The following is a 57,470-nucleotide window of genomic DNA, read 5'->3' as shown; positions in this document are numbered from 1 at the left end:
GCCGTCCTGGCGGAGGCGGAGCGGGAGGGGATGGCCGGCGCAGACCACCTTCAGTTCCGCGCTGCCGTCGGCCTGGGGTCGCAGCTCGCCGTAGAGGAGCGTGAGGAAGCGGCTGCGGGCGCCCTCGTCGAGGATGGCGGAGTTGAGGCGCTCCAGGACCGCCGGGCCGCCGAAGCCCTCCCTGGCGAGGAGGCGGAGGGCGTGGCGGGCCAGGCCGGTGACCGCGGCCGCCTCCGGGCCCGTACCGCATACGTCGCCGATGGCGAAGCCGTAGACGCCCTCGCTGATCGGGAAGAGATCGTAGAAGTCGCCGCCGACCTCGTTGCCCTCGCCGGCGGCGCGGTAGATGACCTCGACCTCGACGCCGCCAATCTCGGGCAGCTCGGGCGGCAGGAGGCTGCGTTGGAGGGACTGGCTGATGGCTGTGCGCTCTGAGTAGAGGCGGGCGTTGTCGAGGGCGAGGGCGGCTCGGCGGCTCAAGTCCTCGGCCAGTTCGAGGATTTCCTGGCGGAAGTGTTCGTCGGTGGGCTTGCCGAGGGTCAGCATGCCGATGACGCGGTTGCGGGCCACGAGGGGCAGGACGACCGTCTCGCCGCCGACCGCGGAGGCCGTGGCCAGGGTCGGGCCGATGCCCGAGGCGACCTGGCGGTTGGGGCCGCCGTTGAGGCCGAGGCTGCGCATGGAACTGCGCAGGGCGGCCTGGTGGGCGACCTCTCCTGGCTTCGACCAGACGCGCGCACCCGGGGTCGGTACCGGGTCGGGCGGGGAGATCTTCGACAGCAACGACTTGATGCCGTCGATGAGTTCCTCGTCCTCGTGCAGGACGTACGAGAGATACGGCTCGGAGGCCTGGTCCGCGATCGTGTAGACGGCGCACCAGGTGGCCAGGGTCGGGACGGTCATCTGGGCCATCAGCGCGAGGGTCTGGTCGCGGTCCAGGGTGCCGGCGAGGAGGTCGGAGGCCTCGACGAGGAAGCTCAGGGAGCCTCGGCGCAGGCGTTCGAGTTCGCCGAGGCGGGCCGACTCGACGGCCAACGCGATGCGGTCGGCGGCGAATTGGAGGCGCAGGGCCTCTTCGTTGGAGTATCTGCCGGGCGACTCGGCGGCCACGCCGAGGGAGCCGGTGAGGCGGCCCTCGACCTTGAGGGGAACGGTGACGACCGAGCGCATGCCCGTGCCGTTGAGGAGTGGGACGGCGCCGGGTACGGCGGTGAGGTCGTCGTGGACGGCCGGCATGCGGGCCGAGCCGTAGCGGCCGGGGCCGGCCTCGACGGGCACGCGTGCGAAGCGCTGGCGGGCGGAGGGCAGGCCCGTGGAGGCGCGGACCTCCAACTCGGTCTCGTCGTCGGTCGCGAGGAGCAGGAAGGCGGAGTCGGCGTCGAGCATGTCGCGGGCGCGTTCCACCGTGCGCTGGAGCAGACCGTCGAGGTCGTCCGGCGCGGGGGAGCCGATGAACACCTCGAAGGGGTCCGTGCTCTGGCCGTCGGGCGAGGTGCCCGAGTCGGAGGAGGGCATGCGCAACGGGGTCTGCAGGACGGCCCGTTCGTGGTCGCGTACCAGGAGGCAGACCGTGGAGGGCTCGCCGCCCGTGTCGCGGACGCGGAGGTGGGAGGCGTAGACCGGGGTGACGCGGCCGTCGGCGCCCCTTATGCCGTAACTGCCTTCCCAGCGCGAGAGTTGGAGTGCCTCCACGATGCCGGTGCTGGTGCCCGGGGTGTGCGGCCAGGCCGCGAGGTCGGTGAGGGGCTTGCCGGTGACCTGGTCGGAGGGGTAGCCGAAGAGTTCCTCGGCGTCCTCGCTCCAGGCGGTGATGGCGCCGCCGCGGTCGATCTGGACGACCGCGACGCGGACCCGGCCGTCCGCGAGGGGGAGAAGGTCGGCGGGCAGGGACGGGCCCGCCGCGCGCGTGCCGACCGCGCGTTCGGGCAGGACGAGTTGGAACCAGACCGTCTTGTGGGTGGGCGTGTACTCGACGCCCCAGCGGTTGGCGAGGGCCGCGCACAGCTGGAGTCCGCGGCCGCCCTCGCGGTCGGGGCTGCCCATGGTGGAGGGGTGGCCCTGGAGGGGGATCTCGCGTTCGGGATAGTGGTCGGCGACCTCGATGCGTACGCCTTCGTCACTGCGTAGGCACAGGACGTCGGCGGCGGTGCCGGCGTGCACCACGGCGTTGGTCACCAGCTCGCTGGTGAGGACCACGGCGTCGTCGACGATGTCGGCGAAACCCCAGCCCTGGAGGGTGTCGCGGACGAAGGAGCGGGCGGTCGCTACCGATCGACCGACGGGCTCGAAGCTGGCGGCCGCGCGCGCGGTGATCACAGAACTCCTCAGCCGGTTGTCGACGGGCAGGGCTGCGTGGCCGACCGGCTCGTGCCGCTGATGCGGCAGGCCGCCCGTCGGCCTACGGTCCGGGGGCTGTCCCCCGGGGATCAGTCCGGTGGTCATGTGTTGCGGCCGCCCCTCCGATGCCCGCTCGTTGTCGTGCCACCGCCCAGGCCGGACGGACCGGTGCGGCTGGACAGCCGCATGCAAGGTTACTTACCTTCGCCGTCCGGGCGGATGCCGGTCTGCAGTGTTTCCGCCCAGAGGGTGTGCGGACGCTGTGCGAAGCTGCCGAACTGTTATGGCCGGGTTCAGACAGGGTGAAACACTGGGCAGGCTTCATGTGAAGGTACGGGCACGCTGCGTGTCATATCTGTACGGCGGGCAGCAGCCCTTGGTGTGGCCTGATTACATCGGGCAGAGATATGCAGCAGTAACTGGTACGCCGAACAGTAGTACGCGAGCACAGCAGTAACGGTCGACCCCTTCGGGAGGGACACAGTGGAGTCTGGCGCAGCGACGCGGGGCACTAAGACGCGCGCGAAAGGCGGACAGTCCCTGAAGAACCAGCGCAAACCACGCGCCGGGACGACCGAGGTGGACACGGCCACCCTCGATCGGTTGCTGACGGCACTCGTCTCCATGCGGGACGGGAATTTCCGCAAGCGGCTCACGGTGTCCGGCGACGGCGTGATGTCGGAGATCGCCGCCGTTTTCAATGAGGTCGCCGACCGTAATCTCCATTTGACGGGTGAATTGTCGCGTGTAAGGCGCATGGTGGGCCGTGAGGGCAAGCTCACCGAACGGCTGGAGGCGGGTGCCGGTGAAGGCTCCTGGGCCGCCGCCGTGGACGCCTCGAACGCGCTCGTGGACGATCTCGTACGACCCGTCTCCGAGGTCGGCCGGGTGCTGTCGGCGGTGGCGGAGGGCGATCTGTCGCCCCGCATGGAGCTGCGGACGCAGGCGCCGGACGGGACCGGGCATCCGCTGCGCGGCGAGTTCCTGAAGGTCGGCCGGACCGTCAACAACCTCGTCGACCAGCTCTCCACGTTCACCGACGAGGTCACGCGCGTGGCCAGCGAGGTGGGCACCGAGGGCAAGCTGGGCGGCCAGGCACGCGTGCGTGGCATGTCGGGTTCGTGGAAGGACCTCACGGACTCCGTCAACACGATGGCGTACCGGCTGACGGCTCAGGTGCGGGACATCGCGCTGGTGACGACGGCGGTCGCGAAGGGCGACCTGTCGCGCAAGGTCACGGTTCATGTCGCCGGCGAGATGCTGGAGCTCAAGAACACCGTCAACACGATGGTGGACCAGCTGTCGTCCTTCTCCTCCGAGGTGACGCGAGTCGCGCGCGAGGTGGGCACCGAGGGCGAGCTCGGCGGGCAGGCGCAGGTGCCGGGTGTGGCCGGCGTGTGGAAGGACCTCACCGATTCGGTGAACCTCATGGCCGGCAACCTGACGGCCCAGGTGCGCGGGATCGCCCAGGTGACCACGGCGGTCGCCAACGGTGACCTCTCGCAGAAGGTGACCGTGTCGGCGCGCGGTGAGATCGCGCAGCTCGCGGACACCATCAACCAGATGACCGAGACGCTGCGGATCTTCGCGGACGAGGTCACGCGCGTGGCCAACGAGGTCGGCGCCGCGGGGCAGCTGGGCGGCCAGGCGAACGTGCCGGGCGCGGCCGGTACCTGGAAGGACCTGACGGACTCCGTCAACACGGTCTTCCGCAACCTCACCACGCAGGTGCGGGACATCGCCGCGGTGACCACGGCCGTGGCCAGCGGTGACCTGTCCCAGAAGGTCACGGTCGACGTGGCCGGCGAGATGCTGGAGCTGAAGAACACCGTCAACGGGATGGTGGACCAGCTGTCGTCCTTCGGTTCCGAGGTCACGCGCGTGGCGCGTGAAGTCGGTGTCGAGGGTGAGCTGGGCGGCCAGGCACAGGTGCCGGGCGCGGCCGGTACGTGGAAGGACCTGACGGACTCGGTCAACACCGCGTTCCGCAACCTCACCGGGCAGGTGCGCAACATCGCCCAGGTGACGACGGCGGTGGCCAACGGCGATCTGTCGCAGAAGGTCACCGTGGACGTCTCCGGCGAGATGCTCCAGCTGAAGAACACCGTGAACACGATGGTGGACCAGCTGTCGTCCTTCGCCGACCAGGTGACGCGGATGGCCCGGGACGTGGGCACGGAGGGCCGTCTCGGCGGTCAGGCGGTCGTGCCGGGGGTCGCGGGTACGTGGAAGGAGCTCACCGACTCCGTCAACGGCATGGCGGGCAACCTCACCGCCCAGGTGCGCAACATCGCCCAGGTGACCACCGCGGTCGCTCAGGGCGATCTGTCGCAGAAGATCACCGTGGACGCGCGCGGGGAGATCCTGGAGCTGAAGAACACCGTCAACACGATGGTCGACCAGCTCTCCGGGTTCGCCGAGCAGGTGACCCGGGTGGCCCGTGAGGTGGGCACCGAGGGCCGCCTCGGCGGGCAGGCGCAGGTGCCGGGTGTGGCCGGTGTGTGGCGGGACCTGACCGACTCCGTGAACGGCATGGCCGGGAACCTCACGGCTCAGGTGCGCAACATCGCCCAGGTCGCCACCGCGGTCGCGCGGGGTGACCTGTCGCAGAAGATCACCGTGGACGCGCGCGGGGAGATCCAGGAGCTCAAGAACACCCTGAACACGATGGTCGACCAGCTGTCGTCGTTCGCGGAGGAGGTCACCCGGGTCGCCCGCGAGGTGGGCACGGAGGGCCAACTGGGCGGTCAGGCCGAGGTGCAGGGGGTCTCCGGCACCTGGAAGGACCTCACCCAGTCCGTGAACTTCATGGCGAACAACCTGACCATCCAGGTCCGCAACATCGCCGAGGTCACCACCGCGGTCGCCAAGGGCGACCTGTCGAAGAAGGTCACCGTCGACGCGAAGGGCGAGATCCTCGAACTCGTCACCACCGTCAACACGATGGTCGACCAGCTGTCGTCCTTCGCCGAGCAGGTGACCCGGGTGGCGCGCGAGGTGGGCACCGAGGGCATCCTGGGCGGCCAGGCGCACGTGCCCGGCATCACGGGCATCTGGAAGGACCTCAGCGGCAACGTCAACCTGATGGCCAAGAACCTGACCGTGCAGGTGCGGAACATCTCGCAGGTCGCCGCGGCCGTCGCCAACGGTGACCTGACCCGGACGGTGACGATCGAGGCGCGCGGCGAGGTCGCGCAGCTCGCCGACACCATCAACACCATGGTGAAGACGCTGAGTTCGTTCGCCGAACAGGTCACCAAGGTGGCTCGCGAGGTGGGTACGGACGGCATCCTGGGCGGGCAGGCGCGGGTGCCCGGCGTGGCCGGCACGTGGAAGGACCTCACCGAGTCGGTGAACCAGATGGCGTCCAACCTGACCGGTCAGGTGCGCAACATCGCCATGGTCACCACCGCCATCGCCAAGGGCGATCTCACCAAGAAGATCGACATCGACGCGCGCGGGGAGATCCTCGAACTCAAGACGACCATCAACACGATGGTCGACCAGCTGTCCTCCTTCGCGGAGGAGGTCACCCGAGTCGCCCGCGAGGTGGGCACCGAGGGGCAACTGGGCGGCCAGGCACGCGTGCGTGACGTCGACGGCACCTGGCGCGACCTCACCGAGTCGGTGAACGAGATGGCCGGGAACCTGACCCGGCAGGTACGTGCCATCGCGCGCGTGGCGACCGCGGTGACCCGCGGCGACCTGAACCTGAAGATCGACGTGGACGCGTCCGGGGAGATCCAGGAACTCCAGGACTACATCAACAAGATGATCGCCAACCTGCGCGACACCACCATCGCCAACAAGGAGCAGGACTGGCTCAAGGGCAACCTCGCCCGCATCTCCGCGCTGATGCAGGGCCGCCGCGACATGCAGGACGTGGCCTCGCTGATCATGAGCGAGCTGACGCCGGTGGTCTCCGCCCAGCACGGCGCGTTCTTCGTCGCGATGCCCCTGGCGGACGCGGAGGGCGAGGAGGCGTACGAGCTGCGCATGCTCGGGTCGTACGGCTACTCCATGGGCTCCATGCCGACGTCGTTCAGGCCGGGTGAGGCGCTGATCGGGACGGCCGCGCAGGAGAAGCGCACGATCCTCGTGGAGAACGCGCCCAGCGGCTATCTGAAGATCTCCTCGGGGCTCGGTGAGGCGCCGCCCGCGCAGGTGATCGTCCTTCCGGTGCTGTTCGAGGGCCAGGTGCTCGGCGTCATCGAGCTGGCCTCCTTCACGCCCTTCACGCAGATCCAGAAGGACTTCCTCAACCAGATCGCCGAGATGATCGCGACCAGCGTCAACACGATCTCCGTCAACACCAAGACGGAGCAGCTGCTGAAGCAGTCGCAGGAGCTGACCGAGCAACTCCGGGAGCGGTCGGCCGAGTTGGAGAACCGGCAGAAGGCCCTCCAGGCGTCCAACGCCGAACTGGAGGACAAGGCCGAGCTGTTGGCCCAGCAGAACCGCGACATCGAGGTGAAGAACACCGAGATCGAGGAGGCGCGGCAGGTCCTGGAGGAGCGCGCCGAGCAACTCGCGGTCTCCATGCGCTACAAGAGCGAGTTCCTGGCCAACATGTCCCACGAGCTGCGTACGCCGCTCAACTCGCTGCTGATCCTGGCCAAGCTGCTCGCCGACAACGCGGACGCCAACCTCACGCCCAAGCAGGTCGAGTTCGCCGAGACCATCCACGGAGCGGGATCCGACCTGCTCCAGCTGATCAACGACATCCTCGACCTCTCCAAGGTCGAGGCGGGCAAGATGGACGTCTCCCCGACGCGCATCGCCCTGGTCCAGCTCGTCGACTACGTGGAGGCCACCTTCCGGCCGTTGACCGCGGAGAAGGGCCTGGATCTGTCGGTCCGGGTCTCGCCCGAGCTGCCGGCCACGCTGCACACCGACGAGCAGCGCCTCCTCCAGGTGCTGCGCAACCTGCTGTCCAACGCGGTGAAGTTCACCGACTCCGGGGCGGTGGAGCTGGTGATCAGGCCGGCCGGCGCGGACACACCGGCGTCGATCCGGGAGCAGTTGCTGGAGGCCGGTTCGCTGCGGGACGCGGACGCCGACCTGATCGCGTTCTCGGTGACCGACACCGGGATCGGCATCGCGGCCAGCAAGATGCGGGTGATCTTCGAGGCGTTCAAGCAGGCGGACGGCACGACCAGCCGCAAGTACGGCGGTACGGGCCTGGGGTTGTCGATCTCCCGGGAGATCGCCCAGCTGCTCGGCGGCGAGATCCACGCGCAGAGCGAACCGGGCCGCGGCTCCACGTTCACGCTGTATTTGCCGCTGCACCCCAGCGAACTGCCGCCGCAGGGCTACCAGCAGCCGATGCCGGCCCTCGGGGCCAGCGATCTGGTGGCCGCGGCGGACCTGGCCCAGCTCACCGAGTCGGCGATCGAGACGCCGGCCGAGGTGAAGTCGTACCAGGAGACCCAGAACGGGGCCGCCGCGCTCTTCCGGCGCCGCCGGCGGCCGGGGCTCGACACCGAGTACCGCAACGGCGCCCTGGAGCCGCGTACGGCCCTGGAGCCGAGCGCGGTGCTCCAGCCGCACCGCAACATCCGCTTCGCCGGGCAGAAGGTGCTGATCGTCGACGACGACATCCGCAACGTGTTCGCGTTGACCAGCGTGTTGGAGCAGCACGGGTTGTCGGTGCTGTACGCGGAGAACGGGCGCGAGGGCATCGAGGTGCTGGAGCAGCACGACGACGTGGCGGTCGTCCTGATGGACATCATGATGCCGGAGATGGACGGGTACGCCACGACGAACGCCATCCGGCGGATGCCGCAGTTCGCGGGTCTGCCGATCATCGCGCTGACCGCGAAGGCGATGAAGGGCGACCGGGAGAAGGCCATCGAGTCGGGCGCCTCCGACTACGTCACCAAGCCGGTCGATCCCGATCATCTGCTGGCTGTGATGGATCAGTGGATGCGAGGGGAGTGAGGGGAACCTTTGATGTTCACACGGAGTTGCTGACTCAGTGTGCCCGGAGCGGTGTAGAAGTACGGGAAGCGGGGAACCTTCTGGTCTCCCGCTGCGTTTCTGCTACGTGCACAGTGACATCGCGGTGACAGGGTGTGGCGACGGGCGGGGTACGGCTACGATGACCGGCACAAGGACGGGCGGCGAAAGGGAGTCGTCCCCAGGGGCGGCGCCCGGTGCACATCCGGGGCGAGGAGGGCGGGCCATGGTGCAGAAGGCCAAGATCCTCCTGGTCGATGACCGGCCGGAGAATCTGCTGGCGCTGGAGGCCATCCTCTCCGCGCTCGATCAGACACTGGTGCGGGCATCGTCCGGGGAGGAAGCACTCAAGGCACTGCTCACGGACGACTTCGCGGTCATTCTGCTGGACGTGCAGATGCCGGGTATGGACGGATTCGAGACGGCCGCGCACATCAAGCGGCGGGAGCGGACCCGGGACATCCCGATCATCTTCCTCACCGCGATCAACCATGGGCCGCACCACACCTTCCGCGGATACGCGGCGGGCGCGGTCGACTACATCTCCAAGCCGTTCGACCCGTGGGTGCTGCGTGCGAAGGTCTCGGTCTTCGTCGAGCTGTACATGAAGAACTGCCAACTGCGGGAGCAGGCGGCGCTGCTGCGGCTCCAGTTGGAGGGCGGCGGCGGCAAGGCCGCGGTCGGCGACACGAAGGAGCCGGCGTCTCTGCTCGCCGAGCTGTCGGCGCGGCTCGCGGCGGTCGAGGAGCAGGCCGAGGCGCTGTCCAAGCAGCTCGACGACGATTCGGCGGACGCGGCGGCGGTGGCCACGGCGGCCCATCTCGAACGCAAACTCACCGGTCTGCGGCGGGCGCTGGACGCCCTGGAGCCGGGCGCCGGGAACACGTCGACGGTGCCTTCACAGAACTGACGCCGCGCGCGGCACAGTTGCGGATGAGGACGCGTCAGTTCCGCGTATACCCAAGGGCGACACGAACGGGTGAAGCAGTGGGCACACGTGTCCCTTGTCGTCTCCGACGGTAACCTCACACCTATGGCCTCACGTCCCTCCGCTGCCAAGAAGCAGCCCGCGAAGAAGGCGGCGGCTCCGGCGAAGAAGGCCGCTGCGAAGAAGCCCCCGGCGAAGAAGGCGCCCGCCAGGAAGGCGGCGGCCAAGAAAGCCGCGCCGCCGAAGCCCGCGCCGAGCCCGACCGGGGGCATCTACAAGCTCGTACGCGCCGTCTGGCTGGGCCTGGCGCACTCCGTGGGCGCGGTGTTCCGCGGCATAGGGAACGGCGCGAAGAACCTCGACCCGGCGCACCGCAAGGACGGGGTCGCGCTGCTGCTGCTCGGCATCGCCCTGATCGTCGCCGCGGGCACCTGGGCCGATCTGCGCGGACCGGTCGGCGACCTCGTCGAGATCCTGGTGACCGGCGCCTTCGGCCGCCTCGACCTGCTCGTGCCGATACTGCTCGCGGTCATCGCGGTGCGGTTCATCCGGCACCCCGAGAAGCCCGATGCCAACGGCCGCATCGTGATCGGGCTGTCCGCGCTCGTCATCGGCGTGCTCGGCCAGGTCCACATCGCGTGCGGCGCGCCCGCGCGCAGCGACGGCATGCAGGCCATAAGGGACGCCGGCGGTCTCATCGGCTGGGGCGCGGCGACCCCGCTGACGTACACCATGGGCGAGGTGCTGGCCGTACCGCTGCTCGTGCTGCTGACCGTCTTCGGGCTGCTCGTGGTGACGGCCACGCCGGTCAACGCCATCCCGCAGCGGCTGCGGCTGCTCGGTGTGAAGCTCGGTGTCGTGCACGCGCCGGAGCTCGAAGAGGACGAGTTCACCGAGGACGACGAGCAGCGCTACGACGAGCAGTGGCGCGAGGCGCTGCCGGCACGCGCGCGTAAGCGCGGTTCCGGCCAGGAGGCGTACGACCCCGACAGTGCGGAGCAGGAGGCCCTCTCCAAGCGTCGTGGCCGCCCCAGGCGCTCCGCCGTGCAGCAGCCCGACATGAACCGGCCCATGGACGCCGTGGACGTCGCCGCGGCCGCCGCCGCCGCGCTCGACGGGGCCGTGCTGCACGGGATGCCGCCCTCGCCGATCGTCGCCGACCTCACCCAGGGCGTGCGCGTGGGGGACCGGGAGGAGACGACGCCCACCCCGACGCCGGTGCCGGCCGCGCGGCCCAAGCAGGAGAAGCTGAAGGTGGAGGTCGCCGACCTCACCAAGCCCGCGCCCGAGACCCCGGGCGACCTGCCGCCACGCGCCGAGCAGCTCCAGCTCTCCGGCGACATCACGTACTCGCTGCCCTCCCTCGACCTCCTCACGCGCGGCGGCCCCGGCAAGGCGCGCTCCGCCGCCAACGACGCGGTCGTCGCCTCGCTCACCAACGTCTTCGCCGAGTTCAAGGTCGACGCGGCCGTCACCGGCTTCACGCGCGGGCCGACGGTCACGCGCTACGAGGTGGAGCTGGGCCCCGCCGTGAAGGTCGAGCGGATCACCGCGCTCACCAAGAACATCGCGTACGCCGTCGCCAGCCCCGACGTCCGGATCATCTCGCCGATCCCCGGCAAGTCCGCGGTCGGCATCGAGATCCCGAACACCGACCGCGAGATGGTCAACCTGGGTGACGTGCTCCGCCTGGCGGCCGCCGCCGAGGACGACCACCCCATGCTCGTGGCGCTCGGCAAGGACGTCGAGGGCGGCTATGTGATGGCCAACCTGGCGAAGATGCCGCACGTCCTGGTCGCCGGAGCCACCGGTTCCGGCAAGTCGTCCTGCATCAACTGCCTGATCACGTCGATCATGGTCCGCGCGACCCCCGAGGACGTCCGCATGGTCCTCGTCGACCCCAAGCGCGTCGAGCTGACCGCGTACGAGGGCATCCCGCACCTGATCACGCCGATCATCACCAACCCGAAGCGGGCCGCCGAGGCGCTCCAGTGGGTCGTACGCGAGATGGACCTGCGCTACGACGACCTCGCGGCGTTCGGCTACCGGCACATCGACGACTTCAACCAGGCCATCCGCGACGGCAAGCTCAAGACGCCCGAGGGCAGCGAGCGGGAGCTCAAGACCTACCCGTACCTGCTGGTGATCGTCGACGAGCTCGCCGACCTGATGATGGTGGCCCCGCGTGACGTCGAGGACTCGATCGTGCGCATCACGCAGCTCGCGCGCGCGGCCGGCATCCACCTGGTGCTCGCGACCCAGCGGCCCTCCGTCGACGTCGTCACCGGTCTGATCAAGGCGAACGTGCCCTCGCGCCTCGCCTTCGCCACCTCCTCGCTCGCCGACAGCCGCGTCATCCTGGACCAGCCCGGCGCCGAGAAGCTCATCGGCAAGGGTGACGGGCTGTATCTGCCGATGGGTCAGAACAAGCCCACGCGTATGCAGGGCGCCTTCGTGACCGAGGAGGAGGTCGCGGTCGTCGTCCAGCACTGCAAGGACCAGATGGCGCCCGTCTTCCGGGACGACGTCACCGTGGGCACCAAGCAGAAGAAGGAGATCGACGAGGAGATCGGCGACGACCTCGACCTGCTGTGCCAGGCGGCCGAGCTGGTGGTCTCCACCCAGTTCGGGTCGACGTCCATGCTCCAGCGCAAGCTGCGCGTCGGCTTCGCCAAGGCCGGGCGGCTCATGGACCTGATGGAGTCCCGGGGGATCGTCGGACCGAGCGAGGGCTCCAAGGCACGTGACGTTCTTGTGAAGGGTGATGAGCTGGATGGTGTGCTCGCGGTGATCCGCGGGGAGGCGTAAGGGGAGTCCGGTACGCGTTCCCAGCCGGGTGCGGTCACCGATGTTCGATCGTGATCCACCCGTAAGGGATCATTGAGCAACCGTTTCCCTTCGGCGTACGTCAAGTTGAGGGAAGCAAGCAGGAAGTACCCCCGCCATCGGCGTGTCCGGCCATACCGATGGGCTACAAAGTCCCACCGCCCGGTTGCCCCACCCTTTCGTACCCCCCCTAGACTGAACCTCCAGCACAGGTGGCTTAAACGCTCGAAAGGCGCCCCCGTGTCCATCGGCAACTCTCCTGAAGACGAGCGTCCGTTCGAAGACGATCGCGAGGAAGCCCGCCCCTCCATCGGCCGCGCCCTTCAGCAGGCGCGCATCGCGGCCGGGCTCACCGTCGACGATGTCAGCAACGCCACCCGAGTCCGTATCGCCATCGTCCACGCCATCGAGGCGGACGACTTCGCCCCCTGTGGCGGAGACGTCTACGCGCGCGGGCACATCCGGACCCTGGCCAAGGCCGTCCACATCGACCCCGCACCGCTGCTCGAGCAGTTCAGCGAGGCGCACGGCGGCGGCCGTCCGGCCCCGACGCCGGCGGCCCCGCTCTTCGAGGCGGAGCGCATCCGCCCCGAGCGGCGCGGGCCCAACTGGACCGCGGCGATGGTCGCCGCGATCGTCGCCGTGATCGGCTTCGTCGGCTTCACCGCCTTCAAGGGCGGCGACGACGACGGTGCCAAGACGCAGGTGGCCGAGGGCTCCACGCCCACGGTCAGCAAGTCGGCCTCACCCACTCCCAAGAAGACCCCCTCCGAGAACCCCAAGAGCGACCCCTCCGACAGTGCCATCGCGGCCGCGCCCCAGGACAAGGTGACCGTCCAGGTCAGCGCCGCCGACGGACGCAGCTGGATCTCGGCCAAGGACCACAACGGCCGGCTGCTCTTCGACGGCCTGCTGGAACAGGGCGACTCCAAGACCTTCCAGGACAGCGACAAGATCAACCTCGTCCTCGGTGACGCGGGCGCGATCCAGCTGTTCGTCAACGGCAAGAAGATCGAGGACGACTTCCAGCCGGGCGCGGTGGAGCGCCTGACGTATACGAAGGGCGATCCGCAGGTCGGTTAGAACGGCGGTCCTGCCGTCGAGCGTGACCTGATGCGTGTTCTTGCGGGGCTGGCGATGATCGCCAGCCCCGTCGACGTGGGGTGTCAGTGGGACGAAGTAGTCTTGAGCCCATGCCTGAACGCCGTACCGTCGCACTCGTCACCCTTGGCTGCGCCCGTAACGAGGTGGACTCGGAGGAGCTCGCAGGCCGCTTGGAGGCGGACGGCTGGGACCTCGTCGAGGACGCCGCGGACGCGGACGTGGCCGTCGTCAACACGTGCGGCTTCGTCGACGCCGCCAAGAAGGACTCCGTCGACGCCCTCCTGGAGGCCAACGACCTCAAGGGGCACGGCAGAACCCAGGCCGTGGTGGCGGTGGGCTGCATGGCCGAGCGGTACGGCAAGGACCTCGCCGAAGCCCTCCCCGAGGCCGACGGCGTGCTCGGCTTCGACGACTACGCGGACATCTCCGACCGCCTCCAGACCATCCTGAACGGCGGCATCCACGCCTCCCACACCCCGCGCGACCGCCGCAAGCTGCTCCCGATCAGCCCGGCACAGCGTCAGGAATCGGCCGCCGACGTCGCGCTGCCCGGACACGGCCCGGCCGCGCCGGTGGCCCCCGCCGACCTCCCGGAGGGCCTCGCCCCGGCGTCCGGCCCGCGCGCGCCCCTGCGCCGCCGCCTGGACGGCGCCCCGGTCGCCTCGGTGAAGCTCGCCTCCGGCTGCGACCGGCGCTGCTCCTTCTGCGCCATCCCGTCCTTCCGCGGCTCCTTCATCTCCCGCCGCCCCAGCGACGTGCTCAACGAGACGCGCTGGCTGGCCGAGCAGGGCGTCAAGGAGGTCATGCTGGTCTCCGAGAACAACACGTCCTACGGCAAGGACCTGGGCGACATCCGCCTCCTTGAGTCGCTCCTGCCCGAACTCGCCGACGTCGACGGCATCGAGCGCGTGCGCGTCAGCTACCTCCAGCCGGCCGAGATGCGGCCCGGCCTCATCGACGTACTGACCTCGACGCCCAAGGTGGCCCCGTACTTCGACCTCTCCTTCCAGCACTCCGCCCCCGGCGTGCTGCGCGCCATGCGCCGCTTCGGCGACACCGACCGCTTCCTGGAGCTGCTCGGCACGATCCGCTCCAAGGCCCCGCAGGCCGGCGTGCGCTCCAACTTCATCGTGGGCTTCCCCGGCGAGAGCGAGGCCGACCTGGCCGAGCTGGAGCGGTTCCTGAACGGCGCGCGGCTGGACGCCATCGGCGTCTTCGGCTACTCCGACGAGGACGGCACGGAGGCGGCCGGCTACGAGAACAAGCTCCCCGAGGACGTCGTCGCCGAGCGGCTGGCCCGTGTCTCGCGGCTCGCCGAGGAACTCGTCTCGCAGCGCGCCGAGGAGCGCCTGGGTGAGACCGTGCACGTGCTCGTGGAGTCCGTGGACGACGAGGGCGTGTACGGGCGCGGCACGCACCAGGCGCCCGAGACGGACGGCCAGGTGCTGCTCACGAGCGGCGCGGGGCTGAGCGTCGGCCGTATCGTCGAGGCCAAGGTGGTCGGTACGGAAGGTGTCGACCTCGTGGCCGAGCCGCTGGCGGGCTCGCTCGACTGTAGTGAGGAGGCGGACAGATGACCGGAGTGCCGGCATCGGCGGCGAACGGCTCCTCCGGCGCGCAGGGTGCGCCGGCGAGCGCGGCGTCCGGCGCCCTCTCCGATCCCGAGTCCGAATCCGTGTCCGTCTCCCCATCGGTGCCCGAGTCGCTGCCCGAGGCCGTGGCGTACGCCGTGTCCGACGGCAAGCCCGCGGTCGCGTCCGAAACCGGTGCCTCGTCCGAGGCCGACGTGAAGCCGGTGCGGGGCGGCAAGCTGGCCGCCGCGGCCGTCAACGAGGCCAGCGTCTGGAACATCGCCAACCTGCTGACCATGCTCCGGCTGGTCCTCGTCCCCGGCTTCGTCGCCCTGATGCTGGCCGACGGCGGGTACGACCCGGCATGGCGGGCGTTCGCCTGGGCGGCGTTCGCGATCGCCATGATCACCGACCTGTTCGACGGGCACATCGCCCGGACGTACGACCTCGTCACCGACTTCGGGAAGATCGCCGACCCCATCGCCGACAAGGCGATCATGGGGGCGGCGCTGATCTGTCTCTCCTCGCTGGGTGATCTGCCCTGGTGGGTCACGATCGTCATCCTCGGCAGGGAACTCGGGATCACCCTGCTGCGTTTCCTGGTCATCCGCTACGGCGTCATTCCCGCGAGCCGGGGCGGCAAGCTCAAGACCCTCACCCAGGGCGTGGCCGTCGGGATGTACGTCCTCGCGCTGACGGGCTGGCTGGCCACCCTGCGGTTCTGGGTGATGGCCGCGGCCGTCGTCCTGACCGTGGTGACCGGGCTCGACTATGTGAGACAGGCCATTGTGCTGCGCCGGCAGGGAATCGCCGAGCGCAAGGCCGCGTTGGAGGAGGCGGAAGCGTGAGTTCTCCGGCCGCCGACGTGGTGCGACTACTGACAGTGAAGGGCTGGACCCTCGCGGTCGCCGAGTCGCTGACCGGTGGGCTGGTCGCGGCGGACATCACATCCGTCCCCGGGGCGTCCAAGGCCTTCCGCGGCTCGGTGACGGCCTACGCCACCGAGCTGAAGCACGACGTACTGGGTGTCGACGCCGCCCTGCTGGCACAGCGCGGGGCGGTGGATCCGCAGGTCGCGGCCCAGATGGCGGCCGGAGTGCGCAAGGCGCTCGGCGCCGACTGGGGCATCGCGACCACCGGTGTCGCGGGGCCTCAGCCGCAGGACGGCAAGCCCGTCGGGACGGTTTTCGTGGCCGTGGACGGGCCTTTCACGGTCCATTCCGGTTCCGCCGGTGGCGGAAAAGTAGAGGCCCTGCGGTTGAACGGCGACCGTGAGGAAATTCGTAGAGAGAGTGTACGGAGCGTACTCGCACTGCTTCTGGCGGAGCTCGTGAGCGAACACACCGGGAATGAGCGGGCACAGGATACGGAACAGAACGGGGGGTTTTGATGTTTGCAGCCCTGAGTGAACACGACATCGCTCCCCGCACGGCCGCGGCGCAAGGCGGTACGGTGGGGCGTGAAGGATGCGGCTACGCGGTCCGAGGAGGGAGCCACCGATGATTCTGCTCCGTCGCCTGCTGGGTGACGTGCTGCGTCGGCAGCGCCAGCGCCAGGGCCGTACTCTGCGCGAAGTCTCCTCGTCCGCCCGAGTCTCACTCGGCTATCTCTCCGAGGTGGAGCGGGGGCAGAAGGAGGCGTCTTCCGAGCTGCTCTCCGCCATCTGCGACGCGTTGGACGTACGGATGTCCGAACTCATGCGGGAAGTGAGCGACGAGCTCGCTCTCGCCGAACTGGCCCGGTCCGCCGCGGCCCCCGAGCCCGTACCCACGCCGGTTCGCCCGAGGCTGGGTTCCGTCTCGGTGGCGGGTGTGCCACCGGAACGGGTCACCATCAAGGCGCCCGCCGAGGCGGTCGACGTCGTCGCCGCGTGACGCTCACGCTGGTGCACGGCTGATCAGGCGCTGACCGGCGCCGAAGAAGTGTGCGAGCCCCGACCAGGGGCTTCTCCGGAGAAGTTCGGAGAGGCGCGGTCGGGGTTTTCGCGTTTCCGGGATCTGCGCGGTGCCGTGCGCGGCCGCATCGGTCCGTTTGCCGGGGTGGTCCGGTGCGGTCATGGTTGAGGCGTGTGATGCGTCCGTGTGCCGTCGATGCGCCCTTCTGGCGGGTGACGGCGCGGGTCTAGCGTCGGGCTGGAGGTGGCGGCCATGGCGGTGCGGATAGTGCGCTGGGGGGCTGCGCTGGGACTCGGCGCGCTGTGGTGGTGGGCCGTGCTGCGGCTCGTGCTGGCGCCCGATGCCGGGGTGCTGGAAGGGGCGGTCGCCGCCGGTGGGTGGGGGCTGAGTCTGCTGCCGGTGCACTGTGTGCCGAGGGCGCGGGCCGCGGGGGCGCTCGGGGCGGGCCGGTGGCGGGCGGCCTGGCGGGGCGCTCAGGTCACCACGGCATCGCCACTCCGCCGTTCGGACGCAGGATCTGGCCCGTTGTAAAGGCCGACGCGTCGCAGGCCAGGTAGAGCACCGTGTGCGCGACGTCCTCCGCCTCGCCGACCCGGCCGAGCGGCGCCATCCGGGCCATCACGGCCTCGGTCTGTGCCTGTTCCTCGGCCTCGTGACGCGCGGTCATCGGCGTGCGGATGAAGCCCGGCGCGACCGCGTTGACGCGGATGCCGTGCCGGCCGACCTCGTTGGCGAGGGTCTTCGTCAGCTGGACCACGGCCGCCTTGGCCGCGCCGTAGCAGAGCAGGCCGGGGCGGCCGGTGTCGACGGCGCCCGAGGCCATGGTGACGATGCTGCCGCCGTTCTTCCCGTCGAGCATCCGGCGGGCCGCCTCCTGGCAGGCGTACAGCACCCCCTTGAAGTTGACGGCGAGCACGCGGTCGAGATCTTCGTCCAGGGTCTCCAGGACCGTGCTGCTGTGCATGATCCCGGCGATGGCGGCCATCACGTCCAGCCGCTCGCAGGACTCGACGGCCTGCCGCAGCTGCGCCCGGTCGGTGACGTCGAGGTGGTGGGTGCGGGCGGTGCCGCCGGCGTCCTTGATCAGGGTCGCCGTCTCGTGCAGGCCGTGTTCGTCCCGGTCCGCGCAGTGGACGACGGCGCCCGCCTCGGCGAGCAGCACGGCCGAGGCGCGGCCGATACCGCCGGCGGCCCCGGTGACGAATGCGGTGCGTCCGGTGAGGTCGTACGCCTTGAGGGGCATGAAGGGACGGTACGAGGGTTTCTGACGGGTCGTCAATTGGCTGTACGGCGTGGAGTTCCGCGAGACGCGGTGGCTGTCGGCGCCGGGCCGGTCTGGCACGTGGGGCACCAGTAGGTGGGGCGCTCGCGGGAGCCGTCGCCCTGGTCGGCCACGCGGACGGAGGTCCGGCAGCGCAGGCAGGGGCGGGGTGCGCGGCCGTAGACGAACAGGTCCTGGCCGCGGCGGCCCGTCGTGCTGCGGACCGGGCGGTCGCGGTTGAACTCGAGCAGCTTCTTGGCCAGCGCCGGGAGCTTCGCGGCACGGGCGGCGGGCAGCGCGCCTACCGGGAGCCAGGGCGTGGCGCCGAGCAGGAAGCAGAGCTCGCTCTTGTAGACGTTGCCGATGCCGGCGAGATTGCGCTGGTCCAGCAGGGCCTCCCCGAGGGGGCGGGCGGGGTCCGCGAGGAGGTTGGCGAGAGCCAGGTCCGGGTCCCAGTCGGGGCCCAGGAGGTCGGGGCCGAGGTGGCCGACGGCGCGCTGCTCGTCGGCGGTGCGCAGGAGCTCCAGGACGGGGAGGCGGTAGCCGACGGCCGTGTTCTCGGCGGTGCCGAGGATCACGCGGATCTGGTGGGCGGGGCCGCCGCTCCAGCGCCTGCCGTGCTCGTAGACCTTCCAGGAGCCGTCCATCCGCAGGTGCGTGTGGAGGGTCAGGCCGCCTTCGACGCGGGTGAGGAGGTGCTTGCCGCGCGGGGTGACGTCCAGGACGGTACGGCCGGTGAGATCGGCCGTGGCGTACTTGGGGACGCGGAGGTCGCTACGGGTCAGCACCCTGCCCGCGAGGGCGGTGTGCAGCCGCCTCGCCGCCTGCCAGACCGTGTCACCTTCGGGCATGGGTCAAGGGTGGCACGGGTGCGTGGTGACGGGGCGGGGCGGTGACAGGGAGGGGCCGGGGGTGCGGGTCGGAGTGGGGCTGGGTGATCACGCGCGTAGGTGCTGGGGTGTTCACGCGCGTAGGCGCAGGCCGCGGGGGGTGGCGATGAAGCCGGCTCCTTCCAGGAGGGTGCCGATGGGGGAGGTGAGGGCGGAGGCGCCGTTGATCCGCTCCACGGTGACCGTGCCCAGGGAGCCCGCGCGGGCGGCCGCGGCCAGGGCTGTCGCGGCCTGCTGGAGGCGGGGGTCCTCGTTGGCAATGCTGTCCGGCTCGGTCGGCCAGGCCAGCAGGGTCTTGCCGCCGCGCTCCATGTAGAGCGTCAGCTCGCCGTCGACCAGGACGACCAGGGAACCCGCCTTGCGGCCGGCCTTGTGGCTCGCACCGGTCGGAGGCTCCGGCCAGGGGAGAGCCGCGCCGTATGCGTTCGCGGGGTCGGCGGCGGCCAGGACGACGGCGCGGGAGTCGGGGGCGGCGGGGCGGGAGCGGTGGCCCGGGAAGGCGGACCCGCCTGGGCCGTGCGAGCCGTAGGAGCCCTGTGCGGCGTACGAGCCGGTGCCGCCTCGTGGGCCTCCTGCGCCGGGGGAGGCCAGGTCGCGGGGGGAGACGTACTCGTCGCGGGACCTGGGGGCGGGAGTGGGCGGGAAGGCGAAGTTGTCGTCGAAGCCGTCCTTGCCGCCGCCCTTGGAGTCGGCACTGAAGCCGTCGCCGAAGCCGTCGTCGAGGTCGGAGAGGTCGAAGGCGGCGTTTTTCGCGTCGAAGGGCTGGGGGAAGTCGTCCGACCGTGGCGACTGTGATGGCGGTGGCCAGTCCGGGGACGGGAAGTCGTCCGCGATGGGACGTGGCGGCACGGGCTCGCCCCGGTCGCGGGCGTTCGACACCGCGCGGAGGCGGTCCACCGCGCCGTCCATCGCGAACTGGGCCGCGCCCAGCCCCTCCACCACATAGCCGCGCCGGGCCTGACCGCTCTCCTCGAAGACGGACAGGATGCGGTACGTCGCCGAGAAGCCGCCCTCGACGCCCTCCGCGGCGACGGCGCCCCGGGTGACCACGCCGTGCCGGTCGAGGAGGGTGCGGGCCAGGGCGTGTGCGCGGACCGTCGGGTCGGCGTCGCGCGCGGGGAGCAGGGACCAGCGGCCGGCGACCGTGGGCGGGCCGCTGCGGGAGGCCGGGCGGGCGGCGGCGGTGAGCGAGCCGTAACGGCCGCGCGGGACCGTGCGCTTGGCGCGGTGGGCCGTGGAGCCCGCGGTGCGGCCCGAGCCCAGCAGGGAGCGCATGGGCGCCAGCGTGTCGTTCGTGAGCCGTCCGGACCAGGCCAGGTCCCAGACGACGTCCGCCAGTTGGGGATCGGTGACGTCCGGGTGGGTCGTCGCGCGGACCTGGTCGGCGATCTGGCGGAAGAACAGGCCGTAGCCCCCGGAGAGGATGTCCAGGACGGACTGGTGCAGTGCCGTCAGCTCCAGGGGGTGGGGCGGCGGGAGGAGCAGCGGGGCCGCGTCCGCCGCGTACAGGGAGATCCAGCCGTCCTTGCCGGGGAGGGCGCCGGCGCCGGCCCAGACGACCTCGCCCGCGGCGGTCAGCTCGTCCAGCATCGCGGGCGTGTAGTTCGCGACGCGGGACGGGAGGACCAGCTTCTCCAGGGCGGAGGCGGGTACGGAGGCGCCCTGCAACTGCTCGAGCGCGCGCACCAGTCCGTCGATGCCGCGCAGCCCGTGTCCCTTGCCGATGTGCTGCCACTGCGGGAGGAACTGGGCGAGCGCGGCGGGTGCCACCGGCTCCAGCTCGTGCCGCAGCGCGGCCAGCGAGCGGCGGCGCAGTCGGCGCAGCACGGTCGCGTCGCACCACTCCTGGCCGATGCCGGCCGGATGGAACTCGCCCTGGACGACCCGGCCGGCCGCCGCCAGCCGCTGGAGGGCGCCGTCGGTGACCGCCACGCCCAGGCCGAAGCGGCCCGCCGCGGTGGCCGACGTGAACGGGCCGTGGGTGCGCGCGTGCCGGGCGAGGAGGTCGCCGAGGGGGTCCTTGACCGGTTCCGTGAAGGCTTCCGGGACGCCGACCGGCAGCGCCGTGCCGAGGGCGTCGCGCAGACGGCCCGCGTCCTCGATCGCCGCCCAGTGGTCGGTGCCGGCGATCCGGACCTTGATCACTCGGCGGGCACCGGCCAGGTCCTGCGCCCACTGCGGCTCGGCGCCCCGCTCGGCCAACTCGGCATCCGTCAGCGGGCCGAGCATCCGGAGCAGGTCCGCGACGCCCTCGGCGTCCTTGATGCGCCGGTCCTCGGTGAGCCACTGGAGCTCGCGCTCCAGCTCGGTCAGCACCTCGGCGTCCAGCAGCTCGCGCAGCTCCGCCTGGCCCAGCAGCTCGGCCAGCAGCCTGGAGTCCAGCGACAGGGCGGCGGCGCGGCGCTCGGCGAGCGGCGAGTCGCCCTCGTACAGGAACTGGGCGACGTATCCGAAGAGGAGGGAGCGGGCGAACGGGGACGGTTCGGGGGTGGTGACCTCTACCAGGCGGACCTTGCGGGACTCCAGGTCGCCCATCAGCTCGACGAGCCCGGGGACGTCGAAGACGTCCTGGAGGCACTCGCGGACCGCCTCCAGGACGATCGGGAACGAGCCGAACTCGCTGGCCACCTGGAGCAGTTGGGAGGCCCGCTGGCGCTGCTGCCACAGCGGGGTGCGCTTGCCGGGGCTGCGGCGCGGGAGCAGCAACGCGCGCGCGGCGCACTCGCGGAAGCGGGCCGCGAAGAGGGCCGAGCCGCCGACCTGGTCGGTGACGATCTGGTCGACCTCGCCCTTGTCGAAGACGACGTCCGCCGCGCCGACGGGGGCCTGTTCGGCGTCGTACTCCGTGCCTGCCTTCATGGGCTCCTGGTCGAGGAGGTCCAGGCTCATCAGGTCGGCGTCCGGCAGGCGCAGGACGATGCCGTCGTCGGCGTGCATGACCTGGGCGTCCATGCCGTAGCGCTCGGAGAGCTTGGCGCCGAGGGCGAGGGCCCAGGGGGCGTGGACCTGGGCGCCGAAGGGGGAGTGCACGACGACGCGCCAGTCGCCCAGCTCGTCGCGGAAGCGCTCGACGACGATCGTGCGGTCGTCCGGAATGTGACCGCAGGCCTCGCGCTGCTCGTCGAGGTACGAGATGACGTTGTCCGACGCCCAGGTGTCCAGGCCCGCGGCGAGGAGGCGCAGACGGGCGTCCTCCTTGGGCAGCGAGCCGACCTCGCGCAGGAACTGGCCCACCGCGCGGCCCAGTTCGAGCGGGCGGCCGAGCTGGTCGCCCTTCCAGAAGGGGAGCCGGCCGGGTACGCCGGGTGCGGGGGAGACCAGGACGCGGTCGCGGGTGATGTCCTCGATGCGCCAGGAACTCGTGCCGAGGGTGAAGACGTCGCCCACGCGCGACTCGTAGACCATCTCCTCGTCGAGCTCGCCGACCCGGCCGCCGCCCTTCTTGGGGTCCGAGCCGGCCAGGAAGACGCCGAACAGGCCGCGGTCCGGGATCGTGCCCCCGGAGGTCACCGCGAGGCGCTGGGCGCCGGGGCGGCCGGTGACCGTGCCGGCGACGCGGTCCCACACCACGCGCGGGCGCAGCTCGGCGAACGCGTCGGACGGGTAGCGGCCCGCGAGCATGTCCAGTACGGCGGTGAAGGCGGACTCGGGGAGCGAGGCGAAGGGCGCGGCACGGCGGACCGTGGCGAGGAGGTCGTCGACCTGCCAGGTGTCCAGGGCGGTCATCGCGACGAGCTGCTGGGCCAGGACGTCCAGGGGGTTGGCGGGGACCCTGAGGGACTCGATGGAGCCGGTGCGCATGCGCTCGGTGACGACGGCGGCCTGGACGAGGTCGCCGCGGTACTTGGGGAAGACCACGCCGGTGGAGACCGCGCCGACCTGGTGGCCCGCTCGGCCCACGCGTTGCAGGCCGGAGGCGACGGAGGGCGGGGACTCGACCTGGATCACCAGGTCCACGGCGCCCATGTCGATGCCGAGTTCGAGGCTGGAGGTGGCGACCACGGCCGGGAGGCGGCCTGCCTTGAGGTCCTCCTCGACCAGGGCGCGCTGCTCCTTGGAGACCGAGCCGTGGTGGGCGCGTGCGATGACCGGCGGGGCGCCCTGGGCCGCGCCCGAGCCGCCCATCAGCTCGGCGGGGGAGTGGTGCTCGTCCAGGGACTCGCCGGTGGCACGCTCGTACGCGATCTCGTTGAGGCGGTTGCACAGGCGCTCCGCCAGGCGGCGGGAGTTCGCGAAGACGATCGTCGAGCGGTGGGCCTGGACCAGGTCGGTGATGCGCTCCTCGACGTGCGGCCAGATCGAGGGGCGCTCGGCTGCACCGGAGTTGTCGGAGGCGTCGGCCACCGGGGAGCCGCCCAGTTCGCCCAGGTCCTCGACCGGGACGACCACCGAGAGGTCGAACTCCTTGCCCGACTTCGGCTGGACGATCTCCACCTTGCGCTGGGGAGAGAGGTAGCGGGCGACCTCGTCCACCGGGCGGACCGTCGCCGAGAGGCCGATGCGGCGGGCCGGCTTCGGGAGGATCTCGTCCAGGCGCTCCAGGGTGAGGGCCAGGTGGGCACCTCGCTTGGTGCCGGCCACCGCGTGGACCTCGTCCAGGATCACCGTCTCGATGCCGGTCAGCGCGTCGCGGGTGGCCGACGTCAGCATCAGGAACAGGGATTCCGGGGTGGTGATCAGGATGTCCGGGGGGCGGGTGGCCAGGGACCGGCGCTCGGCGGGCGGGGTGTCGCCGGACCGGATGCCGACCTTGACCTCCGGCTCGGGCAGGCCCAGGCGTACGGATTCCTGGCGGATGCCGGTCAGGGGGCTGCGGAGGTTGCGCTCCACGTCCACCGCGAGGGCCTTGAGGGGGGAGACGTACAGGACGCGGCAGCGTTTTCTGGGGTCGGCGGGCGGGGGTGTGGAGGTCAGTTGGTCCAGGGCGGCCAGGAAGGCGGCCAGGGTCTTGCCGGAGCCGGTGGGGGCCACCACCAGCACGTCCGAGCCTTCCTGGATGGCCTGCCACGCGCCCGACTGGGCCGCGGTCGGCGCGCTGAAGGCCCCCGTGAACCAGCCGCGGGTCGCGGGGGAGAAGCCGTCCAGGGCTCGATGTGCGGAGCTGACCATGCGTCCATCCTGCACCCAGGGACTGACAATGCCTCTGAGCAGGGGAAACGAGTCCGGGAAGGGTGGCGTCGGGCCGTGGGCGGAGAATGGGGGCATGGCTGGATCGGGTGAGGTGGCGCGGCACTGGCGGTACGGCGAGCTGCCCGGTGTCGATCTGCTGCGGGCTCGGTATGTGCGCAAGACCTTCGTGCGGCACACGCACGAGCACTTCGTGATCGCCGCCATCGCCGACGGGGTGGATGTCTTTCAGCACGGCGGGGGCGAGGTGGCCGCGGGGGCCGGGGCGCTCGCGCTGGTCAATCCCGATACGACGCACACCGGGCGGGCGGGGGTGCCCGAGGGGTGGCGGTACGGGGCTGTCTATCCGTCGATCGAGGTGGTGGCCGCGATCGCGGCCGAGACGACGTCGCTGCGGGGTACGCCCGGGTTCGTTCGGCCCGTGCTCGACGACCCGTACGCCGTGGGGTTGGTGCATCAGGTGTTGCGGGCCGCCGACGAGGGCAACGCGCTGGCCGCCGATACGTTGCTCCGGGTCGCCGTGACGCGGTTGCTGCGGTTGAACGGTGGGACCCTGCCGCAGCGGGAGGTGCGGTCGGCCGGGGCTCGGGTCGCCGTACGCGCGCGTGCCGTTCTGGAGGAGCGGATGGCGGAGCCGCCCACGCTGGAGGCGCTCGCGGGGGAGCTGGGGGTCGGGCCGTTCTCCTTGTTGCGGGCGTTCCGGGACGTCTACGGGATGCCGCCGCACGCCTGGCTGACGGATGCCCGGGTGCGGCGGGCGCGGCGACTGCTGGACGCGGGGACGGCGCCCTCGGAGGCGGCCGTCGCCGTGGGGTTCACGGACCAGCCGCACCTGAACCGGCATTTCGCACGGATCGTCGGGGTGCCACCGGGTGCCTATCAGCGGGAGCGCAAGAACGTACAAGACGTGAGCGGGCCGCTGCTCCTACGGTCCGGGGTGTGGCAGAACAGACAGCTGCAGAACAGGCAGCTTCCCTAGACATACGTTCGAGCGAAGGAGGGAAGCCGGATGCGGCCGTCATTCGGGACGCCCTCGGGGTCGGCGTCGCCGTCGGGCTCTCCGGGTTCGCCTTCGGGGTGACCTCGGCCGGCAGCGGGCTCAGCGTGTTGCAGAGCTGTGCGCTGAGCCTGTTGGTGTTCACCGGTGCGTCGCAGTTCGCGCTCGTGGGGGCGCTCGCGGCCGGCGGGAATCCGTTCACCGCAGCTGCGGGTGCCTTCTTCCTCGGGGTGCGCAATGCCTTCTACGGGCTGCGGCTGTCGCAGTTGCTGGCACTTCCGCGGATGCTGCGGCCCTTTGCCGCTCAGTGGGTCATCGACGAGACGACCGCCGTCGCGCTGGCGCAGCCCACGCGGCGTGCCGTGCGGATCGGGTTCGGCGTCACCGGACTCACCCTGTACGTGCTGTGGAACCTGACTACCCTGGTGGGCGCGCTGGGCGCCGAGGCCATCGGGGACACCGATGCCTGGGGGCTCGATGCCGCCGGGCCCGCCGTCTTTCTGGCGCTGCTCGCGCCGATGCTCACCTCTGCCACGGAGCGTGCCGTGGCCGGGCTCGCCGTGCTGCTGGGGCTCGGGCTGCTGCCTGTGCTGCCGGCCGGGGTGCCCGTCCTGGTGGCCGCGCTCGCCGCACCGGTCGCCCTCTTTGTGAAGGGGTCGTTGGAGGGGCGCCGCGGTGGTCGTGAGCGTCGTGGTGACACGAACGATGGGTCAGGGGGAGACCGTTGAACACCTGGATCGCGATCGGGGCGACCGCGCTCGGTTGCTATGCCGTCAAGCTGGCCGGGCTGCTCGTGCCCGCGAGCGCTCTGGAGCGGCCGCTGGTCAGGCGGCTGGCGGCGCTGCTGCCGGTGGCCCTGCTCGCCGCGCTCACGGCCCAGCAGACCTTCGCCGACGGGCATGCCCTGGTGCTCGACGCGCGGGCCGCGGGGGTGGCCGCGGCCGGCCTGGCGCTGCTGCTGCGGGCTCCGTTCCTGCTTGTCGTGGCGGTGGCCGTCGCGGTGACGGCGGGCGTGCGGGCGGTGGGCGGGTGAGAGGTCCCGGGTCAGCCGATGGGGCGGCCGTGTGCCCTCAGGGTGCGCAGCGCCTCGATCGTCACCATGGGGCGAGCCTCGAAGGCGACCACCGGTGTCCACTGGCGCCAGCGGATGGGCCAGCCGCCATCCTCCTGCTGCATGCCGGCGAGGTGGTCCAGGGAGCGGGTCATCTCCTCGTCCGTGAACCACGCGCGGGCGAGGGAGCTGGGGGTCTTCGCGTAGTCGTGTGGGAAGTGGTGCTCGCCCGGGGCGTAGCCGGGCGCGACCGGATACTCGTCGAGGCGGTCCGGGTCCAGGGCCGCGAGCCGGTGTTCGCGCACCAGGCGGCCGAGGCGGTCGGCGGCGGCCTCCGCGCGCGGGCGGTCGGGAGCGGAGTCCAGGAAGGCGACGGCGGCCTCGACCTCGTAGGGATGGGACTTCTCCAGGGACTCGACCGCCTGCCAGCAGAAGTCCGTGGCCCGGAACAGCCAGGCGTGCCACACCTCGTTGCGGTGCAGCAGGCCCACCACCGGTCCCGTGGCGAGGAGTTCGCTCGGCGGGTCGTCCACGATCGGGACGAAGGGGGCCGCCGGATAGCCGCGCTGGCTGGGGTGGAGCGCCGGCAGCGCGCCGTCGGACGTGGAGACCGAGGTCAGATAACGGCACACGCGTTCCACCCGCTGGCCGCCGCAGCGCCCGATCCAGTCCAGGACGCGCAGCGCGTGAGCGGTGGGCAGCGGCTGGCTGACCGGACCGCGCAGATCGGGCTCCAGCGCGTGACCGTACCCGCCGTCCTCGTTGCGGTAGGCGTCCAGCGCGGTCTCCACCGGATCCGCTCCGCCGTTGAGGAAGTCGTGCGCGAAGAGGCGTTGTTCCAGCACGCGCGCGGTGAGCCACACGAAGTGCTCGGCGCGGAAGAGCGGGGAGCGCGCCGGTGGCGTGGCAGGGAGTGGGGAAGCTCCTGTTTCGGACATGCGTCAGACCGTAGGACGGAAAGCGGTCTCGGCAAGGGGTCCCGGCTCAGGCCCACCCTCAGGGGCGGGATACTGGAGTCATGCGGTTGACGGTCTTCTGGGAGCGGATGACGGATCACTTCGGTCCGGGCTACGCCGACACCTTCGCGCGCGACCACGTGATGACGGAGCTCGGCGGGCGCACGGTGAACGAGGCGCTGGACTCGGGCTGGGCGGCCAAGGACGTGTGGCGTGTGGTCTGTACGGTCATGGACGTTCCGGGAGAAAAGCGCTGACCTGTCACGAAGATCGCAGGACGGCAGCCGATTGTCGGTCCTGTGGGCGAGACTTGCACCGTGGCACCCACTGACGACACCGGGCAGGTCGCCCAGCACGCATCACCGTTCGGCACGACGCCGCCCGAGCGGCCCCCTGCCGACGGGCCGGGCACGCGCATGCCGCGCTGGCTGCCACGTGCCGTGGTGCTCGTGCTCACCCTCTACGCCACCTTCCAGCTGGGCACTTGGGCCTTCCATCAGCTGACCGGCCTGCTGATCAACATCCTCATCGCGTTCTTCCTGGCGCTCGCCATCGAGCCCGCGGTGAGCTGGATGGCCTCGCGCGGCATGCGCCGCGGGCTGGCCACCGGTCTCGTCTTCCTCGGCGTGATGATCGCGGCGGCGGGTTTCGTCACCCTCCTCGGCTCCATGCTCGCGGGCCAGATCATCAAGATCGTCGAGGACTTCCCGGACTACCTCGACTCCGTCATCAACTGGGTCAACACCCACTTCAACACCGACCTGAAGCGGGTCGACGTCCAGGAGGGACTGCTCCGCTCCGACTGGCTGCGCAACTACGTGCAGAACAGCGCCACCGGCGTGCTCGACGTGTCCGCGCAGGTCCTCGGCGGCCTCTTCCAGTTGCTGACGATCACGCTGTTCTCGTTCTACTTCGCCGCGGACGGCCCGCGACTGCGCCGCGCGATCTGCTCCGTCCTGCCGCCCGCACGCCAGGCCGAGGTGCTGCGCGCCTGGGAGATCGCCGTCGACAAGACCGGCGGCTACATCTACTCGCGCGGCCTGATGGCGCTCATCTCCGGCATCGCGCACTACATCCTGCTGGAGGCCCTGGGCGTGCCCTACGCGCCCGTGCTCGCCGTCTGGGTGGGCCTGGTGTCGCAGTTCATCCCCACCATCGGTACGTATCTGGCGGGTGCGCTGCCGATGCTGATCGCCTTCACCGTCGATCCCTGGTACGCGCTGTGGGTGCTCGTCTTCGTCGTGATCTACCAGCAATTCGAGAACTATGTGCTGCAACCGAAGCTGACGTCCAAGACCGTCGACATCCACCCCGCCGTCGCCTTCGGCTCGGTCATCGCCGGCACCGCGCTTCTCGGCGCGGTCGGCGCGCTGATCGCCATCCCCGCGGTCGCCACGCTGCAGGCCTTCCTCGGGGCGTACGTGAAGCGGTACGCGGTCACGGACGACCCCCGTGTGCAGGGGCACCGGCGTGGCTCGCGCAGATCGGGACCGGGCCTCTTCACGCGCGCGCGGCTCCTGTGGGAACGGCGGCCGGGGGAGCGGGAGCAGGAACGGGAACGGGAACAGGGTGGGGGCGACGGAGGGGCGTGAGGACGTCCGTGCGCGACCGCGTCAGTACGTGAGCACGGCCCACACCCCGGCGCCGGCGACCGCCGCCACGTAGCAGCCGGTCGCCGTGGCCACGATCCGTCGGCGGGTCGTCTCGCTCCAGGACGTGTACGACAGCAGCCGGGCCAGTGCCGGCAGGACCAGGACGGCGTGCAGGCTGACCCCGTGCAATGGCTTGAGCGGGGCCGTCGAGTGGTAGGCGGCCTCCTGGTGGCCGGTACGGGTGAGGACGACACCGCGCGCGATCATCGCGGCGCCCGAGGCGAGCCCGACGAGCAGGATCGCGAAGCCGGAACGCACGGCGAGCGCCATCCCGGCGGGACCGGTGGGGCGGTGCCGGAACGAGGCGACCGCGAACACGGTGAGCAGTACCACGAGGACGCCGCCGCCCACCGCGAGCGTCATCGACACCACGGTGTCGAAGGGCGTCTCCATGTCGAGGTGCGACGGCACCCGGCGCCACGCCTGCAGGGTGATGCCCCCGACCTCCACGACGCAGTCGGCGGCGAACACGGTGAGCAGCAGGGCGCGCAGCCGCGGTCGGACGTACAGATACGACGTGACCCAGGTGATCGCCATCAGGGTCGCCCCGAAGGACAGCCCGAACGTCACCGGCTTGCGCCAGGAGACGGGTCCGTCCCAGGGGCCACCGTCGACGGCGAACACCACCAGGTGCACGAGCCCGGAGAGGACGAGGAGGAGACCGGTCACGTGGCAGAGGCGCTCGGCGGGGTGCGTTCCGGGCAGCGGCAGCCGTCTCCGCGCGACGGACAACTGCGTCATCGTGCCCGCGCCGACGTCTGCGGCTGCGTCCTCAGCGTGGCCATGGCTCCGGCGACCACCAAGCCGGCGAGAGCCACGACTTCGGCGACGGTCGAGACGACGAGCACGGTGTCCCCCGAAGAGAGATGGTCACCGGTGTCGGGGGTCAGGAACGCGCCCGTGCCGATGAACACGCCGATCGCGAGGGCGAGCCCGGTCGTCCACCGGTTCGTGCGCCACAGCAGCAGGCCCGCCGCCACGAGCGGGATGACGAGGCCCGGCGGCACGGTGGGATAGTCCGCGCCGGCGACGATCTGGACGACGACGGACACGGCCAGCAGAAGCAGTGCGGCCAGGGTCGCGGCGATCGCGGCGGCACGCGTCGTGCCGTCCGCTCGGGTGATGTTCTCGGGCTCCATGCCCTCAGCCTCGCGGGACGGCTCCGATCGGTCGTCGTCCCGCTGAAGACACCCGTCGTACGCCGACGGAAGTAGCCACAGGCCTTGCGGGAGCGGTCGCGTGGCTCTTGGAAGTCGCTGTACGTGTAGGGAAGGTGGCCGGAGTCCGCAGGGTCGGTGGGGCGCGAAACCCGTCACTGGGGTGCCGCGTGGTGCGCTTGACACGAAAATCGAACATCCATTCTTATGGGGGTTCCGGCGAGGTTCTCGACAGGGATCCCGACGGGGGTTTCGACACGCTTTCGATGCAGAAGTCCCCGAGTTATCCACAGGCTGGACGGGCGTCGGGACGCATTGTCAGTGGCAGGCGTTAGCGTCTTTGACGTGAAGCGATCGACTCAAGCAAATCGGGTGGAACCCATGGCAGGAACCGACCGCGAGAAGGCACTGGACGCCGCGCTCGCACAGATTGAACGGCAGTTCGGCAAGGGCGCGGTGATGCGCCTCGGTGAGCGGCCGAACGAGCCCATCGAGGTCATCCCCACCGGGTCGACCGCACTCGACGTCGCCCTCGGTGTCGGCGGGCTGCCGCGCGGCCGAGTGGTGGAGGTCTACGGCCCGGAGTCCTCCGGCAAGACGACCCTGACCCTGCACGCGGTGGCGAACGCCCAGCGGGCCGGCGGCCAGGTCGCGTTCGTGGACGCGGAGCACGCCCTCGACCCCGAGTATGCGAAGAAGCTCGGCGTCGACATCGACAACCTGATCCTCTCCCAGCCGGACAACGGTGAGCAGGCTCTGGAGATCGTGGACATGCTGGTCCGCTCCGGCGCCCTCGACCTCATCGTCATCGACTCCGTCGCGGCACTCGTCCCGCGCGCGGAGATCGAGGGCGAGATGGGCGACAGTCACGTCGGTCTGCAGGCCCGGCTGATGAGCCAGGCCCTGCGGAAGATCACCAGCGCGCTCAACCAGTCCAAGACCACGGCGATCTTCATCAACCAGCTCCGCGAGAAGATCGGCGTGATGTTCGGCTCCCCGGAGACCACGACCGGTGGCCGGGCGCTGAAGTTCTACGCCTCGGTGCGGCTCGACATCCGTCGTATCGAGACCCTGAAGGACGGCACCGACGCGGTCGGCAACCGCACCCGCGTCAAGGTCGTCAAGAACAAGGTCGCGCCGCCCTTCAAGCAGGCCGAGTTCGACATCCTCTATGGCCACGGCATCAGCCGCGAGGGCGGCCTGATCGACATGGGCGTGGAGAACGGCTTCGTGCGCAAGGCCGGCGCCTGGTACACGTACGAGGGCGACCAGCTCGGCCAGGGCAAGGAGAACGCGCGCAACTTCCTGAAGGACAACCCCGACCTGGCCAACGAGATCGAGAAGAAGATCCTCGAGAAGCTGGGCGTCGGTGTGCGGCCGGAGGAGCCGAAGCCGACCGCGGCACCGGGTGCGGACGCCGCCACGGTCACCGCCGGTGGCACCGCGGACGACGCCGCGAAGGTGCCCGCTCCGGCGGCCGCCAAGACGGCCAAGGCCAAGGCCCCGGCCGCCAAGAGCTGACCCGTACCGTGCGTGACGCAGAAGCATGGCTGGCCGACTTGGCCGAGCGCGCCAACCCCGGTGCTCCGCGTGAGCGGGGACGGGAAGGGGACGGCGACGGGGGCTCTGCCGAGCCGGACGGCGATGCGTACGGGAACGGTTCGGGGCAGGGCGCGGACGGGAGACACGGCCGCGCGGCGAAGGACGGCAACGGCAGGTCGGACGGCACGAGCAGGTCCGACGGCGAGGGCAAGGCGTCCGGCGCGGGCAGGTGGTCGTACGGCAGCGGCGGATCCGACGCCGACGAGCCGGGCCACGGCGCGGACGAGGGCTTTGGCCGCGCTGTCGGCCATGGCTCCGAGGCCTCGCGCGGCACCGGAGTCTCGTACGGCAGTGACGGGCCGTATGAGGGTGGCGGGTCGTTCGGCGAAGGCGGCGGCGCGTCGGGTCGTGGGGCGTGGGCGTCTCGTGGTGGTTCCCGCGGTGGTGGCACCCGGGGGCGGCAGCGACGGCGTCGTGGTGAATCCGCCGGTGAGGACGGAGGCTCCCCCTCTTCGTCGAGGGCCGAGCAGGAGGGGCCTTCAGGGGACCCGGTCGAGCGGGCGCGGGCGATCTGTCTGCGTCTGCTCACCGGGACCCCGCGCACGCGCAAGCAACTCGCGGACGCCCTGCGCAAGCGGGAGATCCCGGACGAGGCCGCCGAGGAGGTGCTGTCGCGGTTCGAGGAGGTCGGACTGATCAACGACGGCGCGTTCGCGGAGGCCTGGGTGGAGTCCCGGCATCACGGCAGGGGTCTGGCCCGGCGCGCGCTCGCCCGGGAGCTGCGGACCAAGGGAGTCGACTCGACGCTGATCGACGAGGCCGTCGGGCAGCTCGACTCCGAGCAGGAAGAGGAGACCGCGCGCGAACTCGTCGCCCGCAAGCTGCGCGCCACGCGTGGCCTCGACCGTGACAAGCGGCTGCGCCGCCTCGCCGGGATGCTCGCCCGTAAGGGCTACCCCGAGGGCATGGCCCTGCGGGTTGTCCGGCAGGCGCTGGAGGAAGAGGGCGAGGACACGGAGTCCCTGGGGGACGAGGGGTTCTGAGCCGAGGAGTTCTGAGGCAGGGGCTTCTGAGGTTCTGAGGCAAGGGGTTCTGAGCCCGGAGGGACGACCGGTGTGACCGACGTGATCGGTGAGACCGGTGCACCCCGGACCGGGGTCAGGGACGGGCCCGGCCCTGGACACGGTGGACGCGCGGGGGCGCCGATCGCGTTCAAGGGCCGGGCGGAGACGCGGGGTTCGCGTTCACGACGTTCCTGCTCGGCATGACAGACAACGCTCCGACAGGCAACGCTCCGACAGGACACGCCCACTCCCTGGGCACGCCGACCAGGGCTGACGACTCGTCAACCAAGGCCTGTCTTCCGGTCGTTGAGCGGCGCCGTCCTGGACGGCTCCGGAAGACAGGCCCTGGGCTCTCCCCCCGAGTTGTCCGACGCTAGGGCCTTGTGGCCGGGTTCGAGCATGCCGCGGTGCGCACCATTAGGTTGCGCGCCTCGAAGGGTTGAGGTGCGCCGGTCCCGGGTACCGTCTGCTGCCGTCGCGGGCCCGGACCGTTCCGCCGCAACCGCACGTGCCCGCCCGCACTCCCCGCGCACAGCCTCCGTACGCCACGAAAGGCGGCCCCGCCGTGTCCGAACCTCTCCGCTTACGAAGAACGCCCGCGGTGACGGCCCTGAGCATGGTGCTGCTGCTGAGCGGGTGCGGGCTGGTGCCCGGCGACGGGGACACCGGCGCGACGGTGGAGGGCACCATCACGCTCGGCTTCGTCAACGGCGGCACCACCAAGTTCCACACGTGTCTGGAGGAGTCCGTCGAGCAGGCGACGCGGAGCAACTTCGCCCGGATCCGCACCGCCAACTCCCGTCAGAAGGCGGGCACGGAGCTTGCCAACATCGACGACATGATCGCCGCGAAGGTGAGCGCGCTGATCGTGCAGACCGTCGATGTGAGGGCGCTCGCGGACGACATCGCGCGGGCCAGGAGCGCGAAGATACCGATCTTCCTCACCTCGGTCGTGCCGGCCGACACCTCTCACATCCTGGGAGCCGTCGTCGTGGACCTGAAGAAGGTCGGCGGCCTGGACGCAGACTGGATCGAGCAGGACGCGGGCGGCAAGGACGTGCAGGTCGGGATCGTCGCGGGCGCCCCCGGTGCCGCGTCCGACCTGCTGGTCGGCGGCTTCACGGCCGAGCTGCCCGCCACCGCGAAGGTGGTCGCGAACCAGCCCGGCATGTTCGACCCGGTGAAGGCGGGCGCGGTCGCCAAGGGCATGATCGAGGCCCACCCCGACCTGGACTACGCCTTCGTCGCCAACGAGGAGATGGGCTTCGCCGTCCGCAAGGCCTTCGACGCGGCCGGCGCCAAGGACGTGAAGATCGTGACCGTCAACGGCACCGACGAGGGGCTGGCGGCCCTGAAGGACGGCCGGTTCGCGGCGACGGTCTCCAACTCGGCGGCGGACACCGGGGAGTTGGCGGTCTCCAACGCCATCGACCTGTTGCGCGGCCGTAAGGCGGAGAAGATCGCCAAGACCCCCGCCGAGCTGATCACCAAGGACAACGCGGACACCGCACCGCTGTACTGCCCGCCCGACCTGTACTGACGGGACCCGGGCCGGCCCGACCCGGGGTCGACATGACCGGCCCCGCCGAGCCGCTACGCCCCGCTGGGCACCGTCACCGGCAGCCCCGCCGCCTTCCACGCCTGGAACCCCCCGACCAGGTCGGTGGCCCGGCGCAGCCCCAGCTGGTGGAGCGACGCGGCTGCCAGGCTCGACGCGTAGCCCTCGTTGCAGATCACCACGACCCGCAGGTCATGGCCGGTGGCCTCGGGGAGTCGGTGGCTGCCCTGCGGGTCGAGCCGCCACTCCAGCTCGTTGCGTTCGACGACCACGGCACCGGGGATCACGCCGTCCCGCTCGCGCAGGGCGGCGTACCGGATGTCGACCAGAAGCGCTTCGTCGGCGCGGGCGGCCTCGTACGCCCGCGCCGGTTCGATCCGTTCGTATCCCTCGCGCACCCGCTCCAGCAACTCGTCGATCCCGACGGGCCGTTGGGTCGTGTCGCTCACTGCCAGTCCTCCGGGCGCTCCACGTGCTCCAGGCGCAGGACCTGGCCCGTGCGGCTGTAGCGGCGGATCTGGGGGAGGGGCGGGTAGTAGGCGTGGACGGAGATCGCGTGCCGCTCGGTCGACTCGTTGAGGACCTCGTGGACGTGGTGGTGGCCGAAGGCGCGGCCCTTGCCGGCGGGCAGCCTGCGCTCGCGGTCCACGCCCTCGGTGAGTTCCAGGGTCTTCCAGCCGTCGGCGGGCAGCCGGGCGGCGAGCGAGTGCTCCTTGAGTTCACCGGCCGCGGTGATGAACGCGCCGACGGACTCGGCGTGGTCGTGCCAGCCGGTGCCCGTGCCGGGCGGCCAGCCGATCAGCCAGGCCTCGCTGCCGCCGGGGCCCTCCAGCCGGATCCAGGTGCGGCCCTCCGGGTCGAGCGGGAGGGAGGAGATCAGCTCGGTGTCGGCGGCGGTGCGCCGTACGAAGTCGAGGAGGTCGGCCTGGGTCGGCGCGGCGACGGCAGGGGAGGCGGAGGGGGAGACAGACACGGGTACCGTCCTGATGTGCGTTCGCGGAACGCGCGCGGCGGCTACGACGGCAGCGCGCGCGGGAGAAAGGGATGCGAATTCAGCAGGACGGGCGACACACGCAGCCCGCATAGCGGATCAGGTCCATATGGACCCTCCGCCACAGGCGCACACAGGTGTCGGTCACGATCCGGAGTACACCATGGTGGTGTCGGCCGGTCAACTCACTGTCACTATGTGGACCGCACAGTGACAGTGAGTACGACTATCCCAGCGGGACGCGGACACCTCAGCGGGACTCCGGCAGGACTCCTCGCGAGACTCCTCAGCGGGATCCGGCCGCCGCGCCCGCCTCCGTCGTCGAGGTCTGCGCCTTGGCCGGTCCGCCCAGGGCCGCCTCCGCGGCCGCGTACAGGTCGGCCGGGCGGACACCGTTCAGCGAGGTCACCAGGTGGCCGTCGGGCCGGACGAGGAGCACGGTGTGCGCGGCGGCGCCCGGGTAGCTCTCGGCGACCAGCAGCTCGGCGGGGTGCGGCAGCGCGGCCACCGCGGCCGCGAGGCGGGGCATGATCCCGGCGGTCACCCAGTGCTTGCGGTCCCACACGCCGGTACCCGGCGCGACCAGGACGACCAGCAGCGCGCCGCGCCCGAGCCGCTCCCGCAGCCCCACGAACGTGCCGTCCTCCGCGGTCACCCGCACATCGTCGACCGGCGCCCCGAAGGGTGTGTCCACCGGCACCTCGCCTTCGAGGTGCCGGGGCGCGAGCGGCGAGGCGGCGTACGCCCCCGGCGCGCCGAGTACCCCGTGCCCCAGGTGACCGTCGGTGAGCAGCGCGTCGTTCCCGCGGGCCGCGCCGGGGACGTACGCGCGCAGTCCGCCGCCCCCGCGCAGCAGCGGCAGCACCTGGTCGGCGGCGCGCAGGCGGGTGGCGACCGCTCCGCGCCGCTCCGCCTGATAACTGTCGAGGAGCGCCTCGTGCGGCCCGTGGTGCCAGGTCAGCGCCAGCTTCCAGGCGAGGTTGTCGGCGTCCCTGAGCCCCTCGTCGAGCCCCTGCGTGCCGAGCGCGCCGAGCAGGTGCGCGGCGTCCCCGGCGAGGAGGATCCGGCCCTTGCGCCAGCGCCGGGCCAGCCGGTGGTGGACCGTGTGGACGCCGGTGTCGAGGAGTTCGTACGACGGGGTGCCGCCGCCCGTCCAGCCGGACAGGGTCTCGCGGACGCGGGCCAGCAGCAACTCGGGTGTGACCAGGTCCTTGCCCGGCGGCAGCAGCCAGTCCAGGCGCCACGCCCCGTCCGGGAGCGGGCGTCCGGTCACCTCCCCGCCCGAGGGGCCCGACGTCCGCCACGGCGGCATCCGATGGAGCAACGCCTCACCGCCCCACGGAAGTTCCGTGCGCAGCGCGGCCACGGCGTGTCGCTCCACGGCGGTGCGGCCCGGGAAGCGGATGTCCTGGAGTTTGCGGACCGTGGAGCGGGGGCCGTCGCAGCCGACCAGGTAACTGCCGCGCCACCAGGTGCCCTTCGGGCCGCGGGTGTGGGCGGTGACGCCCGAGGGCTCCTGTTCGATGCCGTCGAGCCGGCTGTCCACGGCGATCTTGACGAGCCGTTCACCGGCCAGCGCCTGGCGCAGGGCGCCGGTCAGCACGTGCTGGGCGATGTGTAGGGGGGCCGGCTCGTCAGGGGTGCCGAACGTGACCTCGCGCATCACCTGCTTGCGCCGCAGCGACCGCCATCCGGCCCAGTGGACGCCCAGGTCGGCGAGGCGGGTGCCGGTGAGCCGCTCGACGAGGGCGGTGGTGTCCTCCCGCAGGACGACGGTGCGCGCGGGGCGGGGTTCGTCCTTGCCGGGGCCCTCGTCGAGCACGACCGAGGGGACTTCCTGACGCGCCAGGGCAAGGGCGAGGGTGAGCCCGACGGGCCCCGCCCCGACGATGATCACCGGGTCCACGGCGCGGCGCCCCCTGCCCGCGACGGTGTCCCGAGGGACGCATGTGAACAGGAAGGTTGAGCAGGGTGCACGATCACAGAACGTATGCAACCCATTGCCGGTGCTTGCGTCAAGTGACGGAGGCAGTGGCGATCATGCCACTGCCTCCGTGTGGGTCAAGGGAGTTGACCGATCATCAGATTCCGCCGCCGCCGGCGCCGGTCCCGTAGGAGCCGGACACCCCCGCCGGGTTGAGGTCCTCGATCTGCTCGGCGCCCAGGACCGCGCCCGTGCTGCGCTTGCTGCGGCGCAGCCTGCCCTCCAGCCAGCTCGCGAAGCTGGTGAGGATGAAGTTGACGACGATGAAGACGATCGCGACCACGATGAAGCTCTGGATGACGTTGGCGTAGTTGGCCGCCAGCGTGCTGCGCGCGGTGAGCAGTTCGGAGTAGCCGATCATCACGCCGCCGAGCGCGGTGTCCTTCACGATGACCACGAGCTGGCTGACGATGGCCGGCAGCATCGCCGTGACGGACTGCGGCAGCAGGATGCTGGTCATCGTCTGGCCCTTGCGCAGGCCGATCGCGTAGGCCGCCTCCGTCTGCCCCTTGGGCAGCGCGAGGATGCCGGCCCGGACGATCTCGGCGAGGACCGAGGCGTTGTACAGCACCAGGCCCGTCACGACCGCGTACAGCGGCCGGTCCTCGCTGCTCACGCCGGAGGAGCGGGCGTAGACCTCGTTGGCGAACAGCATCAGCAGCAGGACCGGGATCGAGCGGAAGAACTCGACGATCACGCCGGCCGGCACCCGCACCCACCGGTGCTCGGACAGGCGCGAGATGCCGAAGAATGCACCCAGGGGCAGCGCGATGACCATGGAGAGCGCGGCGGCCTTCATGGTGTTGCCGAGGCCCGGCAGCAGATACGTGCTCCAGGCTTCCGAGGTGGTGAAGGGCTCCCACAGGTCCCAGTCCAGCTGCTTCTTGTCGTCCATCTTCTGCCAGACCCACCACAGGGCCAGGGCGAGCAGGACGAGGAAGACCACCGAGAGGACGACGTTGCGCCGTCTGGCGCGGGGGCCGGGGGAGTCGTAGAGGACGGAACTCATCGCTTCACCGCCAGTCGCTTGCCCAGCCAGCCCAGGATGAGGCCGGTGGGCAGGGTCAGGACCACGAACCCGAAGGCGAACACCGCACCGATGAGCAGCGTCTGTGCCTCGTTCTCGATCATCTTCTTCATCAGGTAGGCCGCCTCGGCCACGCCGATCGCGGCCGCCACGGTGGTGTTCTTGGTGAGTGCGATCAGTACGTTGGCCAGCGGGCCGATGACCGAACGGAACGCCTGCGGCAGGACGACGAGCCGCAGTGTCTGACTGAAGCTCAGCCCGATGGCGCGGGCCGCCTCGGCCTGGCCCATGGGCACGGTGTTGATGCCGGAGCGGATCGCCTCGCAGACGAAGGCCGCGTGGTAGGCGACGAGGCTGAGGACCGCGAGGCGGAAGCCCTGCGCGGCGAAGTCGTCGGACGCGCCCAGCGTCATGCCGAAGACGTCGGCGAGACCGAGCGAGGAGAAGACGATGAGGACCGTCAGGGGGATGTTGCGGACGATGTTGACGTAGGCGGTGCCGAACCCGCGCATCAGCGGGACCGGGCTGACCCGCATCGCGGCCAGCAGGGTGCCCCAGACCAGGGAGCCGAGGGCGGACAGAGCGGTGAGTTTCACCGTCATCCAGAACGCCCCGAGGACGTCGTAACCTTCAAGAAAGTCGAACACGATCTCCCGCGCTTCCGGGTGTGTGGCGTACGAAGAGGGCGGGGCGCGCCGCCGCCGCGAGCACGGCGACGGCGCGCCCCGGGAACCCTGCGGTGCCCGGACCTATGGCCTGTCCGGGACTACTTGACGATGTCGCCGATCTTCGGGGCGGGGTCGTTCTTGTAGCCGGCCGGGCCGAAGTTGGCGTCGACCGCCTTCTGCCAGGAGCCGTCGCTGACCATCTTCGTCAGGGCGTCGTTGATCTTGCCGAGGGTCGCGGAGTCGCCCTTCTTCAGGCCGATGCCGTAGTTCTCGTTGCTGAGCTTGAGGCCGGCGAGCTTGAACTGGCCCTTGTACTTGTCCTGCGCGGCGAAGCCCGCGAGGATCGAGTCGTCGGTGGTCACCGCGTCGACGGCGCCGTTCTGCAGGGCGGCGATGCACTCGGAGTAGCCGGCGAGCTCCTTCAGCTGGGCCTTCGGGGCGATCGACTCCTGGACGTTCTGCGCCGAGGTCGAGCCGGTCACGGAACACAGCTTCTTGCCGTTGAGGTCCGTGCCCTTGGCGATGTCCGAGTCGCTCTTGACCAGCAGGTCCTGGTGGGCCAGCAGGTAGGGGCCGGCGAAGTCGACCTTCTGCTTGCGCTCGTCGTTGATCGAGTAGCTGGCCGCGATGAACTTGACGTCGCCGCGGGAGATCGCGTTCTCCCGGTCGGCGCTCTTGGTCTCGGTCCACTCGATCTGGTTCGGCTCGTAACCGAGCTGCTTGGCCACGTACGTCGCCACGTCCACGTCGAAGCCGGAGAAGGAGCCGTCCGGCTCCTTGAGGCCGATGCCGGGCTGGTCGAACTTGATGCCGACCTTGATCTTGCCGCCGCCCCCGCTGCCGCTGCTGGCGGAGGAGCCGCTGTCGTCGCCGTCGTCGCTGGAGCCGCACGCGGTGGCGGCGAGGCCCAGGGCGAGCACGGCGGCCGTGGCGGCGGTGATCTTGCGGAGCTTCATGGAGAACATCCTTTGGCTGGTGAGGAGAAGGGCTGAGGGCCGTCCGGGACGGTATGGCGGTACGTCGGGTGACGGTGCGTCAGGTGGGGGTGCGTCAGTGGTGCAGGATCTTCGACAGGAAGTCCTTGGCGCGGTCGCTGCGCGGGTTGCTGAAGAACTGGTCGGGCGCAGCCTCCTCGACGATCCGGCCGTCGGCCATGAAGACCACGCGGTTCGCCGCCGATCGGGCGAACCCCATCTCGTGGGTGACGACGATCATGGTCATGCCGTCGCGGGCGAGCTGCTGCATGACCTCCAGGACCTCGTTGATCATCTCCGGGTCGAGCGCGGAGGTCGGCTCGTCGAAGAGCATCACCTTCGGGTCCATGGCCAGGGCGCGCGCGATGGCGACGCGCTGCTGCTGGCCGCCGGAGAGCTGCGCCGGGTACTTGTCGGCCTGGGTGCTCACGCCGACCCGGTCGAGCAGCGCGCGGGCCTTCTCCTCGGCCTGCTTGCGGTCCGCCTTGCGGACCTTGACCTGGCCCAGCACCACGTTCTCGAGCACGGTCTTGTGCGCGAAGAGGTTGAAGGACTGGAAGACCATCCCGACGTCGGCCCGCAGTCGGGCCAGCTCCTTGCCCTCCTGGGGCAGCGGCTTGCCGTCGATCGCGATCGCGCCGGAGTCGACGGTCTCCAGACGGTTGATGGTGCGGCACAGGGTGGACTTACCGGACCCGGAGGGCCCGATCACGACGACGACCTCGCCGCGGGCGATCGTCAGGTCGATGTCCTGGAGTACGTGCAACGCGCCGAAGTGCTTGTTGACGCTCTTCAGGACGACCAGTTCGCCGGTTGGGGCCAGGTCTTCCTTGGCCACCGATACTTCGGTCATCGCTATCGGGCTCCGTCCTCCTCGGTTGCGGAGGACAGTAATGAGGAGGTAATGCCAGCGTCAGTAGATCTGAGCGGAATCTGAGCATCACGATCCGATAGCAATCGGACACGTGTCGTAGCACTTGCCGTCTACTTGCCGCGGTGGCTCGTATCGGCCGGGTAACGGAAGGGCCCCGCAACCGGAACCGGCTTGACGGCGTCCTCGTCCATCAGCGTGACTGCGTTGGTGCACGCGCGCGTACGCACGCGTTTTGTACCCATCCTGTTCGTACGGCTGGTGAACCGAAGGGGGCCCGGATGAGACTGCTCCTCGTCGAGGACGACAACCATGTCGCTGCCGCTCTGTCCGCGGTCCTCGCGCGGCACGGCTTCGACGTCACGCACGCGCGCAGCGGCGAGGAGGCCCTTCAGGCACTCGTCCCCGAGGTGGACGGCTTCGGCGTCGTCCTGCTCGACCTCGGCCTGCCCGACCAGGACGGCTACGAGGTCTGCGGCAAGATCCGGAAACGCACCAGCACCCCGGTGATCATGGTCACCGCGCGCGCGGACGTCCGCTCCCGCATCCACGGCCTCAACCTCGGCGCCGACGACTACGTGGTGAAGCCCTACGACACCGGGGAACTGCTCGCCCGGATCCACGCCGTCAGCCGGCGCACCGTCCACGAGGACGCCGCCGGGGGCGCCGACACCTCGCTGCGCCTGGGCCCGGTCCTCATCGAACTGCCCACCCGCCAGGTCAGCGTGGACGGTTCGGTCGTCCAGCTGACCCGCAAGGAGTTCGATCTGCTCGCCCTGCTGGCGCAGCGCCCCGGAGTCGTCTTCCGCCGGGAGCAGATCATCAGCGAGGTGTGGCGCACCAGCTGGGAAGGGACCGGGCGCACCCTGGAGGTGCATGTGGCGTCCCTGCGCGCCAAGTTGCGCATGCCCGCGCTGATCGAGACCGTGCGCGGGGTCGGCTACCGGCTCGTCGCGCCCGGCGCGTAGCGGGCACGGGTGCGTACACGTCTCCTCCCGCTGCTCATCGTCCTGATGGCGGCGATGCTGCTCGCGCTCGGTGTCCCGCTCGCCGTGAGCGTGGCCGCGGGCGAGCAGCAGGACGTGGTCGTCGACCGGATCGACGACACCGCGCGCTTCGCCTCGCTCGCCCAGTTCGTCACCGACGCGTGCAGCTCCACGGCCACGTCCTCGGACGAGCGCCTCGACACGCTCAGCAGCGAACTCGCCAGCTACTACGGCGTCTACGGCATCCGCGCCGCGGTCTTCTGCCGTACCGACATTCCCATGGCGAAGGCGCCGCCGACGTTCTACCTGCCCGAAGCGGGCGTGATCCGCGACGCGTTCGAGGAGGCGAAGCTCAGCCGCCGCAGCCACGACCCCGAGCAGGTGTGGCCCTGGCAGCGGAACCGTCTCGTCGTGGCCTCACCGGTGATCCGGGACGGTGACGTCGTCGCGGTCGTCGTCACCGACTCGCCCACGGGGCACATGCGTTCACGGATCCTGCACGGGTGGCTGATCATCGGGGCGGGCGAGATCGCGGCGATGCTGCTGGCCGTCGGTGCCGCGCTTCGGCTGACGGGGTGGGTGCTGCGGCCGGTGCGGGTGCTCGACGCCACCACGCACGCGATCGCGAGCGGACGACTGAAGTCCAGGGTCGCGGCGGCCGGCGGGCCGCCGGAACTCCGGCGCCTGGCCGGGGCGTTCAACGAGATGGCGGACAACGTGGAGGAGGTGCTGGAGCAGCAGCGGGCGTTCGTCGCCGACGCCTCTCACCAGTTGCGCAACCCGCTCGCGGCGCTGCTGCTGCGCATCGAGCTGCTCGCCCTCGAACTGCCCGAGGGCAACGAGGAGATCGCCTCGGTCCGCACCGAGGGCAAGCGGCTCGCCGAGGTCCTCGACGACCTGCTCGACCTCGCGCTCGCCGAGCACACCGAGGCGGATCTGAGGATCACGGACATCGGTGCGTTGACCGCGGAGCGGGTCGCCGCCTGGACGCCGACCGCCGATGCGAAGGGGGTACGGCTGGTCGCGGACTGTCCGGCCACCACCGCGTGGGCCGATCCGATCACCCTCTCCAGCGCGCTGGACGCGGTGATCGACAACGCGATCAAGTTCACGCCGGAGGACGAGACCGTGGAGGTCGTGGTCGCGGTCGACGGGGCCGTCTCGAAGGTCGTGGTGACCGACGACGGGCCCGGTCTGACGGAGGAGGAACTCGCGCGGGTCGGAGACCGTTTCTGGCGCAGTGGGCGGCATCAGAACGTGAAGGGGTCGGGGCTCGGGCTGTCCATCTCGCGCGCGCTGCTCGCGGCGGGCGGGGGCGACATCTCGTACGGTCCGCATGAGCCGCACGGGTTGACGGTGACGGTGTCGGTGCCGAGGAGCGGGCCTACGGTTTGACCGACTCGTAGTAGCGCCGGGCGCCCGTGTGCAGGACCAAGGGGTCCGTGTAGATCGCCGTGCGCAGGTCCACCAGCTGCGCGGAGTGGACTTTCTCGCCGATCTCGTCCCGGCTCTTGAGCACGGCGCGGGTCACCCATTCGGTGAGCCGTGCGTCGACGTCCGAGCGGGTCATCAGCAGGTTGGACACCGCGATCGTCGGTACGGCGACGCCGTTCTGGATGCTGGGGTAGGCCGACTCCGGCATGTTGGTGGCGCGGTAGTAGCGGGTGGCGCCGCCCTGCTCGTGCAGCTTGGCCACGAGGGTGGCCGGGATCGGCACGAAGCGGAAGATGAACCGGTCGGCGAGGCTCGCCACGCCCTGGGTCGGCAGGCCGCCCGACCAGAAGAACGCGTCGATGTCGCCCTTCCTCAGCTGTTCGGGGCCGGTGTCGATGCCGTCGTCGAACGGTGTGATGTCGTGCTTGGCGTCGAGGCCCGCGGCCTTGAGCACCCGGTTGGCGATCAGGCGGACGCCCGAGCGGGAGCGGCCGATGGCCACGCGCTTGCCCCGCAGGTCCGCGACGGAGCGGATGTCCGAGTCCCGCGGGACGATCAGCTGTACGTAGTCGTCGTACAGGCGGGCCACTCCGCGCAGTTGGTCGGCGCCGGGCTGGTCGGCGAGTTCGTACGTGTCGACGGCGTCCGCCGCGGCGATGGTGAAGTCGGCCCCGCCGGTCGCCAGGCGTCGGACGTTGTCCTGGGAGCCGTCGCTGGTCTTGAGCGTGACGCGCAGGTCCGGCATGTCCTTGTCGAACTCGTTGCGCAGGAGTTTGCCGTACTGCTGGTACACGCCGGCCTTCGTGCCCGTGCTGAACGTGATCGTTCCGCTCGGTGGGGCCTCGCCCAGGGGGAGCAGCCACCACAGGAGCAGGCCGAGGGCTACGGCACCGGCGGCTGCGGCTTGCAGGGCGCGGCGGCTGCTGATCCTCGGTCGCGTGGGTGGCATGCGCGCGATCCTGCCAGGCGGGCGGGGTGCTGACCAGGGCCGGGCGCTGCGGTGCGCTGTGCTGTGCTGTGCGGGGCGCGTGGCGTGCGTGGGCGGTCGGGGTCGTGGCGGTGCGGCGAACCCGCCGCCGACGGGGCGTCTGCCTGTTTGTTGAGTTGAACGTGTGCCGGAAGCGTAAGCGGCGGGTTGCGCCGCACCGCCACGACCCGCTCCCGGTGCGTCGGCGGCCGCGGGCGCGTGCGGGGTGGGGTCGTCCGCTGGGTGTCAGTGGTCATCGGTACGGTCGGGGGATGAGTTCTTCGCCCGCTGAGTTTGTTCGTGTGTTTCATGCTGCTGTGGGGCTGGAGGCCCGTAGTACGCCTACTGAGGTGTCCGCTCAACTGGCTTCTCATCGGCGGGAGTTGCTCGTTGAAGAGGCTGCGGAAGTGGCGGAGGTTTCTGTTGAAGGGCCGCTTGACCGGCTTGCGCATGAGTTGGCTGATGTTGTTTATGTGGCTTATGGGACCGCCCTTGTGCACGGCATTGATCTCGATGCGGTGATCGCCGAGATCCATCGGTCCAACATGACGAAGGTGGGGCCCGACGGGAGTGTGGTGCGGCGGGCCGACGGGAAGGTGCTGAAGGGGGAGCACTACGAGGCTCCCGATGTGTCGGCCGTGCTGCGCCGCCAGGGGTGGGTGCCCGGCGGCGCGTGACGGGGGCGGTCGTTGTCAGGGAGTGCCGGCCAGTTTCCATTCGCGGTGCAGGGCGCCCAGGGGGATGTCCTGTCGGAACACGGGGGTGCCGAAGATCGAGAGCTGGAGGCGGAGGGTGCCGGTGAGGTCCACGCCGCCGTAGACCGCCCAGGTGGCCGTGGGGGCGGGGAAAGTGGCTGAGGCTTCGCCGCGTACGTACGGGGCCAGGTCCGCGACTACGCCTACGGCGCCGTAGAGGCCCACGGAGGCCTCCGCGCCTAGTGCCGCCTTGACGTTGCCGGCGGTGGAGAGGGATGTCCGTACCGGGGTGCTCGTCATGTCGGAGGAGTTGACCGGCGTCCAGCCCTGCGCGATCCCGAAGGTGCCGCCCGCCTTGAAGTCGCCCTTGATGTCCTGCTGGACGTCCACGGTGACGCTGCCGTCGCCGCTGATCTGGAGGTAGCAGGTCAGGTCGAGGTTGACGACGACCGGGACCGGGCCGACCTGGAGCACCGGGTCGGCGTGCAGCTTCGCGAACGGGATGCGGAGTGGCGTGCCTGTCGTGGCTGCGGCCCGGCCCTTCAAGGCCCAGCCCGAGGTCCAGTCGCCGGAGACGCCCAGGTACGCCGAGGCGGGCGCGGTGCCGGTGCCCTCGCCGCCGTACGTGAAGTCGACCTGCGGGGCGATCTGCGCGTAGCCGGAGACCGAGGCCTTGGCCGACACGGGGGCGTCCGCGGGGGAGGGGATGTCTGCGCGTACGTCGAGGCGCAGGCTGCCGAGGGGGACGGTCGCGCCCTCCGGGCCCACGTGGACGTCGGCGGTCCTGGACCAGGACACGTCCACGTCGGGCAGGAGCTTGTCGACGTCGAAGGCGGCCGGGGCCACCGGCACGCTGCCCTTCGCCGTCTCGTCGCCCAGTACGGAGTCCAGGGCGGCCGGCTCGGTCTGCACCTCGGTGCCCTCGTCGGTCTCGCCGAGTACCTTGGTGACCTTGGCCAGCAGCCCGTTCGGGGCGCCGGGCGCCGGGGCGCTGGCTATGACGTCACCGACGGCGGTGGGTTCGGGCGGCGCGCTCGGGGATGTCGTTGTCTCCGGCGGTGAACTCGCCTTCGGCTTCGTGGAGATGACGGCTCGTCGGGTCTTCGCGTCGTACGCGTGCACCGCGAGTGTCGTTCGGTGTGCCTTCCTGCCCGAGGCCGAACCCGGGTGTGCCGCCGCGGTCGCGGTGTCGGCCGGGGCCGCCGCCACCGCGAGCGGACGGTCCGCGGCCGTTGTCGGCCCGGTGGTGTCGGTCGAGCGGCTGGGCTTCGCGTCGGCGTGGTCGGTCGCCGGTGCCGAGGAACAGCCGACCGCCAGGAGCAGCGTGGCGGTGGCGAGGGCGGGCAGCACGGCACGCGTGTGCCGCTTGCGTCTCTGCAAGGTCAGTCCTGGGGAGGGTGGGGGGTGGCCAGAGGTTACTTACTCACGGGTACTACTGGTGAGTAGTAGTGCATGAGCATGCCAGTGCCATCGCACCGGAATTCCGCACTCCGGCCACCTCGTGATGTGACGTGAGCCACCTCTCCCCTGGGTGCCCGCGTCAGTCGCCCACCGACACCTCCGCCTCCACCGGTTCCGCCGTACGCCTGCGGGCGGCCGCGCGGTCCGTGAAGGAGCGGGCCAGAGGTTCCGTGTAGCGCGCGGTGAGGGGGCCGATGACGACCAGGATCAGGACGTACGCCGTGGCCAGCGGGCCCAGGGACGGTTCGATGCCGGCGGTGACCGCCAGGCCCGCGATGACGATGGAGAACTCGCCGCGTGCCACCAGCGCACCGCCCGCGCGCCAGCGGCCCTTGACCGAGATGCCCGCCCGGCGGGCCGCCCAGTAGCCGGTGGCGATCTTCGTCGCCGCGGTGACCAGGGCCAGGGCCAGGGCGGGGAGCAGGACCGGGGGGATGCTCGCCGGGTCCGTGTGCAGGCCGAAGAAGACGAAGAAGACGGCCGCGAAGAGGTCGCGCAGCGGGCTGAGGAGGGTGTGGGCCCCTTCCGCCACCTCGCCGGACAGGGCTATGCCGACCAGGAACGCGCCGACCGCCGCCGAGACCTGGAGTTGCTGGGCCACGCCCGCCACGAGGATCGTCAGACCGAGGACCACCAGGAGCAGTTTCTCCGGGTCGTCGCTGGAGACGAAGCGGGAGATCAGCCGGCCGTAGCGGACCGCGACGAACAGGACCAGGCCCGCCGCGCCCAGGGCGATCGCGAGGGTGAGACTGCCCGCCATCAGGCCGGCGCCGGCCACCAGGGCGGTCACTATCGGCAGGTACACCGCCATCGCCAGGTCCTCCAGGACCAGGACGCTGAGGATGACCGGCGTCTCGCGGTTGCCGACGCGGCCCAGGTCGCCGAGGACCTTGGCGATGACACCGGACGAGGAGATCCAGGTGACGCCCGCCAGGACGACCGCCGCCACCGGGCCCCAGCCGAGGAGGAGGGCCGCGGCGGCGCCCGGGAGGGCGTTGAGCGCGCCGTCGACCAGGCCCGCGGGGTAGTGCGACTTGAGGTTGGTGACCAGGTCGCCGGCCGAGTACTCCAGGCCGAGCATCAGCAGCAGGAGGATGACGCCGATCTCGGCGCCCGTGGCCACGAACTCCTCGCTCGCCCCGAGCGGGAGCAGACCGCCCTCGCCGAACGCCAGGCCGGCCAGGAGGTAGAGGGGGATGGGGGAGAGCCGGAACCGGCCGGCGAACCGGCCCAGCAGGCCCAGGGCCAGGAGGATGGAACCGAACTCGATCAGCAGGACCGCGGAGTGCACCGGTTCACTCCCGCCCGAGTATCGCCGCGGCGGCGTCGACGCCTTCGCGGGTGCCGACGACGATCAGGATGTCACCGCCCGCCAGCCGGAAGTCCGGCGTCGGGGAGGGGATGGCCTCCGCCCGGCGCAGCGCCGCCACGATCGAGGCGCCCGTGGCGGTACGCATCTTGGTCTCGCCCAGCACCCGTCCGTTCCAGTGCGAGGTCGCCCGGATCTCGATCCGTTCGGCGACCAGGCCCAGGTCGGAGGTGTAGAGCAGGCTCGCGCTGTGGTGGGACGGCTTCAGCGCGTCGATCAGCGCGCCCGCCTCGGAGCCGGTCAGGCGCAGCGAGTGGGCGCAGGAGTCGGGGTCGTCGGCCCGATAGACGTTCACCGTGCGGGCGCCGTCGCGGTGGGCGACCACGGACAGGTGGCGCTGGTCGCGCGTGACCAGGTCGTACTGGACTCCGATGCCCGGCAGAGGCGTCGCCCTCAGGCGTGGCGCAGACACGTTTCTCCCCTTGAATCGGCAGCTTTGGATCGGCAACCGGGTGGTTGGCGGGTGGTGAGCGGGCAGCGGCTTGATCGGCGGTGATCATGCGGGCCCCCTCGCATGCTGTCACTCCGCCGTACCGTGGCGACATGGGTGACGTCACGGATATACGCGGGCCGGCGGCTCGGGAGAGGCTGGTCGCTTCGGGGTCCGACGCCAGGAGAAGGGCAGGGAGAGGGAGCACCGTGTCCTTGTTCTGGCGGATCTTCTCGTTCAACGCGGCCGGGCTGGTGCTGGCCGCCGCCCTGCTGCTGGGACCCGTCACCGTGTCGACCCCGGTCGCGCCCGCCGAGGCACTGGTCGTCGTCGTGGGCCTCGCCCTGCTGCTGGTCGGCAACGCGATCGTGCTGCGCCTCGGGCTCGCCCCGCTGCGCCGGCTGGGGAGCGCCATGGCCACCGCCGATCTGCTGCGGCCCGGTGCCCGCGCGGTCGTCGCCGGTCCCGCGGAGGCGGCCGAGCTGATCCGGACGTACAACACGATGCTCGACCGGCTGGAGGGCGAGCGCGCCGCGGGGGCGGGGCGGGCGCTGTCCGCTCAGGAGCGGGAGCGGCACCGGATCGCCCGCGAACTGCACGACGAGGTCGGGCAGACGCTGACCGCCGTGCTGCTGCAACTGAAGCGGGTCGCCGACCGCGCTCCGGAGGGACTGAGGCAGGACGTGGAGCAGGCTCAGGAGGCCACGCGCGCGGGACTCGACGAGATCCGCCGTATCGCCCGGCGGCTGCGGCCCGGCGTGCTGGAGGAGCTCGGGCTGTCCAGCGCGCTGCGGTCGCTCGCCGCCGAGTTCACCACCCACGGACTCACCGTGCGCCATGACGTATCCGGCGAACTGCCGCCGCTGACCGAGGAGTCGGAGCTCGTGGTCTACCGCGTGGCCCAGGAAGGGCTCACCAACACCGCACGGCACGCGTCCGCAGACCGCGCCGAGGTCCGCCTCCGCGCCGTCGCCGACGGCCTCGAACTCCTCGTACGGGACAACGGAAAAGGCATCGGTACGGCGGTGGACGGGGCCGGCATCAGCGGGATGCGGGAGCGGGCGCTGCTGATCGGCGCCCGGTTCTCGCTCGCGCCCGCTCCCGGCAAGGGCACGGACGTGCGTCTGCTCATTCCGGTCGCCGTCGCCGAGGGAGGCCGCTGATGGCACTCCCCGCGCGCGTGCTGCTCGCCGACGACCACGCGCTCGTACGGCAGGGGGTGCGGCTCATCCTCGACGGCGAGCCGGATCTGACGGTGGTCGCCGAGGCCGGCGACGGTGCCGAGGCGGTCGAGCGGGCCCGGGCCGGTGACATCGACCTCGCGGTCCTCGACATCGCCATGCCCCGCATGACGGGGCTCCAGGCGGCCCGCGAGCTGTCCCGCCGGCTGCCCGACCTGCGGATCCTGATCCTCACCATGTACGACAACGAGCAGTACTTCTTCGAGGCCCTCAAGGCCGGGGCCAGCGGTTACGTCCTCAAGTCCGTCGCCGACCGCGACCTCGTCGCGGCCTGCCGGGCGGCCGTACGCGACGAACCCTTCGTCTATCCGGGCGCCGAACGGGCCCTCGTCCGCTCCTACGTCGACCGCCTCCACCGCGGTGACGACCTGCCCACGCGGGCCGTCACCGAGCGCGAGGAGGAGATCCTCAAGCTCGTCGCCGAGGGCCACACCTCCAAGGAGATCGGCGAACTCCTCTTCATCAGCACGAAGACCGTCGAACGCCATCGCGCCAATCTGCTGCAGAAGTTGGGGCTGCGGGACCGGCTGGAACTCACGCGTTACGCGATCCGAGTCGGGCTGATCGATCCCTGAAGTCGCGGGGTTCTAGGCCGCGTTGCGCCAGACCTTCACGTCCAGGACGGCGTACGTCGTCCCGGAGGAGGAGCGGTACGTCACCAGGCCCACGTGTCCCGTGCCGCTGATCACGCACATCTGCTGACCGACCGTCAGATCCTTCACCCAGACGTAACTCTTGTAGCCCGTCGCCGCCTTGCAGGCGTCCAGGCCGCCCGATCGGCCCGCCGGCAGCAGCGCCAGGGAGCTGCCCGAGTCGGTGCCGGGGGCCAGGACCGCGCCGGAGGAGTAGACCGCGTAGGTCAGGTCCTCGTCGGAGGTCCCGGTGTCCGCCTTGGACCGTACCGGGGTGTCGGCCAGGTAGATGTCGTGGCTCTTGGTCATCTGGATTCCGGTGTACGTCACCGGGAGGGGTGCCGTCGGCGCGGCGGGCTTGCTGGACGCGGCGGTCGGGGTGGCCGCGAGCGCGCTCCGCGTGGGCGTCGGGGGGCCCGAAGGGCTGGGCGGCAGAGCCGACTTGGCGGCCTTCGGCTTCTTCGACGCGGAGGCGGAGGGCGACGGGGAGGGGGAGTTCGGGGACGAGTCGGCGGTGGGTGCGGCGGACTGGGACGCGGCCACGTCCTGGGTGCGGCCCTCGGCCTTGTCGCCGGGGGCGAGCAGGAGGGCCGCGCCGGCTCCGGAGGCGACGAGGGCCACGGCGGCTGCGGCCAGGATCCAGGTTCGCTTGCCGCGCTTCCTGCCGTCCGTGGCGTCGGTGGCGTTCGTACCGACCGAGGAGGTGTGTGCGGTGGACGGGTTCTGGACCTGGGGTTGCTGCCAGGCGGGTGGGGCTTGGCCCAGGAGGACGGGGTCCGGGAGGGAGGCGGGGACGGGGGCTGAGGAGTAGGCGGGTGACGGGGTGGCCGCGGCCGGGGTGGCGGGGCCGTACGGCGTGGGGATCGGGGGGCCGAAGGTGCCGGGAGGGGGTGGCGGGCCGTAGCCGGCCGGTGTGGGTGTGGGTGTGGCGGGGCCGTACGCCTGCGGTGTCGGGTCCGTGGCAGGGGGCGTGCCGGGCACGCTGGCCGCGTCCTCGGTCCGGGCCGCTATGCCCGCGGCCAGTTCGCCGGGCAGCCAGGCGCCGGACGCGTGGTGGGCCTCGTCGCCGCGGTGGGTCTGGAGGGTCTGGACGGTGCGGATGACCTCCTCGACGGAGGGGCGTTCAGCGGCGGGCTTGCGCAGGCAGGCGGCCACCAAGTCCCGTATCTCGTCCGGTACTTGGCTGAGGTCGGGCTCCTCGTGCACCACCCGGTACAGCACCGCGTGCGGGTCTCCGGTGCCGAAGGCCGCGCCGCCCGTCGACGCGAAGACCGCGGTCTGGCCCAGTGCGAACACGTCGGCCGAGGCGGTGGCCTCCGCGCCGAGCACCTGCTCCGGGGCCATGTAGGCGACGGTGCCGAGGGCCGTGCCGCTCTGGGTGACCGAGGTGGCGTCCGCGGCGCGTGCGATGCCGAAGTCGATGACACGGGGGCCGTCGGCGGCGAGCAGGACGTTCGACGGCTTGAGGTCGCGGTGCACGATGCCCTCGCGGTGCACGGCCTGCAAGGCCTCCGCGACGCCGGCGATCAGCCGCAGCACGGTGTCGACGGGCAGCGGGCCGTGCTCGCGCACCGCGTCCTCGAGGGACGGGCCCGGTACGTACGCGGTCGCGCACCACGGCACGGATCCCTCGGTGTCGCTGTCCACGACCGGGGCCGTGTAGAGGCCGTGCACGCGGCCGGCCGCCGCCACCTCGGCGCGGAACCGCCTGCGGAACTCGGGGTTCTCGGCCAGCTCCGGCCGGATCACCTTGACCGCGACGGCGCGCCCGCCCGGCGTGTGCGACAGGTAGACCCGCCCCATGCCGCCGGAACCGAGCCGTGCCGTCAGCCGATAGCCGCCCACGACCTGCGGATCGCCGTCCTCCAGCGGCCGCGGACCGCCCCCACCGTTGCCCAACACACTCACTCCACCCCGAGACCACTCTGTGGTGGCCCATTGCATCACGGGCCCCTGTGGGACCGTGGGTCACTTCCGGCTCGGCGCACCCAACACCGGTCCCGCAAGGGCCCGTTCACCGGCGCAGCGCCGCCAGCGGCTCGATGCGGGCGGCCCGCAGCGCCGGGTACAGCCCCGCGAGCAGGCCGGTGACCGTGCCGACGAGCGGGGCCGGGAGCACCGCGGCGGGTTGCAGTACGGCCGTCCAGTCGCGGAGCACCGCCGTGCCCAGCACCGTGGCGACCCCCAGACAGGTGCCGACCAGTCCGCCGAGGGTGCCCAGGACCGTCGACTCGGAGAGGAACTGCGCGGTGATGTGCCGGGGGCGTGCGCCCAGCGCCCGGCGCAGTCCGATCTCGGCGGTGCGCTCCAGCACCGCGACCAAGGTGGTGTTGGCGATACCGAACGCGCCGACGACCAGGCAGATGACCGCGAGTCCGAGGAACAGTCCGGACAGGTCCGTGCCGACCTGGTCCCGCAGGCTGTGCGGGTCCGGCGGCGGGGTGGCCTTGAGCAGCTCGGGGCGGTCCGGGCGCAACGCGAGCGGTGCCTGGCGGGCGACCAGTCGGGCGGCGCCGGGGCGGGTCCTGATCAGCGCCTGGGCCGCCGTGTCGACGGGCGGTCCGTACTCCCGCAGCGCCGTGGTGGAGGGGATGACCACGCCCAGCAGGGTCTGCGGCAGCCGCTCGGTGTCCGAGACGATGCCCACGACCGTGTAGGAGAGGCCGTCGACGAAGACGGCGGGGGCGCCGTCCAGCCGGCTGATGCCCAGCAGTCGGGCGGCCGAGACGCCGAGCAGGCACACCCGCTCGCCGCGGGACTGGTGGAAGGCGTCGTAGAGCGTGCCGGTGGCCAGGGCGGGCCGCATCGCGTCGAGGGCGCCGGGCGACGCGGCGTACACCCCGATGCCGTCGCCGTCGGTTCCGGCGCCCGCGCTCGTGACGTCCGGTCGTGCCGAGACGACCGGGGAGCGGACCGGGACCGCCCACCAGACCCCGCCCGCCACCACGCCGTTGAGCCGTCGCAGGCGGGCGTCCGCGTCGGCCGGGAAGCTGGTGGCCGGGCCGCTGCCGGGGGCGGCGTCGTCCACCGTCACGGTGGTCTCCGCCAGCAGGCTGAAGGACTTGCCGATCTGCCCGGTCGCGGTGGACGTCAGCCCCAGTACCGCCACGAAGGCCCACACCCCGAGGACCGTGCCCAGCATGGTCAGGGTCGACCGGCCCGGACGCTGGACCAGCCCGGTCAACGCCTCGGCCAGCAGATCACGCACGTGCAGCCGGGTCGGGGCGGCCGGTGCCGGGGTGCGGGCGCGGCCCGGCAGAAGGACGCTCACTCGGCACCGGGCCCTTCGCGGGTGACGGTGTCGTCCTGGTCGGAGGTCAGGAGGCGGCCGTCGAGGATGGTGACCCGGCGGTGGGCGCGGGCGGCCACCGTGGGGTCGTGGGTGATGACGACGACGGTGACGCCCGCCGTGTTGAGCCGCCCGAGCAGGTCCATCACGGTGGCGGCCGTGGCCGAGTCGAGGTTGCCGGTCGGCTCGTCGCACAGCAGCAGCTCCGGCTCGTTGACCAGCGCCCGGGCGATGGCCACCCGCTGCCGCTCACCGCCGGACAGCGTGGTCGGCAGGGCATGCAGCCGGTGCCCCAGACCCACCCGCTCCAGGGCGTCGGCGGCGGCGCGGGTGCGGTCGGCGGCGCGCCGGGTGACGTAGAGCTGGGCGAGTGCGACGTTCTCCAGGGCCGTGCGGTAGGGCAGGAGGTGGAACTCCTGGAACACGAAGCCGATACGGCGGCCGCGCAGTGCCGTGCGCTCTCCCTCGGACAGTCGTGCCACGTCCACACCGGCGAGGGTGAAGCTGCCCGAGGTGGGCCGGTCCAGGAGGCCGAGCAGGTTCAGGAGGGTGGACTTCCCCGAGCCCGACGGTCCGACCACGGTCAGATAGTCCCCGGCCCGCACGGTCAGGTCGGCCGGGTGCAGCGCCTCGACAGGAGGGGAGCCCGGGTACGTCTTCGCGCAGTCCGTCAGCCGCAGCACCACGGGCGGCTCCCCGGTGACGACGGGTGCGGTCATTTTCCGACCACGACCCGCTCGCCCGCCGCCAGGCGCGCGCCGACCGGCGTGACCTGCACCATGCCGTCCGCGGACACTCCGGCCGTCACCCGCACGGTGTGCCGGGTGCCGGCCGCGCCGACGACCGTGATCGACGTGTGCGTGTCGGCCCCGGCCGTGACCGCGGCCTCCGGCACCGCGAGCACCGCCTTCGCGGTCGCCGCGGCGGTCACCGTGATCCGTACGTCCTGACCGCCGAGGGCCGTGCTCCAGGTCTTGTCGGGCTTCACCGTCAGCGGCCGGTAGGCCCCGCCCCCGGCTGTGCCGGCGCTGTCCGCCGCCTCGGTGCCGTCCTTGCCGTCGCCCGGGGTGACGAGGACGCCGACCGACTCGACCGTGCCCCGCGCCCGGGTGCCGGTGGCCTCGGACAGCACGGACACCTTCATCCCGGGGGTGACGAGGCCCGCCTGCGCCGGGTCCAGCTGCCCGGTGAGCGTCAGGCCGCCGCGGGCGAGCGTGAGCAGCGGGCCCTTGACCGGATCGCCGACGTGCACCGGCACGGACACCACGCGGGCGGGCAACGAGGGCACGAACACCACCTCCGAGGCGGGCACCATGGCATGCGCGACGGACGAGGTGCCCCCGTCGACGGTGGTGGCTCCGGTGCCAGTATCGGTATGGGTATCGGCGGGGGAGGGGGATGCGTCCGTGCCAGTGCCAGTGCCGGTGCCGGTCGTGGCCGCCGTGCCGGTCGTCTCCGCGTCGTGGGTTACGGGGACCGGGTAGCCGAGGTGCCGGTAGAGGGCGCGCACCGCCTGTTCGGTGCCGGTGCCGAAGACGCCCTCGGTGTCGGCGCCGGCGCCGTAGCCGAGCGAGGCGAGCGCGTGCTGCAACTGCCTTACGTCCCCGCCCTGTTCGCCGTAGACCAGATCGCGGTAGGCGGGCACGGCGCCGGGCAGGGCGAACACCGGGCGGCCGGAGTACGCGGCGAGCGCGGTGGCGGCGCGCACCTGGTCGCCGACCCGGGTGAACACGCCCGTCACGACCAACTGCGCGGGTCTGGAGGGGGCTTCGGTCTCGGCCACCGACGTCGGCTGGGCGGAGACCGTCCGCCCGTTGGCGAAGGTGCCGCGCAGCACCACGGTCGAGCGCAGGACCTGGCGCACCACCGGCGCGGTGATCACGCTCGGCGGCGGCGGGCGGGTGTCGGCCGCCGCCTGGGAGGGCGACCGCACCAGCCCGGATCCCGCGAGGCCGCCGACCGACAACAGCCCGGCCGTGGCCGCGACACCCACGATGGCCCGGCGCCTTCGGGATATGGGCGATCCCATGGAGGGTGAATTACCTTTCGTTTGGTGATAGCGCTTACTGCTGTTTTGTGGACTCCGGCGCTCAAGTGATGAATTGCATGCAAATGCGTCACCGAGCAGCGAACCATTCCGCTCGTAAACAGTGCACAAAGTGATTGCAAGGTCGGTTTATTTACGTCCGAGCACCGTCGTGGCCGCCTTTACCTCGCTTGCGATCTGTTGTTTGAGCTGGGTGAGCGGCAGCTGGTTCTGTTCGATCTGCCGGCGCTGGAGTGCGGACTCCACGGTGAACCAGGTCTTGACCAGGCCGGTGCTGCGCTTGCAGGCGATGTCGGCGAGCGCCGTGGTGATGTCGGCCCGGGTGGCCTGGCCGTGGTCGGTGTCCGGCGTGAGCTTCGCGGCGTTCAGCGGGCTGTCCACGGTGTAGCCCTTCGCCTTCATGCACCGCGACCAGGCGTCGACCGCGGCCAGCACCCGAGGGTCGCTCTGCGATCGGCGCAGGCTCTCGTAGTCCAGCCTGCTCGCCAGGCTCGCGTCGATCCGCGGCCCGATCCTGCGGGTCGCCTCCCCGACGCACCCGTCCTCGGGGATCGTCTTCCCGCCCGCCTTGGTCGGAGCCTTCGCCGCTCCCCGGGCGATGGCCAGCCGGCCGGTGAGCACGGCCGTCTCCGCCGAGGTGAGCCTTTGCGCGGGCGGCGGCGTCTGCTCCGAGTCGCCGAGGAAGTAGCCGAACCGGGCGGCCAGGTCCTGGTCCGTGATGCCGTAGCGCCGCGTCATGTTGGAGTCGTCGCTGCTCGGCGGCGGGGTCAGGCCCCGGACCGGCGCGGTGTAGTCGTAGCCGTACCGCTTCATGCACTGTGCGGCCAACCGGTCGACGGCCTGCTGGACGACCACCGTGTCCGCGTACGGCTCCATGTAGCTCTCCATCGGTAGCGCCAGGCCTTTGGCGAGACCCGACGCGGGTACCGCCGCGGGCCAGGCGGGAGCGCCGGTCCCCGAGGGGGCGGCACCCCCCGCCGCCGACGCGCCGGACCCGCCGTGCGGGGAACAGCCGACCAGGGCGAGCGTCCCGCCCGTCACGACGGCCACCAGGGCCGTCCCGGGCCGTGCGGCCCACCAAGTGCGTGTCATCTCTCCCCCGTCACGCCGATTCGTCCGGTCGCGTCCGCCGTCAGGACCAGTGCTCCGAGGCGTCCTCGTTCTTCAGCGTGGAGTCGAAGTTGAAGTCCCCGTCGCAGTACACGTCGTTGCCGAAGTACTGGGAGTGGCCGGTGTAGCCGGAGCTGTAGTAGATCCGGTAGCTGTCCGGACCGCAGGGGTCCGCCGAGGCCGCGTTGTTCTTGATCGCCTGGGCCGCGCCGGGGCGGTTGCCCAGCGTGCTGAAGACGAAGACGTAGATGCCGTTGCCGTCCAGGCCGCCGGAGAAGTCGTAGATGTCGCCGTACATGTCGGCGATGGCCCCGGGGGCCGGCTTGTTGCCGCTGTCGGGTGACGAGTTGTAGTTGATGAAGAGGTCCGCTTCGCAGTCGTCGTCGTAGCCCCGGGAGTCGCGGGAGGTGCACGGCGAGGACGTGTACTTGGCGGTGACCGCGTGGGCGTCGCCGGCCGCCGTGAATGTGGTGACGCCCGTGCAGGAGACGACGGCGAGGGCCGTCGCGACCGCCTGTCTGTTGACGCGGCGGACCGCGGAAAGAGCACTGACCATGAGGGGCACTTCTTCCATTTCATCCGTTGCCCGAAGGCAGGGTGGAAAGGTGGATCGTGCATCGGTTTCGCGCCGCCAGAGAGTTTCACGGCCGCGCCTCAAGAGTCAACAGATTTCGACCGACCGTTCTGTGGCTCTCTGATGGCGGCCCTTTCATCACGGGCGCGCCCCGTAAGTGATTTGCGGGAACTTTACGTCGGGTTGAGAACCCCTGAACCAGTCAGCGCTTACCGTGCATTCCGAGCGCCGTGGGGGATGGGGCGCGCTCAGGGGGAACGGGGACATCGGGGCCGTGCGTCCACGTCTGCCCGCACCAGGGGTCCCGTCCCTCGCCCGCGGTCGCGGAGTCCGTACAGACACCTGCGCTTGTGGACCTTGGAGAACCCTTTGAGGCTCAGACCTGGAGCACGTACGTCCATCGCGCTGACGGCCGCCCTGCTGGCGGTCGGCGGCCTGACCCAGACCGGACCGGCCTGGGCCGCGCCACCCGTTTCGACGAGTACGACCGCCACCGGCACCCAGGACACGGCGGGCACGGCCCAGGACTCCGCGGCCACGGGAACCGGGGATCCGAAGCCGCCGCGGCAGGACCAGTCCGCCGAGGTGCTCTCCCCGGACAGCGTTCTGCCGAAGACCTGGAAGACCTCCGCCGACCGCGCGGTCACGGTGGCCGGCGACGGATCCGGCCTGCACCTGCTCGCCGCCGCGAGCCGTGACGCCTACCAGTGGCGGACGGTCGCCACGCTCTCCGAACCCGGCTTCGGCACCGACCTGTGGATCGGCAACGCCTGCGTGACCGGCTCAGGGAAACGCGCGGTGGTCGTCTACGCGCCCCGCGCCTTCACCAACGACCCGCAACTGATG

The 57,470-nt window shown here is 71.2% G+C and carries 48 protein-coding genes (2 of these 48 running past the window's edge); 23 read left to right on the top strand and 25 right to left on the bottom strand.

The genetic code is table 11. From position 1 onward, the window contains the following. Positions 1–2,442 carry the 5' portion of a SpoIIE family protein phosphatase gene (locus ACIP6U_RS26205; RefSeq protein WP_401722333.1) on the bottom strand. Its footprint begins 312 nt before the window's first position, so only the first 2,442 of its 2,754 coding nucleotides appear in the window; its start codon is at positions 2,440–2,442; the stop codon falls past the left edge of the window. A 378-nt stretch (positions 2,443–2,820) separates the two neighbouring features. Between ACIP6U_RS26205 and ACIP6U_RS26200 the strand changes: the two genes are divergently transcribed. From ACIP6U_RS26200 to ACIP6U_RS26160, 9 genes are all read left to right on the top strand, one after another. Continuing rightward, a complete protein-coding gene (locus ACIP6U_RS26200; RefSeq protein WP_401722330.1) occupies positions 2,821–8,277 on the top strand; it encodes a HAMP domain-containing protein in 5,457 nt (1,818 codons plus the stop codon). A gap of 244 nt (positions 8,278–8,521) precedes the next feature. Continuing rightward, positions 8,522–9,205, top strand: a complete 684-nt coding sequence (locus ACIP6U_RS26195; protein WP_401722327.1) for a two-component system response regulator — start codon at positions 8,522–8,524, stop codon at positions 9,203–9,205. A 123-nt stretch (positions 9,206–9,328) separates the two neighbouring features. Further along, complete coding sequence (locus ACIP6U_RS26190; RefSeq protein WP_401722325.1) at positions 9,329–12,031, top strand: DNA translocase FtsK; 2,703 nt, start codon at positions 9,329–9,331, stop codon at positions 12,029–12,031. Between the two features lie 258 nt (positions 12,032–12,289). Beyond that, positions 12,290–13,132 carry a helix-turn-helix domain-containing protein gene (locus tag ACIP6U_RS26185; RefSeq protein ID WP_401722322.1) on the top strand — a complete coding sequence of 281 codons (843 nt, stop codon included), beginning with the start codon at positions 12,290–12,292 and terminating at the stop codon, positions 13,130–13,132. Between the two features lie 110 nt (positions 13,133–13,242). Continuing rightward, on the top strand, positions 13,243–14,730 hold the full coding sequence (gene rimO, locus ACIP6U_RS26180) for a 30S ribosomal protein S12 methylthiotransferase RimO (RefSeq protein WP_401722316.1): 1,488 nt from the start codon (positions 13,243–13,245) through the stop codon (positions 14,728–14,730). Further along, positions 14,727–15,572, top strand: coding sequence for a CDP-diacylglycerol--glycerol-3-phosphate 3-phosphatidyltransferase (pgsA, locus tag ACIP6U_RS26175; RefSeq protein ID WP_401722314.1), 846 nt, complete (start codon positions 14,727–14,729; stop codon positions 15,570–15,572). Before rimO ends, pgsA begins: the two co-directional genes overlap by 4 nt. After that, a complete protein-coding gene (locus ACIP6U_RS26170; RefSeq protein WP_401722312.1) occupies positions 15,569–16,114 on the top strand; it encodes a CinA family protein in 546 nt (181 codons plus the stop codon). Before pgsA ends, ACIP6U_RS26170 begins: the two co-directional genes overlap by 4 nt. Positions 16,115–16,223: 109 nt before the next feature. Then, positions 16,224–16,598, top strand: coding sequence for a helix-turn-helix transcriptional regulator (locus ACIP6U_RS26165; RefSeq protein ID WP_123997328.1), 375 nt, complete (start codon positions 16,224–16,226; stop codon positions 16,596–16,598). A gap of 273 nt (positions 16,599–16,871) precedes the next feature. Further along, on the top strand, positions 16,872–17,150 hold the full coding sequence (locus tag ACIP6U_RS26160; protein ID WP_401722309.1) for a hypothetical protein: 279 nt from the start codon (positions 16,872–16,874) through the stop codon (positions 17,148–17,150). On the opposite strand, the gene ACIP6U_RS26155 is transcribed toward ACIP6U_RS26160, so the two are convergent. The 3 genes from ACIP6U_RS26155 to ACIP6U_RS26145 all read right to left on the bottom strand — a co-directional run bounded on the left by ACIP6U_RS26155 (position 17,098) and on the right by ACIP6U_RS26145 (position 23,879). Continuing rightward, on the bottom strand, positions 17,098–17,862 hold the full coding sequence (locus ACIP6U_RS26155; RefSeq protein ID WP_401722307.1) for an SDR family NAD(P)-dependent oxidoreductase: 765 nt from the start codon (positions 17,860–17,862) through the stop codon (positions 17,098–17,100). The genes ACIP6U_RS26160 and ACIP6U_RS26155 overlap by 53 nt on opposite strands. Before the next feature lie 32 nt (positions 17,863–17,894). Further along, positions 17,895–18,731, bottom strand: coding sequence for an Fpg/Nei family DNA glycosylase (locus ACIP6U_RS26150; protein WP_401722305.1), 837 nt, complete (start codon positions 18,729–18,731; stop codon positions 17,895–17,897). Between the two features lie 111 nt (positions 18,732–18,842). Further along, positions 18,843–23,879 (bottom strand): ATP-dependent helicase, encoded by a 5,037-nt coding sequence (locus ACIP6U_RS26145; protein WP_401722303.1) that lies wholly within the window; start codon positions 23,877–23,879, stop codon positions 18,843–18,845. Between the two features lie 94 nt (positions 23,880–23,973). Between ACIP6U_RS26145 and ACIP6U_RS26140 the strand changes: the two genes are divergently transcribed. From ACIP6U_RS26140 to ACIP6U_RS26130, 3 genes are read left to right on the top strand one after another with little or no spacing between them, the layout of a single operon-like run. Then, positions 23,974–24,876 carry a helix-turn-helix domain-containing protein gene (locus ACIP6U_RS26140; RefSeq protein ID WP_401722300.1) on the top strand — a complete coding sequence of 301 codons (903 nt, stop codon included), beginning with the start codon at positions 23,974–23,976 and terminating at the stop codon, positions 24,874–24,876. Further along, complete coding sequence (locus tag ACIP6U_RS26135) at positions 24,837–25,622, top strand: AzlC family ABC transporter permease (RefSeq protein WP_401722298.1); 786 nt, start codon at positions 24,837–24,839, stop codon at positions 25,620–25,622. The genes ACIP6U_RS26140 and ACIP6U_RS26135 overlap by 40 nt, the downstream gene beginning before the upstream one ends. Further along, on the top strand, positions 25,619–25,927 hold the full coding sequence (locus ACIP6U_RS26130; protein ID WP_401722295.1) for an AzlD domain-containing protein: 309 nt from the start codon (positions 25,619–25,621) through the stop codon (positions 25,925–25,927). Before ACIP6U_RS26135 ends, ACIP6U_RS26130 begins: the two co-directional genes overlap by 4 nt. 11 nt (positions 25,928–25,938) lie before the next feature. On the opposite strand, the gene ACIP6U_RS26125 is transcribed toward ACIP6U_RS26130, so the two are convergent. Next, a complete protein-coding gene (locus tag ACIP6U_RS26125) occupies positions 25,939–26,883 on the bottom strand; it encodes a hypothetical protein (protein ID WP_401722292.1) in 945 nt (314 codons plus the stop codon). 80 nt (positions 26,884–26,963) lie between these two features. On the opposite strand from ACIP6U_RS26125, the gene ACIP6U_RS26120 reads away from it, so the two are divergent. Together ACIP6U_RS26120 and ACIP6U_RS26115 are read left to right on the top strand one after the other, a co-directional pair. Beyond that, a complete protein-coding gene (locus tag ACIP6U_RS26120; RefSeq protein WP_401722289.1) occupies positions 26,964–27,158 on the top strand; it encodes a DUF3046 domain-containing protein in 195 nt (64 codons plus the stop codon). 60 nt (positions 27,159–27,218) lie between these two features. Beyond that, positions 27,219–28,493, top strand: coding sequence for an AI-2E family transporter (locus ACIP6U_RS26115; RefSeq protein WP_401722287.1), 1,275 nt, complete (start codon positions 27,219–27,221; stop codon positions 28,491–28,493). A gap of 21 nt (positions 28,494–28,514) precedes the next feature. On the opposite strand, the gene ACIP6U_RS26110 is transcribed toward ACIP6U_RS26115, so the two are convergent. Then, positions 28,515–29,285 (bottom strand): hypothetical protein, encoded by a 771-nt coding sequence (locus ACIP6U_RS26110; RefSeq protein WP_401722284.1) that lies wholly within the window; start codon positions 29,283–29,285, stop codon positions 28,515–28,517. Positions 29,286–29,290: 5 nt separating this feature from the next. Next, on the bottom strand, positions 29,291–29,692 hold the full coding sequence (locus tag ACIP6U_RS26105; RefSeq protein WP_401722283.1) for a hypothetical protein: 402 nt from the start codon (positions 29,690–29,692) through the stop codon (positions 29,291–29,293). Positions 29,693–30,091: 399 nt separating this feature from the next. Between ACIP6U_RS26105 and recA the strand changes: the two genes are divergently transcribed. The 3 genes from recA to ACIP6U_RS26090 all read left to right on the top strand — a co-directional run bounded on the left by recA (position 30,092) and on the right by ACIP6U_RS26090 (position 33,856). Further along, positions 30,092–31,231 (top strand): recombinase RecA, encoded by a 1,140-nt coding sequence (gene recA, locus ACIP6U_RS26100; protein WP_401722280.1) that lies wholly within the window; start codon positions 30,092–30,094, stop codon positions 31,229–31,231. Between the two features lie 29 nt (positions 31,232–31,260). Continuing rightward, positions 31,261–32,295, top strand: a complete 1,035-nt coding sequence (recX, locus tag ACIP6U_RS26095) for a recombination regulator RecX (protein ID WP_401722372.1) — start codon at positions 31,261–31,263, stop codon at positions 32,293–32,295. Between the two features lie 637 nt (positions 32,296–32,932). Continuing rightward, a complete protein-coding gene (locus ACIP6U_RS26090; RefSeq protein WP_401722369.1) occupies positions 32,933–33,856 on the top strand; it encodes a sugar ABC transporter substrate-binding protein in 924 nt (307 codons plus the stop codon). 53 nt (positions 33,857–33,909) lie between these two features. Here the strand turns inward: ACIP6U_RS26090 and ACIP6U_RS26085 are convergent, their stop codons facing one another. From ACIP6U_RS26085 to ACIP6U_RS26050, 8 genes are all read right to left on the bottom strand, one after another. Beyond that, complete coding sequence (locus ACIP6U_RS26085; protein WP_401722277.1) at positions 33,910–34,323, bottom strand: rhodanese-like domain-containing protein; 414 nt, start codon at positions 34,321–34,323, stop codon at positions 33,910–33,912. Next, a complete protein-coding gene (locus ACIP6U_RS26080) occupies positions 34,320–34,847 on the bottom strand; it encodes a cysteine dioxygenase (protein WP_401722274.1) in 528 nt (175 codons plus the stop codon). Before ACIP6U_RS26080 ends, ACIP6U_RS26085 begins: the two co-directional genes overlap by 4 nt. Before the next feature lie 79 nt (positions 34,848–34,926). Then, complete coding sequence (locus ACIP6U_RS26075; protein WP_322747027.1) at positions 34,927–34,998, bottom strand: putative leader peptide; 72 nt, start codon at positions 34,996–34,998, stop codon at positions 34,927–34,929. 153 nt (positions 34,999–35,151) lie between these two features. Further along, positions 35,152–36,771 carry an FAD-dependent monooxygenase gene (locus ACIP6U_RS26070; RefSeq protein WP_401722271.1) on the bottom strand — a complete coding sequence of 540 codons (1,620 nt, stop codon included), beginning with the start codon at positions 36,769–36,771 and terminating at the stop codon, positions 35,152–35,154. 175 nt (positions 36,772–36,946) lie between these two features. Further along, complete coding sequence (locus ACIP6U_RS26065) at positions 36,947–37,858, bottom strand: amino acid ABC transporter permease (RefSeq protein ID WP_401722269.1); 912 nt, start codon at positions 37,856–37,858, stop codon at positions 36,947–36,949. Next, the gene (locus ACIP6U_RS26060) at positions 37,855–38,523 is read right to left on the bottom strand and encodes an amino acid ABC transporter permease (protein WP_123997311.1); all 669 of its coding nucleotides are present in this window, start codon (positions 38,521–38,523) and stop codon (positions 37,855–37,857) included. Before ACIP6U_RS26060 ends, ACIP6U_RS26065 begins: the two co-directional genes overlap by 4 nt. A 119-nt stretch (positions 38,524–38,642) precedes the next feature. After that, the gene (locus tag ACIP6U_RS26055) at positions 38,643–39,500 is read right to left on the bottom strand and encodes a glutamate ABC transporter substrate-binding protein (protein ID WP_401722266.1); all 858 of its coding nucleotides are present in this window, start codon (positions 39,498–39,500) and stop codon (positions 38,643–38,645) included. A 94-nt stretch (positions 39,501–39,594) separates the two neighbouring features. Then, positions 39,595–40,371 (bottom strand): amino acid ABC transporter ATP-binding protein, encoded by a 777-nt coding sequence (locus ACIP6U_RS26050; protein WP_401722263.1) that lies wholly within the window; start codon positions 40,369–40,371, stop codon positions 39,595–39,597. Between the two features lie 299 nt (positions 40,372–40,670). Between ACIP6U_RS26050 and ACIP6U_RS26045 the strand changes: the two genes are divergently transcribed. Next, complete coding sequence (locus ACIP6U_RS26045; RefSeq protein ID WP_123997308.1) at positions 40,671–41,357, top strand: response regulator transcription factor; 687 nt, start codon at positions 40,671–40,673, stop codon at positions 41,355–41,357. Between the two features lie 9 nt (positions 41,358–41,366). Continuing rightward, a complete protein-coding gene (locus ACIP6U_RS26040) occupies positions 41,367–42,770 on the top strand; it encodes a sensor histidine kinase (protein WP_401722261.1) in 1,404 nt (467 codons plus the stop codon). Here ACIP6U_RS26040 and ACIP6U_RS26035 read toward each other — a convergent pair. Beyond that, entirely contained in the window at positions 42,760–43,758 is a 999-nt protein-coding gene (locus tag ACIP6U_RS26035; RefSeq protein WP_401722259.1) for a TAXI family TRAP transporter solute-binding subunit, read from the bottom strand. The genes ACIP6U_RS26040 and ACIP6U_RS26035 overlap by 11 nt on opposite strands. 290 nt (positions 43,759–44,048) lie before the next feature. On the opposite strand from ACIP6U_RS26035, the gene ACIP6U_RS26030 reads away from it, so the two are divergent. After that, positions 44,049–44,453 carry a MazG nucleotide pyrophosphohydrolase domain-containing protein gene (locus ACIP6U_RS26030; protein ID WP_401722256.1) on the top strand — a complete coding sequence of 135 codons (405 nt, stop codon included), beginning with the start codon at positions 44,049–44,051 and terminating at the stop codon, positions 44,451–44,453. 15 nt (positions 44,454–44,468) lie between these two features. Here ACIP6U_RS26030 and ACIP6U_RS26025 read toward each other — a convergent pair whose 3' ends face one another. The 3 genes from ACIP6U_RS26025 to ACIP6U_RS26015 all read right to left on the bottom strand — a co-directional run bounded on the left by ACIP6U_RS26025 (position 44,469) and on the right by ACIP6U_RS26015 (position 47,713). Further along, a complete protein-coding gene (locus ACIP6U_RS26025; protein ID WP_401722253.1) occupies positions 44,469–45,851 on the bottom strand; it encodes a hypothetical protein in 1,383 nt (460 codons plus the stop codon). Between the two features lie 160 nt (positions 45,852–46,011). After that, on the bottom strand, positions 46,012–47,223 hold the full coding sequence (locus tag ACIP6U_RS26020) for a cation:proton antiporter (RefSeq protein ID WP_401722250.1): 1,212 nt from the start codon (positions 47,221–47,223) through the stop codon (positions 46,012–46,014). Positions 47,224–47,227: 4 nt separating this feature from the next. Further along, a complete protein-coding gene (locus ACIP6U_RS26015; RefSeq protein ID WP_401722248.1) occupies positions 47,228–47,713 on the bottom strand; it encodes a cation:proton antiporter regulatory subunit in 486 nt (161 codons plus the stop codon). Positions 47,714–47,940: 227 nt separating this feature from the next. Here ACIP6U_RS26015 and ACIP6U_RS26010 point away from each other — a divergent pair, with 227 nt between their 5' ends. Beyond that, positions 47,941–48,894: a sensor histidine kinase gene (locus tag ACIP6U_RS26010; protein WP_401722246.1), complete on the top strand. Its 954-nt coding sequence runs from the start codon at positions 47,941–47,943 to the stop codon at positions 48,892–48,894. Continuing rightward, positions 48,894–49,547, top strand: a complete 654-nt coding sequence (locus tag ACIP6U_RS26005) for a response regulator (protein ID WP_401722243.1) — start codon at positions 48,894–48,896, stop codon at positions 49,545–49,547. The genes ACIP6U_RS26010 and ACIP6U_RS26005 overlap by 1 nt, the downstream gene beginning before the upstream one ends. A gap of 12 nt (positions 49,548–49,559) precedes the next feature. On the opposite strand, the gene ACIP6U_RS26000 is transcribed toward ACIP6U_RS26005, so the two are convergent. The 6 genes from ACIP6U_RS26000 to ACIP6U_RS25975 form a co-directional block, all read right to left on the bottom strand. After that, a complete protein-coding gene (locus tag ACIP6U_RS26000; RefSeq protein ID WP_401722241.1) occupies positions 49,560–51,503 on the bottom strand; it encodes a protein kinase in 1,944 nt (647 codons plus the stop codon). A gap of 115 nt (positions 51,504–51,618) precedes the next feature. Next, a complete protein-coding gene (locus ACIP6U_RS25995; RefSeq protein WP_401722238.1) occupies positions 51,619–52,875 on the bottom strand; it encodes an ABC transporter permease in 1,257 nt (418 codons plus the stop codon). Further along, positions 52,872–53,612 (bottom strand): ABC transporter ATP-binding protein, encoded by a 741-nt coding sequence (locus ACIP6U_RS25990; RefSeq protein WP_401722237.1) that lies wholly within the window; start codon positions 53,610–53,612, stop codon positions 52,872–52,874. Before ACIP6U_RS25990 ends, ACIP6U_RS25995 begins: the two co-directional genes overlap by 4 nt. Then, positions 53,609–54,922 carry a peptidoglycan-binding protein gene (locus tag ACIP6U_RS25985; RefSeq protein WP_401722234.1) on the bottom strand — a complete coding sequence of 438 codons (1,314 nt, stop codon included), beginning with the start codon at positions 54,920–54,922 and terminating at the stop codon, positions 53,609–53,611. Before ACIP6U_RS25985 ends, ACIP6U_RS25990 begins: the two co-directional genes overlap by 4 nt. Positions 54,923–55,069: 147 nt before the next feature. Beyond that, on the bottom strand, positions 55,070–56,032 hold the full coding sequence (locus ACIP6U_RS25980) for a hypothetical protein (RefSeq protein ID WP_401722231.1): 963 nt from the start codon (positions 56,030–56,032) through the stop codon (positions 55,070–55,072). Between the two features lie 40 nt (positions 56,033–56,072). Continuing rightward, positions 56,073–56,606 (bottom strand): hypothetical protein, encoded by a 534-nt coding sequence (locus tag ACIP6U_RS25975; RefSeq protein ID WP_401722228.1) that lies wholly within the window; start codon positions 56,604–56,606, stop codon positions 56,073–56,075. Between the two features lie 387 nt (positions 56,607–56,993). Here ACIP6U_RS25975 and ACIP6U_RS25970 point away from each other — a divergent pair, with 387 nt between their 5' ends. Continuing rightward, positions 56,994–57,470, top strand: partial view of an SGNH/GDSL hydrolase family protein gene (locus ACIP6U_RS25970; protein ID WP_401722225.1) — the beginning only. The gene runs 3,621 nt beyond the window's last position; only the first 477 of its 4,098 coding nucleotides appear in the window; the start codon lies at positions 56,994–56,996; the stop codon falls past the right edge of the window.

This window comes from Streptomyces sp. NPDC088794 (assembly GCF_044750545.1).
Lineage (GTDB): Bacteria > Actinomycetota > Actinomycetes > Streptomycetales > Streptomycetaceae > Streptomyces.
Note: the sequence above shows the minus strand (reverse complement) of the source record. Positions and strands in the feature narration are given on the sequence as shown.

Excerpts from the sequence above, each read along its gene's own strand:
- ACIP6U_RS26195 (WP_401722327.1), top strand. The coding sequence starts at position 8,522 with ATGGTGCAGAAGGCCAAGATCCTCCTGGTCGATGACCGGCCGGAGAAT.
- ACIP6U_RS26190 (WP_401722325.1), top strand. The coding sequence starts at position 9,329 with ATGGCCTCACGTCCCTCCGCTGCCAAGAAGCAGCCCGCGAAGAAGGCG.
- rimO (WP_401722316.1), top strand. The coding sequence starts at position 13,243 with ATGCCTGAACGCCGTACCGTCGCACTCGTCACCCTTGGCTGCGCCCGT.
- pgsA (WP_401722314.1), top strand. The coding sequence starts at position 14,727 with ATGACCGGAGTGCCGGCATCGGCGGCGAACGGCTCCTCCGGCGCGCAG.
- ACIP6U_RS26165 (WP_123997328.1), top strand. The coding sequence starts at position 16,224 with ATGATTCTGCTCCGTCGCCTGCTGGGTGACGTGCTGCGTCGGCAGCGC.
- ACIP6U_RS26160 (WP_401722309.1), top strand. The coding sequence starts at position 16,872 with ATGGCGGTGCGGATAGTGCGCTGGGGGGCTGCGCTGGGACTCGGCGCG.
- ACIP6U_RS26155 (WP_401722307.1), bottom strand. The coding sequence starts at position 17,862 with ATGCCCCTCAAGGCGTACGACCTCACCGGACGCACCGCATTCGTCACC.
- ACIP6U_RS26150 (WP_401722305.1), bottom strand. The coding sequence starts at position 18,731 with ATGCCCGAAGGTGACACGGTCTGGCAGGCGGCGAGGCGGCTGCACACC.
- ACIP6U_RS26145 (WP_401722303.1), bottom strand. The coding sequence starts at position 23,879 with ATGGTCAGCTCCGCACATCGAGCCCTGGACGGCTTCTCCCCCGCGACC.
- ACIP6U_RS26140 (WP_401722300.1), top strand. The coding sequence starts at position 23,974 with ATGGCTGGATCGGGTGAGGTGGCGCGGCACTGGCGGTACGGCGAGCTG.
- ACIP6U_RS26125 (WP_401722292.1), bottom strand. The coding sequence starts at position 26,883 with ATGTCCGAAACAGGAGCTTCCCCACTCCCTGCCACGCCACCGGCGCGC.
- ACIP6U_RS26120 (WP_401722289.1), top strand. The coding sequence starts at position 26,964 with ATGCGGTTGACGGTCTTCTGGGAGCGGATGACGGATCACTTCGGTCCG.
- ACIP6U_RS26105 (WP_401722283.1), bottom strand. The coding sequence starts at position 29,692 with ATGGAGCCCGAGAACATCACCCGAGCGGACGGCACGACGCGTGCCGCC.
- recA (WP_401722280.1), top strand. The coding sequence starts at position 30,092 with ATGGCAGGAACCGACCGCGAGAAGGCACTGGACGCCGCGCTCGCACAG.
- ACIP6U_RS26090 (WP_401722369.1), top strand. The coding sequence starts at position 32,933 with ATGGTGCTGCTGCTGAGCGGGTGCGGGCTGGTGCCCGGCGACGGGGAC.
- ACIP6U_RS26065 (WP_401722269.1), bottom strand. The coding sequence starts at position 37,858 with ATGAGTTCCGTCCTCTACGACTCCCCCGGCCCCCGCGCCAGACGGCGC.
- ACIP6U_RS26055 (WP_401722266.1), bottom strand. The coding sequence starts at position 39,500 with ATGAAGCTCCGCAAGATCACCGCCGCCACGGCCGCCGTGCTCGCCCTG.
- ACIP6U_RS26050 (WP_401722263.1), bottom strand. The coding sequence starts at position 40,371 with ATGACCGAAGTATCGGTGGCCAAGGAAGACCTGGCCCCAACCGGCGAA.
- ACIP6U_RS26045 (WP_123997308.1), top strand. The coding sequence starts at position 40,671 with ATGAGACTGCTCCTCGTCGAGGACGACAACCATGTCGCTGCCGCTCTG.
- ACIP6U_RS26035 (WP_401722259.1), bottom strand. The coding sequence starts at position 43,758 with ATGCCACCCACGCGACCGAGGATCAGCAGCCGCCGCGCCCTGCAAGCC.
- ACIP6U_RS26030 (WP_401722256.1), top strand. The coding sequence starts at position 44,049 with ATGAGTTCTTCGCCCGCTGAGTTTGTTCGTGTGTTTCATGCTGCTGTG.
- ACIP6U_RS26005 (WP_401722243.1), top strand. The coding sequence starts at position 48,894 with ATGGCACTCCCCGCGCGCGTGCTGCTCGCCGACGACCACGCGCTCGTA.
- ACIP6U_RS25990 (WP_401722237.1), bottom strand. The coding sequence starts at position 53,612 with ATGACCGCACCCGTCGTCACCGGGGAGCCGCCCGTGGTGCTGCGGCTG.
- ACIP6U_RS25985 (WP_401722234.1), bottom strand. The coding sequence starts at position 54,922 with ATGGGATCGCCCATATCCCGAAGGCGCCGGGCCATCGTGGGTGTCGCG.
- ACIP6U_RS25980 (WP_401722231.1), bottom strand. The coding sequence starts at position 56,032 with ATGACACGCACTTGGTGGGCCGCACGGCCCGGGACGGCCCTGGTGGCC.
- ACIP6U_RS25975 (WP_401722228.1), bottom strand. The coding sequence starts at position 56,606 with ATGGTCAGTGCTCTTTCCGCGGTCCGCCGCGTCAACAGACAGGCGGTC.